Origin of the sequence: Flavobacterium pectinovorum (genome assembly GCF_900142715.1) — a bacterium.
Taxonomy (GTDB): Bacteria; Bacteroidota; Bacteroidia; order Flavobacteriales; family Flavobacteriaceae; genus Flavobacterium; species Flavobacterium pectinovorum.
In genome coordinates, this window is record NZ_FRBX01000008.1 from 57672 (window position 1) to 115342 (window position 57671).

Here is a 57671-nt window from a genome sequence, read left to right on the forward strand (position 1 = left end):
AAACAGCAAAACGTTCCCCTCTAACATCAGTTTCAAGATCGCCGTATATACCATTTAAAGCCTGTAAAACACCTTGTTTTGTTTTTAATTGCTCAGTAATTGAAATTTGAGTTCCAGGTTCCTGTTCTAAAAAATCACTACAGCTTTGCAGCAAACAAATTGCTGCCAAAAGCATAAGAAACTTAAACCTCTTTATATTTTTGAAGTATTTCATCTTTTTAAAATTTAGTATTAATTCCACACGAAATAGTTCTGGCTTGTGGATAAGTGTAATTAAATTCTCTAATGCCATTCATCCCGGAAGGACTTTTTTCTTTGTACCAGTAAAGCACATTAGAAACATCAGCAAAAAGAGTTAATGTATCAAGAAAAGTGTTTTTTAAAGGAACATTATAGCTCAGGTTAATATTGCTTATTTTAATGTACGAAGCATCATAAACATATTTACTCATGTTAGAAATTATGGTATTATCTCCAGGAGAAGGCTGTGAAACTATATCTCCTTGGTTTTTCCAATAATCATAAGCGTTGACAGACATATTTCTGTTTGACGAAGTTCTGTATTTTGCTACTATTTCTTCTGAAACCAATTTATCTCCACCCCATTGAAAAGCACCATTAATTGATAAAGTAATTTGATTGTTTAATGAAAAAGAATTGCTGAAACCACCAAAAGCTTTTGGCTGTAAATCTCCAATTGGCACCCAGTCGGCCTCGCTAAATGTTCTTGCATAAGTTGTAGAATCATACAGCTGTCCATCTTTTTTAATAAGATCTCTGCCTGTTGCAGGATCAATTCCTACCCAGTTTACACCCCAAATTGTAGTGGTACTGTAACCGGTTTTTTGTGCAAGTGCAAGATTTGCGATAGAATAGTTGCTTCCTAAACCAACTAACTCGGTTACTTTATTGTCTACAGTTGATATATTAAATGCTGATGTCCACTTAAATTTACCTTTTTGAAACCATTTAATTCGCGTTGAAAATTCGAAACCTTTATTATACATGCTTGAAGCATTTAATTGTACCGTTCCATATCCTGTTTCAGTTGGGATATTTCTACTTGTAATCAAATCTTGTAAGTCGTCATAATAATATTCTAATGATAATTCAACCGTATTAAATACATTAAAATCGATTCCTGTATTAAATTTTAGATTTTTTTCCCAGCTTAGATTTCCGTTTGGTGCCGCACTTGGATTAGCTTCAAGATATCCGTTATATCCATTTTGCGAAAGCGTATAAAGTCCTTTTGAGCGATAAGAACCTATTCGGGAATTTCCTGTAGAGCCATAACTAATTTTAAGTTTTAATAAATCTATCCATGAACTTGATTTTAAAAAATCTTCGTTGCTTGTAATCCAGGCCAAACCTGCGCCGCTGTTGTAAGCAACGTTGGTATCATCTCCAAAAACAGAACTTTCGTCGCGTCTAAAATTGACTAAAGCGTAATATTTCTTTTTATAATTGTAATTGATTTGTGTAAATAAAGAAACCCTTGAATTATTGCTAAAATCAGATCCTCTAACTTGTCTTGCTGTTGTTTCATCAACCAATGGAGTTGTGGTGTCATCATCCTGAATGGCATCTTCAACTCTGTTAATTACATTTGGATTTGAAAAACCGGAAGCCGATGCATAATCAAAATTGGTTTTTTCTTCAGAAAGTTCAAAACCAATTACGCCATCGATACCATGATTTGGATTGATTTGTTTATTATATAGCATTTGCCCTTGCCAGTTCCATTTGGTTGAGTTTCGGTTATTAAAAAGGCGTCTTCCCCAGTTTGGATAAGTAGTGCCATTTAAAATAAAAGATCCGTTATTTTGCCCGCTTTCGTTTTCGCCAGAGAACCAGCGATCCTGAACTTTATCAACATAATCCATTCCGAATAAAGTCGAAAATTTTATGTTTTTATTTAGCTCATAAGCTACATTCAAACTTCCTAAAAGTCCACGTGATTCAGTCTCATTTTTGTTTTGCTCAATTGCAGCCAACGGATTTCCTCCTGTATTACCACCGGATACACCTAAATTAGCATAAGTTCCATCAGCATTGTATAGAGATATAGTGGGCAAATAAGCAAAATCATAATAAATGTTTGGAGCATCTTTTTTAATATAACTAGGATTAAGCGATAAATTAATATCCCATTTTGATGCACGATAGCCTAAGTTTATCCCTCCATTAAGCTGTTTTGTAGTATTTCCTACTTGTGGTTCATCAATATTTAAATAAGAAATATTGGTTCGGTAAGAGAATTTTGAAGTGGCTCCTGAAACATTAAAATTATACTTATTATAAATGCCAGATCTGTTTAATAAACCAAACCAATCTGTATCAACTCCGTTATAAGCAACAGGAACATAACCGGAAGTTGTATTTTTTAAATACTGATTTCTTACTTCTGTATATTGTTCTCCGTTTAAATATTTAATTTGATTTATAGCTGATGAAATACCAAGCTGATTGGAGAAACCAAATTTAGCTTTTCCTAATTTTCCTTTTTTGGTTGTAATCAAAATTACACCATTTGCACCATCGGCACCATAAATACCAACAGCTGCGGCATCTTTTAAAACAGTGAAATTTTCGATATTATCAGGCGAAATCATTGCCAATGGATTTGATAATCCTTCTGCGAGTCTTCCTCCGTCAAAATATTGGCTGTCAATTCCAGTTTGTTCACTCATAATTACACCATCAACTATAATTAAAGGTTGAGTAGATGTCCCCAAAATGGAATTACTTAACGATTTCAAACTTCCCTGACCACGAATATTTATTTTTACAGGACCACCAACTCCAGAAGTGTTTTCAATTAAAACTCCCGCAATTTGTCCTTCCAGCATTTTATCAACGCTTTCTGAGGCTTGCTGCACCGGAATATCTTTCGCAGTTATTGTCGAAATACTCCCCACAATTTCCTCCTTCAGTTTTGTAGTTCCGTAAGATGACGTAATCACAACAGGATTTAATTCGTCTACAGATTCTTCAAGATAAAACACAAAATCTTTCTTGTTTTCTGCCTTTTGAGATTGTGGAATCATTCCTAAAAAAGCAACTTCCAGAACAAGATTATTGATGTTATTTCCTTTTAGCTGATAAACAAATTTTCCATTAAAATCGGTTACAGCACCCATTCCAGTTCCTTTTATGCGAATTGTGGCACCCGGAAGAGGCAGTTTGTCTTTGGCGCTGTAAACAGTTCCAGTAATGAATCTTTCTGTTTCCTGCGATGAATTATCTGTAGAAACAGGAGCAGAGCTAGTTAGTAAAACCTGTTTATTCTGAACGTAAAATGAAATATTTTTTCCTTTAAACAATTGTGTCAAAACAGTTTCTAAAGTTGCATTATCTACATCAATAGACGCTTTTTGATCAGCATCGATTTTACGGGCATTAAAAATAATTCTGAAATTACTTTGCTCTTCGATAGCTTTTATAATTACAGTTAAAGGCTGCTCTTTTGCATGTAAAGTAATCGTTTTAGTCTGGGAAAAACCTTTAAAACCAGATATGAACAGAGCTAGGAAAAATAGCATTTTCCTTAAATTGGGTATCGTAAATGTCATGTTTTTAGTTAATTATGGAATATTGGTAATAGTAATAGTATTTTCTTTTATTGCGTAATTAAATGGAGTGTCGCGTTTTAGCAATTCTAAAATATTCTCGACGCTCGACTCACTAATTTTTATAGAACCGGTAAAATTCTGTCTGGCCAAATCAGAATTTTCGTTGATGATTTTCACATCATAAGTGCGCTCTATAATTTTTGCAATGGTTGAAAATGGGGTATCTTTAAAAGCAATATCGCCTTTTGTCCAGGCGGCATAAATGCTTGTGTCTACGAATTTGGTTGTAATTTTTTTCGAATTGTTTTGCCATGTTGCCATTTGGTTTGGCATCAATAAAACAGCATTTGATTTGTTTTCTACTTCTGCCATTTGAATACTTCCTTCGATCAAAGTGCTATTTACTGTTGGGTTTTCAGGATAAGCGCTTACGTTGAATTTTGTTCCCAAAACTTCAACTTCAACTTTGTTTGCGTGCACAATAAAAGGATGGGTTTTGTCTTTGGCAACTTCAAAAAAAGCTTCACCGGTCAGGTAAACATTTCTTTTTCCGTTTACACCAAATTGCTCCGGATATTTAAAAGTAGTTCCTGAATTTAAACTAACAACCGTTCCGTCTGAAAGTTGTAGTTTGAATCTTTTTCCGTACGGAACTTTAAGTGTATTATACACGACTTCCTGATCCTGAACTTTTCCGAAGTAAATAATTTGATTTGGAAATTTTTTGGCAATCAAATCTCCTTTGTCATTTACTACTTTCGATTGGTTATTTGAAGTAATTAACTCTGAACTTCCGTCTGCAAGTTCTAACACAATTTCTTTTAAAGATGCTGTTTTTTGACTATAATTAAAAGCCAGTTTTGCTAATCCGAAAAGGACTAAAAATACAGCAGCAAATTTTAAGCAGGTTGTTAGTTTGTTTTTCTTTTTGATTGAAATTACTGGAATAGCTTCACTCGAAAAACCTTCAGACAACGAAGTTATTGCCCAGGTCTTTTTTAAATTTATAAACTGTTTTTTATTTTCTTCTGAAGCATCGATCCATTCAAAAAGAGTTTGAATTTCCTGTTCCGAAGCTTCGTTCGATAAATATTTATGAAGTATTTCTGAAATCATTTTTTGGTTTTTAATCTTTTGGTTTTAGTAAGTACACTTCAGAAATAAAAAACCCTACCTTTTATTTTTAATTATTACAAATAAGAATAAAAAGTAAAAATAAATAATCAGATAATTTTGTTTTTAAAATCTTCAAAGCCTTTGTCATATGGGCTTCTACAGCTTTTAAGGTCACTTGCATTTCTTCTGCTATTTCTGCATTTTTTTTGTTCTCGAATCGTTTTTTTATAAAAACTTCTCGGGTTTTTGGAGGAAGTTCGTTGATCGATTCGTGAATAATGCGTTCTAATTCGGTTAATTCTAAAGTGTCAAATTGTATCGAATTTAAGACTTCGATATCCAGTTCTCTTTCTTTCTGATTTAATACATCGCTTTTAAATTTATCCTTCACTTTATTATGACGAATCATATTCAAACATTTCGATTTGGCGTAGGTATATAAAAAAGATTGTATTCCGTTTATAGAATCAACACTTTCCTTGTTTTGCCATAAATAAAGCAAAGCTTCCTGAGCCAGATTTTCTGCTTCATCTTTATCATAAACAAACTGAACACAAAAAGCCTGAATCCTGTTGAAGTATTTTTCGTAAAAATAAGTAAATGCAGCCTGATCTCCTTCTTTAAAAGATTCAAAAAGATTAAGTTCAAAACTGTTATTATCAATCATCGAAACGGATTTCTGTTTTTGGAAAAGCAATATAAGTAATTTCTAAAAACTACTCGATTTTGCTCAGATTCCGGCAAATATAAAATATTATTTATACTAATTCTAAATAAAATTAAAATAAAGAATGTTTCCCGAAAAATTATTCAGAATAAGTGTAAAAAGTTAACCGGAATGTTTTTTTACCGCAAAGCACGCAAAGATTTTTTGGATAAGCGGTTTTTAATAAAACATAAGTTCGCAAAGCTTTGTGTAAGCTTTGCGAACTCTATAGCTAAAATTACCACAAAGCTTTGCATAAACTTTGTGTAACTCTTTGCGAACTTTGCGGTTAAAAACACGCAGCTAATTTACAATCAAATCGATATCTTGAGATAATCCTGTATCGATTTCGCCTTTAGTTCTGTTTGTCATTGTATACGGAGAAAGTCTGCCGTTTTTAATGATTTCTTCTTTCGAATAAACTAAATCGTAATACATAATCAGATCGTCAGGATTTGTTGGTACAGTAGTATTTTTTTTATTCACCGGAATATCCTGATAATAGTATCTCGACTTTTTTAAATCTGGATATTTACTTATTAAATAGTCATTTATGATGTATGTTGCACCATCAACTTTGTATAAATCTTCTGTGAGTATTCCGGTAATCGTGAGATTTTGAATGTTTTGTTTTAAGTTTTTATAAGCTTCTTTTGTAGTCGAAAAATCAGATTGCAAAAGATTATTTTTATCTGATAATTTTCTGATCACCGAAAGTCTTACCAAATCGCCGTTTATTTCAATTACTTTAAAAGCAAAATAATAGTTCTGCATGCTTTGGCTTCCGTTTGAGCCTCTTTTTTTGCTAAAAATAAAACTGCCCAATTGTAGTTTATGTTCCGGACTATTAATTGCTTTTTTCCATGCATAAGGTCTGTAAACGAATTGTTTAAGAACGTAGAAAACCGCAATAACAAGTAAGCTTATTAATATTATTTTTTTCATTTATCGTTGGGGTATATTTTACCGCAAAGTACGCAAAGTTTTTTTATCGCAAAGAGCGCAAGGTTTTATTAAAAGCTGTTCTATTAATCGCGCAAAGCCGCAAAGAAAATAAACTTTGCGGCTTTGCGACTTTGCGCGAAATAAATTATCAAAGCTTTGTACAATCTTTGCGAATCTCTGTGGAAACCTTTGTGAATCTCTGTGGTAAAACTCACCATAAAGCTTAGCGTACTTTGCGGTTAAAAAACGTTACGCTTAAAATTTCGCCATCCAAAACCAATCAGCAATAAATTGAAAAGGAGTAAAGGAACAAAAGACTTCGTAAAACTGATTGTCGATTCGTCACTAAAAGTTTCAACCTTAAATTTAGACCAGTTTTCTTTTTCTACCGGAGCATTATCAAATATCTTCGGATAAAAATACAATCGCATTTTTTCATGAAATTCTTTCGTTTTTTGCATAAACAAAAGTTGATTTCCTAAATCAGATTTTGCAATTTCATTTAACTGAATTTGTGTGTGCAAAGTCGGAATAAATTGTGCAATTGTCTGGCTTGCGTGATTTCTTTGAGTCAACTTGGTTTCTAATTCTTTTGACTGAATTGCCGATTCGTCGTCACCCATTTGCTGCATTGCATAATACCAAAGCCAGCTAAATTCCTTATCAGGCAAAGTATAACTTTTAAATTGAGGATAATGTTTATAGAATTTATCAAGCGTTGTCTGCTTATCCATATCCCATTTTTCATGATAGGCATTTCGTTGTTTCAATGTAAGTTCCAAAGCTTCGGGAACCGGATATTTATTTACTATATAAGTATTAATTGTTGCCGGTAAAATAATAATCAGAAACAGCCAAATTGTTAACAAAATAACCGCATTAAAATTTGAATTCTTTTGCAATGAAACAATAAAAAAGCAAACCGAAAACCAAAAAAGAATGTACAAAATACTTAGAATGTAAAATGTAAAAAGTGATTTGTTAAATGGAATATTCAGTATAAAAATGGCAATGAAAGTTACAATCGTTAATAATGCAATTAAACTTAAAATCCGGATATAAAATAGTTTAAGAATATATAAAAATGTATTATCAGTTTGTGTTGCCACAATTTTCCAGGTTCCGCTTTCTTTTTCTTCAGAAACAATATTATAGGTAAAAGCGATTATTAAAAGAGGAAAAAGATAAACGAGAACAAAACTAAAATCAATGTTTCCTAACAAAAGATTACTCGGATTATTTAATTCCGAATCATATTTCTGACCTTCCAAACCGCGAATTGTAACACTTTGAATAGACGGATTTACGTCTCGCTGTCCAATTGCCAGACTGTTTATCGGAAACGTTTTATTGACTAGCGAAAACTTGACATAATAGAGCAGAAGCCCAATTTCGGCTTTATGAAAAGCAGCATTTCGCGCAATATGCTCTTTTTGATATTCTGCAGCTTCGGCAATATTTTTAGTTTGTTTTTCCTGAAATTGTTTTCCAATTAAAAGGCTTATAAATCCGATAAGAAATAGAAACAATAATCCAATTTTTGTTCCTTTCGATCGAATGAAATTTTTAAATAGTAATGCTAACATATTAAATGGCTTTAAGATTTTTTGAGGCTATTTTGATGAAAATTAACAGTAAACTAATCCACAGAAAAAGAGAAATGACCGAAGTGATTTCATTTTTTAAAATTGCCCGGATTCCTTTTGGTTCATAATGGAATTCCTTTACTTCTCCCCAGTGATCTTTGCCAATTAAAGCGGGTTTGCTTTTATGATTACTGATGTATTTAATTTGTAAAGCATTCATTTTTTGAGCCATATTATAACGATAGGTTTCGGCTTGTTTCTGGAAATCGATATACGAATCATAATCGGTATTTGACAAGGCCATAGAAAGGTTTTTCATCGCGATATACGGATTTAAAAAGGACATGGCTCTGGAAAAACTGTTTTGTTTTTGGTAAACATGAAGTAAAGTATCCAAATGTCTGTTGTAAATTCGGGCGCTAATTTTTTCGCCTTCGGTCATGATAAAACCGGAATAATTAAAAGGCAATTTTTGAACCGAATCGACTTTGTAAACCGCAAGTAAAGAATCTTTTATTGCTTTATAATGCAAATCATTCGGATTGTGGCTGTCTCCTTGTTTTAGAATGTCTTTTTCGATGTTGCTGTTAAACTCTATTTTAGAAGGAGCTTCAAAAATATAAGCGCCAATTGCCTGTGTAACTCTTGGCAAAATAATCGTAAAAAGCAGCCAGATTCCGATAAGGGAAATCAAAGCTTTTTTTGAGGTTTTGCTAAAAGCAGAAATGAGAACTGCGATGACGCAAAAGAATATCAAATACAAAAAATGAAATACAATAAACAGAATCATCTTAATCGTTTCATCAAATGAAATGGTGAAACTTTGAAGTACTAACCAAATGAAAACCAAAACAATAATTGTTGGAATAAACAATATCATAATTACAGAAGCAATTCCGAGAGTTTTACCTAACAAAAGCTGTTTCCAGTTAATTCCCTGACTTAAAAGAAGTTTTAAAGTTCCGTTTTCTCTTTCGGCCGCAACCGAATTAAATCCGAAGAAAAAAATCAAAAGTGGCAATAAAATTTGCAAAATCATGGCAATGCTAATTTCGCCAAAACGTAACATACTGTTAGAGAATCCGGCTTCAGAAAAATTAGCGGTATTTTGTTTGTGAGCTTCGAGGAAAATTGCATTTCCAAAAAACGGTTCCATTCCAAATTCAAAAACACTTAACGAAGTACTTTTGCGGAAAGCAAAATTGCCGTAATGTGCCATTCGGTGTGGGTTTTTATCCGGATTTTTCAACCAGTCTTCGCGAGATTCGTGTTGGTATTTTGCGCTGGTTTCGTTTTGATTGGTATAATTTTCCCAGCCAGAAAAAACGGCGTAAGCGAGTAAAATACCAATAAAAAAGGTAATTATAAAAACAGCCGAATTCTTAAAAGCTGAATTTTTTAAATGTTTTGCAATTAAAATTTCTACGTGTAAAGACATGGCTTTTATTAAAATTTATAAGTTAAAGTAAGCGTTGCATTTCGTGGCGCACCAGGAAATAAACGCAGATAATTTTGTGCACCCAGCCAATAGGTTTTATTGAAAATATTACCCGCATTAATGGCAATTTGCATATTGCTGTTAGTAGGTTTGTAATATAAAGCGGCATCAAAAACGGTAAAATCAGGAAGGGTAAAATCTCTGGTGAACCAAGGAATTTTGCTGCTTTGATACTGCATTCCCAAACCAATTCCAAAATCATTTAAAACAGAATCAGAGTTAAAATTGTAACGTGTCCACAAATTGGCGCTGTTTTTTGGTGTGTTTTGTTTTCTTGCGCCAATTAACGAAGCGTCGCGATCATTTACAATTTTGGCATCGATATAACTGTATGAAGCGTTGATTTGCCAATCACGCGTGATATATCCTGCCAAATCGCACTCGAAACCACGGCTTCTTTCGGCACCTCTGGTAACCAATAAATCAGGATTTGCAGGATCATTGGCATTCATCAAAATATTGCGTTGATTGATTTCGTAAACTGCTGCATTAAAACTCATTGTGTTGTCGAGAAATGTTGCTTTTAAGCCTACTTCTTTCAAATTACTTTCAAGCGGATCAAATAAACTTCCGGCTGGTAAACTTCCTGTTTGAGGCATTAAAGTAACCGTGTTTGATTGTGGCTGATAACCTTCAAGATAAGTTGTATAAACGTTAATAGCTTTATTTACAGCATAGGTAATACCAATACGAGGCAGTAAAGCTTGTTTTTTTACTTTTAGTTCGTTGTTGGTTTCATAATTTGTAATGTCTTCAAACCATTCGTTTCTCAAACCCAATAAAAAAGTAAATCTTTCCCACTGAATCATATCCTGAATATAAATGGCATTGGTTGTCGTTAATGCAGATGGAAGTGCTGTTCTCACATTCAAAGTATAATCTTCGGGGCTTCGAACTGTATATACCGGATTATTTAAGTTGAAAAAATTTACGTTTGGTTTTGGCAAAACAACGCCGTCAACTGTTGTGGTTTGATAATTTGCAGCATTTGCAGGAACAAAAGTGCCGGCAACCGTTCCGTCTTTTAATAAATACCCTCTTGCTGCATTTTGTCCGCCGCCTTTGGTTTTGTTCCAACTGCTTAAATCGTATCCGGCCAGTAATTTATGTTTTAGACTTCCGGTTTTTAGGTCGAAATTAAAATAAGTGCTTAAATTGTCTACGTTCCAATATTGCTGACGCTGAACAAATTGCATCATTGCCAAACTTGTTACGGGCTGATTGTTCATATCGACCGCAAAAGCATTTGTAGTTCTGTGTTCCTGAAGATCTTCTGTCCAGGATTGTTTCATATATTGGGCATTAAAACCAATTTTTGAAGTGAATTTATGCGCAAAATTGGTCATCATAATCAATTCTTTCGACTTAAAAAAATCACTTGGCGCACCCAGATTCAGACTAATTGGCGTTTTATTTAGGTTGGTAACTCCGGCAACGGCACCAAAAATGGGCTGTCCGCGATCCAGAATTCCCGTCATGTCGCTTAAGATTAATTCGGCATTGATAGCAGTTTTTTCATTAGGAATATAACTAAAGGATGGCGAAAGCAAAAACGATTTATTGCCTACTAAATCACGAAACGATTTGGCTTCCTGATACGCTGCATTTACGCGATATAAAAGTGTTTTTGATTCGTTTAAAGGTCCGGTAAAATCAAGTGTTCCCCGAAAAGTACTAAAACTGCCAACGCTCAAAGTGACTTCTTTTCGGTCTGCTACCAAAGGTTTTTTGGTCACCAAATTGATGCTTCCACCAGGATCTACAGAAGAAAATGTCGCACTCGACGGCCCTTTTATTACTTCAACACGTTCAATATTATTGGTTAAAGGCTGTAAAAAGTAATATTGTCGGGTTCGCATTCCGTTGATAATCTGACCTTCTTCGTTTTGGCTGATTCCGCGAATGGTGTATTGATTGTAATAACTTGACGGAATTACACCACTCGTCATTTTTACGGCATCGGCGAGATAAAAAGCGGCTTTATCGGCAATTAATTCTTTGGTGACAGTCGAAATAGATTGCGGAATATCTTTGTTTAGTGCCGCCGTTTTTGTCGCAGCAAAAGAATAATCGCTGTTGTATTTTTTGGTAGACCGACCTACAATTTCAACAGTTTGTAATTCGTTGAGTTTCGCTTCTGTTTTGATGGAATCTTTAGCAATGCTGTCATTAACTTTATTGGTTTGAGATTGTACGTAATGTGTCCCAATTATTAAAAATATAAAGGAAAATAGCTGTTTCATTTTTATGTTGATGGAAATATTTCCTTTTAAACCGTTTGTAAATACAAATTTTCCAGTTCATTAGCCGAAATTTTTTCAGCCTCAATAACCGTTACCAGATTTCCCTGTTTCATAATTCCGATATGTGTTGCGACTTCACGCGCTCTGAAAATATCGTGCGTTGCCATTAAAATCGCTGTTCCGTCTGCAGAAAGTTCTTTCAGGATTTGAGAGAATTCATTTGATGCTTTTGGATCTAAACCACTTGTAGGTTCGTCTAATAAAAGCACTTTTGCTTTTTTGGCAATCGCAATCGCAATTCCCACTTTTTGTCGCATTCCTTTCGAATATCCGCCAAGGTTTTGATCGTGAGCTTTGGTTTGCAAACCGGCTTTTGTTAGAAAATAAGTCAGTTCTCCGGTAGAATAGTTAAACCCGGCCAGAGAAGAAAAGAATTTAAGGTTTTCTAAACCAGTAAGATTAGGATATAACATTACAGTTTCGGGAATGTAAGCCACGTCTTTTTTTGTTTTTTCAGCATCGGTTACAACCGAAATATTATTGATTTTAATTTCTCCCTGTGTTGGTTTTATAAATCCAAGAAAAAGGTTTATTGTTGTCGTTTTTCCGGCACCGTTTTGTCCCAAAAGAGCAAAGATTTCGCCTTTGTTAATTGTTAGATTCAAGTTGTTTAGGGCAATATTATCGCCGTATTTTTTAGTCAGATTTTCTGCTGTAAGCATGGTTTTATATTTGTTTGGGATTTAATTTTAATAATAAGATTATCTGATCTATCAACTTTTTTAAAGCTGATGAATCAAAATATTTCATAATAGCGGAAGGTGATGTTTACTAACGAATTATCTGGTTTTCTCCAAGAGAGAAAAGCACATTTTGAGATTTTGTTCTATTCGCCAAAATAGAATTCATCAAAAAAAATGAAATAGTGATACTCTTTGCTTTTAAACAAAACAAAAGTTCATTCTAAATTAAATATCGGTATGTAAACTAAGACAGGGCAGGAGGTGCTCTTAAAGCAAAGAGACTGCCCTTAAAAAATGTTGAAGTTTCTTTATTGTAAAAGAATACAGTTAAAGTTGAAACCTCTTGTTTGTGAAATGAAAAAGTATGAAATGAATTTGAAATAAAAGTACTAAATGTAAAATGACAAACAGGACAATTATTTTCTACACTATGACTGTGTGTAATTTGATTTTTATGAGCGCTGTATTTATGCTCGCAAGGTTTTTCTGTTAATTGCTTATAAACGTGTTCGTAAGAATGTATCGTTTGAAACAGCATGGCGAACAATACTGTCAACGACATTAAAAGATTAATTATTAAAAATTTCTTTTTCTTCATTCTTGATTTTGGAAAATCTTTTGCGGCAAATAACGCAACTTGGTTGCAAATATAGAAATAAATTAGAACTAGTTTTTTATTTTTTTTGGTTTGCCACGGATTTGAAGATTAAAATGATTTTTGGTTTGCCACGAATTACACGAATTTGCACTAATTTATTTGGTAGTTTTTGCCAGGATTTAAAAAAAAAATTCTCGCAGATTTGGCAGATTCAGCAGATTTAATTTGAATAATTTGCGCACATCTGCTTAAATCTTTTAAAATCTGCGTGAAAAATATTAGCCACAGATTACAGAAGGATTTTTTATCAGCAAATTAAATTGGTGGAAATTTGTGCAATGCGTAGCAAAAAAACTGTACTCTAATTTAATCCCAGTTTTTTCTTTTTTCCGAATAATAAAAACAGCACATTTTTTATTTTTTCTTCAAGAGAAGTACGTAAAATAGAGAAGGCTTTCGTGATTTGAGCTTCGACTGTTTTTACAGAGACGTCAAGATGTTCGGCAATCTCTATATTGGTCAAACCTTCTTTTTTACTTAAAATAAATACTTCTTTGCATTTTGGCGGCAAGTTTTGGATTTCTTTATTTACAACATTTAAAACACGCTGAAATGATTCTGAATCATCTTCAAAAACAATGGAATTTAAAGCATCATAATACGATTTTTCCAGAGAAAACAACGATTGGTTTTTTCTGTACAAATCAATAAATTCATTGTAAACCAATTTATAAAGAAAACTTTTAAGGGCATGATCTGATTTTAATCTGGTGCGCTGTTCCCAAACTTTTATAAAAACATTTTGCACGATATCTTCGGCGCTGTAAATGTTTTTTACCAAACTGTTTGCATAAACGCAAAGTTTATGATGATAAGTATCGATTAAATACGAGTACGCTTTTTCATCTCCGTTTCTCAGAGCTTCAATCAGCAAGTTGTTATCGTTATAATCATCATTTTTCATAGAAACAAATATATAAATTAATGGGTTTTAGGATTCATTTAGTAGCTTAATTTCGCTCAGAATCGGTGTTTTACCATTTTTTACTTGAATTTTATTACAAATAAAAAGGAGCAAAAAAGCAAAGATAAATCATTTACCTGATTATTTCTATTGAATTAGTATAGTTTTATTGCGAGAAAAGACTTGTGAAAAACATAAAATTTATCAAAATGAAAAAAACTTTATCAAATTGTTAGGGTTTTGTTTTTTGGCTTCGTAATAATATTAAAAATAACTAAAATGACAGTGAAAAAGTCAGAACGATTAATTGTAAAATACATCACCAACCAGGCCGATCAAAAAGAAATTGAAAAGTTAACAAAGTGGCTTGAAAAGGACGAGAACAAAATCACATTTAAAGAGTTTGTAAAAACAAATTATGCCGTTGATAAAGTCATGTACACTTTTGATTCTACGGAAGTGAAAAAACAATTATCTGAAAGAATTCAAAGTGAGAAAAGTGTTTTCTATAAAAGAAGATTTTCCTCTTATTATAAATATGCAGCGATATTAATATTGGTTCTGGGCAGTTTTTATTTCTATACAAATTCGACTTTATTTCATCATAAAGATAATGTTGTGGTTCCGAGAGAAGATGATATTGTTTTACAATTTGGTAACGAATCAGAACAAACGATTGATCCGTCTGAAGAGAGAAATGTTACCGATAAATTTGGAAACATAATAGGAAAACAAAGCAAAAGCAAACTGGTTTATACAAATACTTTGTCGAGCGGAGAATTGGTTTATAATACTTTGAAGATTCCGTACGGTAAAAAGTTTGAAGTTCAATTATCTGACGGAACTATTGTGCATTTAAACTCAGGAACATCGTTGCGATATCCGGTTCAGTTTATCAAAAATAAAGGCCGACAAGTTTTTCTAACCGGCGAAGCTTATTTTGAAGTTGCCAAAGATAAAGCGCATCCGTTTACGGTAAATACACAAGAAGTTGATGTGGAAGTTTTGGGAACTAAATTCAACGTGAATTCGTATACAGAAGATACAAGCACCGATATTGTGTTGGTTGAAGGTAAGGTTTCGCTTTATAAAGGTCAAAAAACAAACGACAATCAGGTTTATTTAACTCCGGGATTAAAAGGAACGAATGTAAAAGGACAATCGACAATTACAAAAGCAGAAGTAAATACAGATTATTATACTGCGTGGGTAAAAGGAAGTTTAGTATTTAAAAATGAATCTTTTGCGTCGATCATTAAAAAACTTGAACGTAATTACAATGTAACTTTCATCAACAGAAATAAAGCTTTAGGAAAAGAAATTTTTAATGCCCGTTTTGATAATGAACCTATAGAAGTGGTTTTAAAATATTTCAGCGACAGTTATGCTATTGATTATAAGATTGATGAAGATGAGATTGTGATTAGGTAGTTTGGTTAAGAGGAAAGAAGCAAGAAGCAAGAGAATAGAAAATAGAATATAGAAAATAGAATTAATACAGAATCTAAAATCTAAAATCAACAATCTAAAATTAAATAAGAATCTAAAATTTAAAAACGCCTATGAAGCAAAAATCCCGCTAAAAGGATCGTGTTTAAAAAAGAACCGGAAAATGCGCCAACATTTTCCGGTAGATAAAATGCGATCAGTTAATTAACCAACCACACTAAAAAACATTTAAAAGTATGAAAAAACTCTTGAACAAAATTAGGTTTGATAAGCCTTTTTTGAAATTTGATTTGAAAATGAAATTGACTACAATATTTTTATTGACCACTTTATCTGTAATGCACGCTGGGGTATCGTACTCCCAAAAAGCGAAGATTTCTTTCAATGCAAACAATATGACTGTTGCAAAAGTGATTGAAAAGCTTGAGTATACTACAGATTACAGATTTGTTTACAATGTTAGATCTGTTGATCTCGATCGAATGATAGACATTAGTCTAACAAATGTTTCGATGGAAAATATTTTGAGCGTAATTTTTAATAATACGGGAACGGATTTTAAAATTTCGGGATCTCATATTGTTCTAAGTGCCAAAAAAGCACCGGAAGAAACCAAACCCAAACCAGTTGTAAATGAAGCTCAGGATTTTATCGTAAAAGGTAGAGTTACGGACGAAAAAGGAATGCCTTTAGTAGGTGCCGCGATTTCTGATAACGGTTCGGGAAGAGGTGTGCAGACTGATTTTAATGGTGAATATCAGATTATTGCTGTAAGCAGTGAAACTACTCTGGCTTTTGCCTATTTAGGATTTGAGAGACAGGAAATTAAAGTTGGGGGTAGAAATGTTATAAATGTTGTTTTGAAGGAAGATGTTCTGGAATTAGAAGGTCTTGTTTTAAAAACAGGTTATCAGGACATTAGTGCCGAGAAAGCGACAGGATCTTTTTCTAGTTTAAAAGCAAAGGATTTTCAGGAGCAGCGTTTAAGTAGTTTAGACAACATTTTGGAAGGACGTATCGTTGGATATCAAAATGGAAAAATTCGTGGTACAACTACTATGACCGGTACAAGTACACCTTTATATGTTATTGATGGATTTCCGGTAGAGAATACAAAATTAACTCCGTATGCTACTATAGAAGAAAATTTGCCTAATCTGAATTTAGAAGATATCGAATCGATTACGGTTTTAAAAGATGCAGCAGCTTCTTCTATCTATGGTGCCCGTGCAGCTAATGGAGTTGTGGTAATTACAACTAAAAAAGCAAAAGCAGGAAAAACAAATATTTCATTTTCAAGTAATTTAACAATTACTCCTTATAGAAATTATACAGGAAACCTAACAGATTCTGCAGATATTATAGGATTAGAAAGAGGATGGGCAGATGGAAACCCTAATTTGAAAACGGCTAATGCAAGTACTTATTCACAATCATTGCTTAATAATGCTGTATTTACAAGTTTAGGAATGCAGACTATTTTAAATGGTTATGCAGGAAATATTTCGCAAACAGAAATGAACGGTCGTTTGGATCAGCTTGGCTCTCAAGGTTATAGATATTATGATGATGTAGCTAAATATGCTAAACGTGATCAATATTTTTTACAGCACAATCTTAGTTTAGGCAAAGCTACAGAAACAAATACTTTTAATGCTTCTTTGACGTACAAAAGCAATCAGTTTGAAGATATGTATTCTGAAAATGAAACAGTTGGTCTTAACTTAAAAAACTCAACTGAAATTAACAGCTGGCTTTCTTTGGATTTAGGATCTTATACCAATTTTGGAAAAGGTGATACGCAGAGTTATCTGCCTACAAATCCAGCTTCTGTTTCAAATAATCCTGGTTATAAATATATGCCATACAATCAGTTAGTTAATGACGATGGAACTAATTTTGTTTCTACACCAGAATCTCGCTACAATGCTTTTACGCTAAATTCTATCAAAAACTATGGTCTTTATGATATGAACATTACGCCAATGGATGAGCTGGGAAGAAATCTTACAGAAAGTAAAAATTTCCTAAACCGAACATTTGCCAAGTTTAATGTAAAATTCAGTAATGCATTTACTTATAATACCATGTTTCAATACGAATTTGGTTCAGATCGTGCCAACCAGTTATTTGATAAAGACTCATATTACGTAAGAAGTATGGTAAATAGTATGGTGACAATTGCCAATAACAAAGCAGTTTATAATTTGCCTTACGGAGATATTATAAAAAATACAGAGCAAATTACAAATGCTTATAATTTCCGTCAACAGTTAAATTTCAATAAAACTTTTAACGAAAAGCATGATGTATCTGCTATTGCAGGTATGGAAATTCGTCACACTAAGCTACAATTCAATACTAATACACGTTATGGTTATGATGCCCAAACTTTAGGTTTTGCACCGGTAAATCAGGCAGATCTTCTTAAAGTATACGGAAGCGTTTTTGGAGGATCTATGATACAAGACGATTTTTCATTAGAAAAAGAATTATTAAACCGTTACGTTTCTGTTTATGGAACAGGAGGTTATACTTATGATAAAAAGTATTCATTATCAGGAAGTTTAAGATGGGACCGTTCTAATCTTTGGGGAACCGACAGCGAATATCAAAATAAGCCTACATGGTCTGCCGGAGCCGGATGGAATATCGATAAAGAATCTTTCTTTACTGCTTCATGGGTAGACGCACTTAAAGTTCGTGTTTCTTATGGTATTGGTGGAAATATTGCCAAAGATTCTGCACCGTATTTAACAGCTTATTATAATTCTAATCCAAATGTTGGAGGTAATCAGGGAACTGTTAGCGCAAGACCAAATCCGGAATTATCCTGGGAAAAAACAACTACAACCAATGTTGGTTTGGATTTCTCCTTCTTCAAAAACAGATTAGGAGGAACTTTAGATTATTATAACAAAAAAGGTGAAAACTTATTAGCAAGCAGCCAGGGAATTCCAACAGAAGGATGGGGATATTCTACTTATAAAATCAATAACGGAGAAATGACCAACAAAGGTATCGAAGTTAGTTTAAGAGGAACAATCGTAAAAACACCTTCATTCTCCTGGGACGCGGCTGTTTTATATGCCAATAACAAAAACAAGGTAGATTATGTAAATGTAAAAGCACCTGTTTATTACCTGCAGTTAGATCATGCTGATTCTTTTCCAAGAGTAGGCACCAACTTTAATTCTATTTATGGCTATAAATGGGCAGGATTAAGCAGTACAGGAATTCCGCAAGTTTATGATGCTTCGGGAACAGCAGTAAAATACAATCCGGGACAATTAGAAGCGATTGAAGATTATGGTTCAACAGTTCCTACACATAGCGGTTCATTTCATACTTCTGCCAATTATAAGAATTTCTCGCTTTCGGCACTTTTCATTTATGAGTTAGGACACAAGGTAAGAAATTCATTTCTTCCAATGCTAAATAATAGTTACAATGGAGCAGCAGGAGGTTACGTAACTGATATTACAGTAGTAAACAATCATATTGCCGATCGTTGGATGCAGCCTGGTGACGAAGCTTTTACAAATATTCCGAGAGCAGTTTACGAATATGATCCTGAATTTAATTCAGATTCCCGTACTATTTATTCGTATGCAGATATCAATATTCTGGATGCTTCAAATGTGAGATTAAGCAACATTTCATTAGCGTACCAAATGCCGGCGGCACTTATTAAAAAAGTAAAACTAGACGGCATACGTTTCAATTTAAACGCAGAAAACGTATATACTTTTGCAAAAAGCAGAGATGCTAAGTTCATTTTAGGCGGTTTCACTTCTCCAAGTTTTGTTTTAGGCGTAAATGTTAATTTCTAATTTATAAAGACTAGACGATGAAAAATATATATAAAAAGATAGCGTGTTTATTAGCTTTAGGATTAACATTTGTCTCTTGCGAAGATTATTTGAGCGATGTTCCAAAAGGATCAAAATCACCAACAACATTAGCAGATTATGAAGCTTTTTTGCGTGACGAATACACCAATCACAGAGTTGATATTACCGGAGCTTCACAATTATTAAATGACCAATATGTAACTGTTGCCAACTTAGCAAATTACAGATTGTATAATGCAAATTATATGTGGGACGAAAATGCAGATCGTATTGCATTGAAGGTATCAGACGAAACTACTTATTATTCAAGTTATGCCGGAATTTCGACTTTTAATTTAATTATCGAAAATGCATTAACTACAACCAAAGCGACCGAAGCAGAACAAAGAATAGTCTGGGCAGAAGCAAAAGTACTGCGTGCCATGAACTATTTTAATCTGGTTAATTTTTATGCTGATACTTATGTCGCTTCTACAGCTTCCACAAAATTATCAGTTCCGTTAATAACGAGTGCCAATATTAATGCACCAAACAAACAAGTTACAATTCAGGAAATGTATGATTTTATTCTGAATGATGTTAAAGATGCATTGCCTTATCTGCCGAAAGTTTCCCAGACAGCTTTACATCCAAATTTGGGTGCCGGTTATGCGTTTTATGCAAGAGTTTATCTGCAAATGAATAATTATACAGAAGCCCTGAAATATGCAGATTTAGCATTATCAGAAAACAATAAATTATACGACTGGATAGGTTATTACAATACAAATAAAGCCATTATTGATGCTCCAAATTCGTATACCACTACCATATCTCCAATGGGGTATAATTATGTAGAAAATTATACGTTTCGTCACGGTACTTTTTCTACTTTAACCACAGAAAACAGTATTCCGGTAGAACGTGCACAGCGTTTTGAAGCTGGAGATGCCAAATTTATCTCTCGCTGGAAAATTTATACAGTGGGCGCAGAAACGTATTACAGAAGAACCTTATCCGGTGCTTTTAATTTTGGAGGCATCACAACTGTTGAAGTGTATTTGATTAAAGCCGAATGTCTTGCGCGTGCGGGGCAAATTAGTGAGGCTTTGGATGTTTTAAATACAGTTCGTAAAACGCGTATTCTGCCAGCTTCTTATCAGGATATTTCTACTACTGATAAAACTACGGCTTTGAATGCTATTTTTAGAACAAAAAATAACGAACTTAATAACACGCTGATTCCTTTTGCAGATGCACGTCGTTTAAATGCTGAAGGCGTTTATAAAGTAAGTTACACCAAAACAGCAAACGGAACTACTTACACTTTAGCATCAGATTCTCATTTATGGACAATGCCATTTCCGCTAGGCGCTACACAAAACCCAGGAAACGGAACGATAACGCAGAATGTAAGTAAGTAGTATTCAGTTTCAGCAACTTTGTCAAAGTTTTAAACTTTGACAAAGTTCTCAATCCGGGACTGAAAACCTAGATTAAAAAATAATAAACACAAAAATATCAAAAATGAAAAGTACAATCTTTAAATCAGGATTATTGGCTTTAGCGCTAATAACGACAATTTCTTCATGCTCTAAAAAAGAAGAAGGATTTACTATTACCGGTACAATTGCCGGATTAGACAAGGGAACTGTTTATCTGGAAAATACAGATGAAAAAGGAAACAAAACAATAGCAGATTCTGCTCAAATCAATAAAGACGGAGCTTTTACCTTTACAGGAAAAGTTTCAGAGCCATTATTACATACTATTAAATTAAAAGGAGAAGAATATGGTGCTTTTTTTCTTTTAGATAATGAAAGTATAAAAGTTGAAGCCAAAAAAGATTCTATTTTCAAAGCTAAAGTAAGCGGTGCAGTACAAAACGATATTTACAAATCGTTTTACGATAATGAATTCAAAAAAATACAAAGTATTGCCGGTCCTGTTTACAAATTATCAGATTCTTTAACTCAAAACGGAAAAGCAAAACTGACTGCTGAACAACAAACGATGATGGATAAAAAGTGGAAAGATCTTCAAACTTTTGCTGATGGTTTAACCGATAAATTCATCAGAAAAAATAAAGATAAAATCGCTGCAGCTTTAGTAATTAATGACCGAATTGTATCATACGGAACTCCGGAACAGGTAAAAACGTATTACGCTGTTTTATCTCCGGAAGTACAAAAATCAGTTTACGGGAAACAGTTGAAAGAAGCAATCGATCTTAATGATAAAACGGCTGTTGGTGTAACTGCTCCGGAATTTTCTCAAACAGATGTAAACGGAAAAGTAGTAAAACTTTCAGATTACAAAGGAAAATACGTTTTAGTAGATTTTTGGGCAAGCTGGTGCGGTCCATGTCGAAAAGAAAATCCAAATGTACTTGTAGCTTACAAAACCTATCATGACAAAGGATTTGATGTTTTAGGCGTTTCTCTGGATGATAAAAAGAAACTTTGGGAAAAAGCAATTGAAAAAGATGGTTTAACGTGGACTCATGTTTCTGATTTAAAAGGATGGAAGAATGAAGCCGCTGTTTTATATGGCGTAAAATTAGTGCCAACAAATTATTTAATTGGACCTGACGGAAAAATCGTTGCCAAAAATCTTAGAGAAGAAGCACTTCAGTCAAAATTGAAAGAAATTTTCAGTAAGTCTTAAATAATACAAAATAAGCAGTTAAACTTTCTCAAAGTTTTTAACTTTGAGAAAGTTATCTCAATCTAAAAACAACATATCAATCACAAAAAATGAAAAAACACATCTTTTTGGGCTACTGCTCATTAGCGTTTTGTACCTTAATTTCAGCGCAAAATAAATCTGTTAACTTTAAGAAAATAAAAGAGTTAGGCGGAATAGAAGAATATTTGTACGAACCAAACGGTATGAATATTTTACTTCTGCAGGATAATGCATCACCGGTTGCAACCGTTCAAATTGTATATCGCGTGGGTTCTAAAAATGAAGTTTTAGGAAACACAGGATCAACGCATCTTCTTGAACATTTGATGTTTAAAGGGACTACAGCTTTCAATAAAAAAAACGGAAATACAATTACTGATGTTCTTCAAAATACCGGAGCACAGTTAAACGCTACAACCTGGTACGATCGTACCAATTATTTTGAAACTTTACCAAGTGATAAAATTGGTTTGGCATTAGAAATCGAAGCCGACAGAATGCGTAATTCTTTATTATTAAAAGAAGATAAAGAAGCCGAAATGACGGTAGTTCGTAACGAATTTGAACGTGGCGAAAATGACCCAAATAGTTTACTGGACAAAGAAATCTGGGCTTCGGCATATATTGCACATCCGTATCATCATTCGACAATTGGCTGGAAATCAGATATTGAAAAAGCACCAATTGAAGTATTACGTAATTTTTATAACACTTATTATTGGCCGGATAACGCGACTTTGACCATTATTGGTGATTTTCAAAAAGAAAATGTTTTTCAGTTAGTTGAGAAATATTTCGGTAAAATTACCAAAGCGCCAAACAAAATGCCACAGCCGTATACAGAAGAACCTCAACAATATGGGCCTCGTAAAATTGTAGTTAAAAAACCGGGAGAATTGGGCGTTGTAAACAAAGCTTATAAAATTCCGGGTGCTTTACATGAAGATTTACCGGCTTTAAATATTTTGGGTGAAATTATTGGCTCGGGACCTTCGGCGATTTTAAATAAGACTTTTGTAGACAGCCGTATGGGAATTTATGCGTATGCCAGTGCAACGAACTTTAAGGAAGTGGGACTTTTTACCATTGGCGTTGGTTTTCCAACGACCTCAAAACATGAAGATATTGATGCCAAAATAAGTGAGGTTGTAGCTAAAATTCAAAAAGAAGGCGTAACACAGGATGAAGTAAATCGTGTTGTGGCAAAAATTAGCGCTCAGACTATTTTAGCACGTGATGGTTCTGGTGTTATTGCATCAGAATTGAATGAAGCAATTGCTTCTGGTGACTGGACAGATTTTGTAACGGGAGTTGACCGACTAAAAAAAGTAACGCCTGCCGATGTGCAACGTGTGGCTCAAAAATATTTAGTTGAAGATCAAAGTACAACAGGGTATTTTATTCCGAAACAATCAGGAAATCAGGGACAGGATCAGGCAAAAGCAGGGAATTTTATGCCAGAAAATGGTCCGTTTTATTATAGAGATTCAAATCATAATCATTTAAAAGAAAGTCATTCAGCTCTTTCATCTCAACAAAAAACTGCAAGAGAAGCTATTGATGAAAACGTTGAAAATGCAATTGAAAAAGGAGCTTCATCTTATAAAAGAGAAAAAATTGCCGGAATCGATGTGGTTTCTGTAAAAACTTCTGCCAAAGATTTTGTTACCGTTTCAGCAAGTATTTCATTAGGAAACTTCGCCAGTGAAACTAAAAATTCGATGATTCCTTCGTTAACAACATCCCTGTTATCAAAAGGAACTACGCTTAATGATAAATTCAAGTTCTCAGAAAAACTTCAAAAATTAGGCGTAAACATTAATATTGGGGCGTCAAATACAAAAATTAATATTGGTTTTAAATGTTTGAAAAAAGATCTGGATCAGGTTATTGTTTTATTGGCAGAAGAATTGCGTTCGCCATTATTTGACAAGACCGAATTTGAAAACCTTAAAATGCAATTTACCGGAAATACACAGCAAAATTTAAACGATCCGGGTGAAAGAGGAGATATTGCTTTATCACAGGCGATTTATGAAAAAGGAAATCCAAATTACAGTTTAAGTGTTGAAGAGGATTTAGCCAATATCAAAAATGCAACGCTTGATGAAGTAAAAGCATTTCATAAAAAATATTTTGGTCCGGCATCAATGCATTTTGTAATTGTGGGTGATACAGAAGGGGCAAACTTAGCTGCATCTTTAAAAAAATCATTTAAAAACTGGAATGGCGGTGTGACTGAAACGTTGAAATTTAATGAAACCCAAAAAGCAGCATCAAAAACAGAAGTGGTTACTATTCCCGAAAAACCAAGTGCCGAATTATTCATTGGGCAATACACAGGTTTAAAAAGAGCCGACGCAGATTATATTCCGTTTTACATTGCCAATTATACTTTAGGTGCCGGTTTTGCGGGACGCTTAATGCAGACTGTTCGTGATAATGATGGTTTAACATATAGTATTTCATCTGGTTTAGGTGGAAATATCACCACCGGAGGATATTGGTTTGTGAATGCATCATTTAACCCAACTTTGTTTCAAAAAGGATTGGATGCCACTATGGTTCAGGTTGATAAATGGGTAAAAGACGGAATTACTACAGCAGAATTAGAGAACAAGAAAACTAATTTAATTGGAAGTTTTAAAGTAGGAATGTCAACTACAAGCGGTATGGCCAGAACGATTTTGAGTTTTGTCGAAAGAGGTTTGGAGCCAAATTATATCGAACAATATCCAAAAGATATCGAGAAAGTAACGTTGAAAGAAGTAAACGATGCTATTAAGAAATACATTCAGTTAGATAAAATGATTATCATTAAATCCGGGTCTCTTGATAAGGATGGTAAGCCTTTGCAATAAGGGGTAACTAAACTTTGACAAAGTTATTATTCTCATTTTTGTCATCCCGAGGAACGAGGGATCTCCGTAAGCAACTCGACAAAGATTGGCGATTTAGTTTGTGGAGCTTCTCGCGGAGATCCCTCGTTCCTCGGGATGACAGTATGGGGTAACTTAAAAATAAATTTTAATAGCAGTCTTTCATTTTTCATTTTAGAATCTGAATTAGTAAGCCATTTTCTATGAAAGACCATAAAGAGCTGTTTTGCCGACAGCTCTTTTAAAAATACAATTCTTTACATTTTATACGTAGACTTAAAATTCAATTTTGGAAGTTTCCGGAAAATCTAAATTTTTCGTTGAGCTTTTAAGATCTGTTATTTTGAGCAAGGGAGATCTATGCCTTTTTTGAACCTATGTTTTTATGTATTTATATAAATCACAAACAGGAAAAAAAATCAAATAATCAAATGAAAAATATCATCATAATAGTAATGCTGCTCTTTTGCGGAAGCATTTTTGGACAAATGTACAATCCCGTAAAATGGAGTACAGCAGTTGAAAAAATTTCTGAAAAAGAATATCTTTTAAAAGCAGAAGCCACAATACAAGCTGGCTGGCATTTGTACGGACAATATATTGAAGAAGGAGGGCCATCGCCAACAGCTTTTGCTTTTAAAAAGAAAAACTTCGAATTATTGGGTAAAACTACCGAAGAAAAAGGACACGAAGTAGTTGATAAAATCTTCGATATGAAAATTAAATATTTTGAAGATAAAGCACTTTTTACACAAAAAATAAAATTTACTTCGGATGCTGTTTCGAATATTGCGGCTGAAGTTGAATTCATGGTTTGTGATGATAGCAATTGTTTGCCACCGTCTTCGGAAGAATTAGTATTTAAAATTCCGAATGCTAAGAATGTGGCTTCTGCCGATGAAACTGTTACTGCAAAAAAAGAAACTGTTGCTGTAAAAAAAGATAAAATTGATCCTGATAAAAAGAATGACTCAAAAGGTTTACTGAGCATTTTTATTATTGCATTTTTATCCGGTTTTGCGGCTTTGTTAACGCCTTGCGTATTTCCAATGATTCCAATGACAGTAAGTTATTTTACAAAACAAAGTAAAACGAAAGCTGCAGGAATTAGAAACGCCTTAATTTACGGGTTCTCAATCGTAATTATTTACGTTTTATTAGGTTCGATTGTAACGGCGGTTTTTGGTGCCGATTCTCTAAATGCACTTTCCACAAATGTTTGGTTTAATATTATTTTCTTTGTTTTATTGGTTGTTTTTGCCTCTTCTTTTTTAGGCGCTTTCGAAATTATGCTGCCCAATGCATTAGCCAATAAAGTCGATTCGCAGGCAGACAGAGGAGGACTTATTGGTATTTTCTTTATGGCTTTGGCACTGGCAATTGTATCATTTTCATGTACGGGCCCAATCGTGGGAACTTTATTGGTCGAAGCAGCTTCAAAAGGCGGAATTGCACCAATTGTTGGAATGTTAGGATTTTCAATAGCGATTGCATTGCCTTTTTCATTATTTGCCGCTTTTCCCGGTTGGCTGAATGCTTTGCCAAAATCTGGCGGATGGTTAAACACCGTTAAAGTAGTTTTAGGATTTCTGGAATTGGCTTTGGCTTTTAAATTTCTATCAAATGCCGATTTGGTTCTGCAATTGCATTGGCTGGAAAGAGAAGTATTTTTAACGATTTGGATTGCCGTTTTCGGAACATTGGCTTTTTATTTATTCGGAAAAATTACACTTCCTCATGATTCACCCTTAAATCATATTTCTGTTGGAAGATTAAGTTTAGGATTGCTTGTTTTAAGTTTTACCATTTATTTAATTCCCGGGCTTTTTGGAGCTCCTTTAAAATTAATAAGTGGTTTTCCGCCGCCAATGCATTACAGTGAATCTCCATACGGAGTTGGTTTTTCTAAAAATACAGGAACAGCAAATACTGAAAGTTTACCCGACGGCGCAGCATACGGTCCACAGGATATTATCACCTTTCATGATTATGATAAAGGAATGGAGTTTGCCAAAAAAACAGGCAAACCGGTTTTGCTTGATTTTACAGGTTATGCGTGTGTAAATTGCCGAAAAATGGAAGAATTGGTTTGGTCTGATCCAAAAGTTTTGGGCGTTTTGAAAAATGAGATAGTTCTAATTTCTTTATATGTTGATGATAAAAAAGAGTTGCCGGAAAGTGAACAATATGTGTCTGAAACTACAGGAAAAAAAATCAAAACAATTGGTAACAAATGGAGCGATTTACAAATAAAAACCTATAAAGCAAACGCACAGCCATTTTATGTAATTGTAGATCATAAAAGTGCAAATTTGACAGAACCATCAGCTTATAATCCTGATATTGAAAATTATTACAATTGGCTGAATTCGGGAATTAAAAATTTTAAAAAATAAGTTGTTTTAAGATATAAAAGTAATGAATACTATTTTGAATAAACCGGAAACGAGCCAACTGGAAGAATATTTTTCTGAATTTAGAGAAAATACAATTGGCGTAAATCATCATTTTGAATCTATTTATGGAAAACAAAAGCTGTTGTACGCAGATTGGATTGCCAGCGGAAGATTATACGCTCCGATTGAGGAAATCATGTGTGCTAAAATTGGACCTATGATTGCCAATACACATTCATTTTCAAGTCAAACGGGAAAAGCTTCAACTTATGCTTATAATCATGCGAGAGATCTAATTAAAAAGCATGTCAATGCCAATGAATCTGATGTTTTGGTGACAACCGGAACGGGAATGACGGCTGCTTTATCTAAACTACAGCGAATAATGGGTTTGCGTGCTGCAGATAATATTTATAGTCTGCAACTGCTTCATGAAGATGAAAGGCCAGTGGTTTTTATCACACATATGGAACATCATTCTAATCAGGTTCCGTGGTACGAAACTATGGCAGATGTTGTGGTTTTACCTGCCGATGAAAACAATTTAGTTGATCCTGGAATATTATCCGCAGAAATAAAAAAATATGCCAACAGAAGTTTAAAAATAGGTTCGTTTACGGCTTGTTCGAATGTTACAGGAATCATTACGCCATATCGTGAATTGGCGAAAATAATGCATCAAAGCGGTGGATTTTGTTTTATTGATTTTGCGGCTTCGGCACCCTATGTTCCAATCGATATGCATCCAGAAGATCCGGAAGAAGTACTGGATGCGATTTTCTTTTCTCCACATAAATTTTTAGGCGGTCCCGGAACTTGTGGTGTTTTGGTTTTTAATGAAAAACTGTATCAGTCTAATTTTCCTGATAATCCGGGAGGAGGAAATGTAAAATGCACGAATCCTTGGGGCGAATATCATTATAGCGACGCCATAGAAGTTAAAGAAGATGGCGGAACTCCGGGATTTCTTCAGGTTATGCGTACCGCTTTGGCTTTGGAACTAAAACAAAAAATGGGAATCGAAAACATGAAAAACCGAGAAAAGGAGCTTTTGGATCTTTGTTTTTCTGAACTTCAAAAAATAAACGGTTTGTCTCTTTTAGGAGATTTAAAAACAGAGCGAATTGGCTGTGTTTCTTTTGTTATAGAAAACATTCATTACAATTTAATAGTACGACTTTTAAATGATCGTTTCGGAATTCAGGTTCGTGGCGGCTGGTCTTGCGCAAGTACTTATGCACATTATTTATTTGATATTGATACAGAAAAATCAAAAGCGATTACAAACGGAATTCTTCAGAAAAACTTGACTGATAAACCGGGTTGGGTTCGCATATCATTACATCCAACAATGACAAATGAGGAGCTTTTATTTATTTGTGATGCCATTCAAAAAGTAAGTCTAAATTATGAAGAATGGCAAAAGGATTATCAATATAATCCTTGTACAAATGAGTTTGATAATGTAATAAAAGAAGAAACAATTGGTGAGGATGTAAAGCTTTGGTTTTCTTTTTAAAAACTCACTTTATTTTAAGAACAGTAAGCGGATGAAGATAATATCATCCGCTTTTTTTATGAAGGTTTATTTACAATTAAAACATTGTTTTTATTTAGAATGGTTAAAAATAATTTGGATAAAAAGATTTTAGCAATTACTTTTGTCAGAAAATTTTAATATCATAACCAAAATGAACATCACAACCATAAAAAAAATTCTGTTTAGTTTATTGTTTCTGACCTCATTAACAATGTTAGGACAGGAAACGGGAAAAGTAAGCGGGAAAATTGTCCTTAGCGGAAATACTCCTGCAGATAATATTACTGTTCGTCTTAAAGGAACAAAATACAATGCAGTTACCAATGATAAAGGGCAATATGAAATAAAAAATGTAAAGCCGGCAAATTATACAATTAGTATAAAATCAGTTGGCATAAATTCTGTAGAAGATAATATTGTCGTAACTGCTGGTCAGACAACAATTAAAAATTTCTCTCTTTCTGAGAGCAAAGAAGATCTTGATGAAGTAGTAATTACAAAAAATAAATACAAACAGGATAAGCCTTCTTTATCTTTAAGATTACAAACTCCGGTACTTGAAATTCCGCAAAACATCCAGATTGTAAGTGGTCAAACTCTAAAAGACCAACAAATTACAAGTATGAGTGATGGAGTTATTCGTAACGTGAGTGGAGCTGTACGTTTAGAACACTGGGGAGATTTGTACACAAATATTACGATGCGTGGTTCTCAAATTCAGGCTTTCCGTAACGGTTTCAACGTAGTATCTTCTTTCTGGGGGCCACTTACTGAAGATATGAGTTTTGTAGATCATATTGAATTTGTAAAAGGGCCGGCAGGATTTATGCTTTCCAGCGGTGATCCAAGCGGACTTTATAATGTAGTGACTAAAAAGCCTACAGGAATTACAAAAGGCGAAGTTTCTGCATTAGTTGGAAGTTATGATTTTTACAGAGTAAGTCTTGACCTTGACGGGAAACTGGACAAAAAAGGAAAATTATTATACCGATTTAACGGAGCGGCTCAAAAGAAAGGTTCTCACAGGCCTTTTGAACACAACGACCGTTATGTAATTGCTCCGGTAATTTCGTATCAAATTGATGATAAAACAAAATTAACTGCAGAATATAATTTTCAGTATGCAAATATGACCGAAGTTGGTTCTTATTATGTTTTTGGTGCTGATTCCGGAGGATATGCAACAACTCCTGTAGATTTTACAATGACACAGCCAGGATTGCCGGATACTAATATTCAGGATCATAGTGGTTACCTGATGTTTGAACATAAGTTTGATGACAATTGGAAACTTACAGCACAAACTTCTTATTTTAAATATTTACAACAAGGATACAGTTCATGGCCAAGTACGGTAGGACCAACTGTTGATGGAAGCTTAGGTACTGGTGAAATTATTAGAAATGTTGGTATTTGGGATGCGGAAAGTAATATGTATTTGGGACAAATATTTCTTAACGGAAAATTTAATACGGGACCAATCACTCATAAAGTATTAGGAGGTATAGATTTAGCAAGTAAAGATTATATGGCAGATTGGGGACAATCTCATGATCTTGATACAGTAGACGATCCATTTAATGTAAATAACCCGGATTATGGAACTCCATCAAACGGACTTCCAAATTTTGACCATACAACGCCTCTTAGTGTTAGGGCTGCAGCTGCGGGTGGAATTATGAGTTCAGAATATGCTGCTGGTTATGTTCAGGATGAGTTAGGATTTTTTGAAAACAAATTAAGAGTAACTCTTGCGGCAAGATACACTTGGATTAGCCAGACAAGTTGGGGAGAAACTCAGGCAGATAGCCATATTACGCCACGTGCGGGTGTTAGTTTTTCTATAACAGATAATCTGGCGGTTTACGGATTGTATGATCAGGCATTTTTACCTCAATCAGGTATAATTCTTAACGGAGATAAAGTAAAACCTCTTACGGGTAGTAATATAGAATTTGGTATAAAGAAAGACTGGTTTGACGGATCCTGGAATACTTCATTATCGGCTTACCGAATTATAAAAGAAAATGAACTTACTGCAGATCCTAACAATGGTCCAAATGATCCGTATAAAATTGTACTAGGAGAAAAAAGAGCTGAAGGTTTTGAATTTGATGTTAGAGGAAAATTATTAGACGGACTGAATCTTATCGCGAATTATGCTTTTACAGAATCAATAGTTACAGAATCTAATATTTTAACGGTAGGTTCAGTTGTTCCCGGATATGCTAAACATACTGCAAATGCGTGGTTAAATTATACTGTTCAAAGCGGTAAAATTAAAGGATTTGGCGCTTCTATTGGAGGAACTTTCCTTGCAGGACGTCAAACTGATACATGGAGCCCGGGAGCAGAAAGATTGCCGGACTATTTTAAACTTGACGGAGGTTTGTCTTATGAAATTGGAAAAGTAAAAATTACTGCTAATGTGTTTAATATTTTGGATAAATACCTTTACAGTGGATCTTATTATGAATGGCTTAGTGCTTATTACTGGCAAACAGAAGCCCCAAGAAATTTTAGAGTTGGTGTAACTTATAAATTCTAATATTTTTAGAATTCTAGTTGAAAAGCATGCGGTTTCGCATGCTTTTTTTTGTTTTGTTGCAGGTTGAAAATTTTTATAAACTGTGAGGTTACTTTGCGGGAGACGCACTGCTGTGCGCCTCTACGATATGCGTTGTGTGGATAGGTTATATGTGAATTATTTTGTTTGAAATATCATTTATTCCAATAATCCGCATTTTACCTCAATTAGAATATTCGAAAAATAAACAAAATTTGTCTTTGTAACATCTGTCCTTTAAATAAAAAAACAAAGCCGGTTTCCCCCCAAGAAACCGGCTTCATTAATTAACTAAATTAAGATTAACGCAAGGCAAATCGTAATTTAAGGCCATACGAAACTAGTCGCACATCGTTTGCATATGGAGTTTCCAATACGCTGCTATATTGTAATTGCACGGGCAATTCAGGATTGTATTGAACCAGGTTTTTATTATTGTTTTTATCATAGATATTATTTAGGCCGTAATCTAAATAAACACCGATGTAGATTGCGGTTCTGTCTCCGATTTTTTGCTTTAAACCAGTTTCAAAAGTGGCAGAGTAAGATACATCTGTATCAATATCCTGTTTGTTGGCTGTAACATTATCTGTGCTGGCAAAACCGGCAAATGCAGGACTAAATAATTCTACATTATATTGCGGATAATAACCGCTTGTAGTTAGATTTTGCATTTTGGTTTCGTAAGTTCCACTTGTTGCAAATCCAATTTTTGCCCCGGCTGCAACATATAATTGTGATGTTCCGGGAGTTTCAAATTGAATGCCTATTGGAATATTAATGTAACCCAATTTTTGCTCTTCTCTTAGATTTGTTGCTTTATATCTGAACTGAAAATTTTCATCTTCGGCATCTGTAGTCATATATTGTCCTGCCAAATAACCAAATTTTGCATCAGAATTATAAGTTTGATATTCTACACCAATTCCAATACTTAAACCTTCGTTTAAATAATACGAATAACGAATTCCTGCATTAATACCATTTCCGTGTACTGTTTCGCCCGCTGAATTATATTTCAGAAAGGAGAAAGGCCCGCCTACAGAGATTGATATTTCCTGCTTTTTATCCTGGCCATAACTATTTAGGCAAATTATTAAAAGCCCGGCTATGGTTAATGATTTTATAGGATTGCTTATATATTTTTTCATCTTAAAGTTATATTAGCCAGTACCATTTTTATCTGATACTGGCGGGTTTATTTATTTTACAATTACTTTGAATGATTTTTTTATGTTCGCGCTTTCAAGAACTACGAGATACATATTGCTTTCAGTCGTTGCAGGTAATTGTATTTCAGTTATTACTGAAGATGACTGAACTGTTTTAACTAGTTTTCCTGAAACAGAATAAAGTGAAATTTGCATATTTGCCAGATCTTCTGCTGGAAAATCGGCTTCTACGGTAAGTACTTTTCCAACTTCAATAGGGTTAGGATAAAGTTTGGCTTGTAGTGAATTTTGTATTGTAATTGTCGATCCACAAGTTTGAAGTACTTTTCCATCTTTAGTAGTCATTTTTACACTATATGATGCAGTTGGGTCCAATACGTTATTAGAATCATTTCCTGCAGTATAATATTGACCAGTTCCTATCAATTGTCCGTTTTTAAACCATTGGTATGCAGTAAACTCATAACCGCCATTTGTTTGAGGATTGTTGTTTACAAGAAGTACATTGTTGAATTTTTGTTTCACAATATCATAGAAACCAAATGGTTTTTCTACTTTGATAGTATAATTAGCAGTAGTACTTCCATCTTCTGAAGTTATGGTTACGTTTTGTGTATAAATTCCCGGTTTAGGAGTTTGCACCGTAAAATTAGCAGATGGTGTTATTGTTGCATTTGTACTGTTTAAAATAGCGATGTTTGGATTGTTTTCTCCACATTCCATTACATACGTAATATCTTTTGCAGGATTGCTATAAACATCACCATTGATAGTGATACTTGTAATCGAAACATCGTTGTTTTTAATTACCAGAGTTTGAGAAACAGAAACGGCTGGTAAATAGTTATCATCACCATCCTGATGGGCAGTAATTACCAATTGTCCTGATCTTATCATACTCACTAAACCACTCGCAGACACGTTTGCCGGAGGAAGTGCAGATGTATAAGTAAACGAATATCGAATTGGTAAACCTGAATTTGATGTAGCTTCTAAACTGAAATCGTTATTAATTCCAAGGATTCTCGCTGCTAAAGCTCCAAAAGTAATTTCTTGAGGTGCTTTTTTGATTTCAAGCTGTGCAGTAAGTGTAATTGGTGAACAATTTGGCGAACTTACAGAAGGTGATACTATTGCAGTCACTGTATAAAAACCTGCATCAACAGCTCCGTTTGATGTTCCTGTTGATGGAGTAGTGGTATAAACTACGCTTGCTCCGGCAGGAAGATTTGCAACTTCTATCGTATGAACACTTCCATTGTAAGTGAATTCTGCATCGGTAAAAGTTACCTGATCTAAAGGAGAAGCTATTACATTAATATTTTGTTGCTGAGTTGCAGTATTTCCGCTATCATCAGTATAAGTCCAGTTAATAACATAATTACCAACTGCAATATAACTTAAAGGATCGGCTGTTGTTGCAGTTATAATTCCTGAACAATTATCAGTCGCTGTTGGTATAGCAATTTCGGCCGGTAAAACCGAACAATAATTCGTGATATCAGGAAGATTTGTTACATCTGGTACTGGTAATGTTACATCTGGAATTGTAGTTATAGTTACAGTTTCTGTTAATGTACATCCATTTGCATCTGTTACAGTTACGGTATAAGTTCCTGCTGCCAAGCCCGAAGCTATATCTGCAGTTCCTCCTGATGGAGCCCATGAATAAGTATAAGAACTAGTTCCACCGCTTACGTTTACTGTGGCAGAACCATCACTTTGTCCATTACAAGAAACATTAACTTGTGATGTTGTTGCTGCAAGAATATTAGGCTCTGTTATAGTAACAACCGCTGTAGTTTGACATAGGTTAGCATCTGTTACAGTTACAGTATAAGTACCAGCAGTTAATCCTGATGCTGTTGCAGCAGTTCCGCCAGATGGAGACCATACATAAGTATAGGCACCAGTTCCTCCTGTTACACTTACAGAAGCAGATCCGTTAGATCCTCCATTACAGGAAACATTTGTTTGAGAGAATGTAGTAGCCAGGGCAGCTGGCTCAGTTAATGTAAAAATTTGTGTTGTCTGACATAAGTTGGCATCTGTAATAGTTACAGTATAAGTGCCTGCAGTTAATCCCGATGCAGTTGCAGCAGTTCCACCAGATGGTGACCATGAATAAGTGTAACCTCCCGTTCCGCCTGTTACGATTACCGAAGCAGATCCGTTTGATCCTCCGTTACATGAAATATTTGTTTGTGAAGGTGTAACTGTTAAAGCAGTAGGTTCAGTTATTGTAAAGTTTTTTACAATTGAACAGCCATTTGAAGAAGTTATTGTTACCGAATAATTTCCTGCAGTAAGTCCTGTTGCTGTATCTGCATTTCCTCCGGCAGGTGACCAAACATACGTAAACGGACCAGGAGCACCAGAAGGTACTACAGATGCGGTTCCTGTGCTTGATCCATTACATAAAATATCTGTTTGAGATGTTGTAGCAACTAATGTATTTGTTGTGGTTACAGTAAAGTTTTTTGTAACTGTACATCCGTTAGCATCTGTAATTAAACAGCTAACATTTCCATTACCTAATCCTGTTACCGTTTGCGTAGTTTCGCCAGAAGGTGACCATAGGTAATTATATGGCGAAGTACCACCCACAGGTCCTACGGCTGCCTGACCTCCAGTTGTACAAGTTGCATTAATTAGCGTAGTAGTAGCATTTAAGACTGCAGGCTGATTAATTGTAAAGGTTTTAGTTAAAGTACATCCATTAGCATCTGTAATTAAACAATTGTAGCTTCCGGCTGCTAATCCAGTTGCTGTACCAGCCGTGCCGCCAGAAGGTGACCATACGTATGAATATGCTCCTGTTCCTCCTGAAACAATTACTGATGCTGTTCCGCTGGCACTTCCATTACAAAGTGCATCAGTTTTTGCTGTTGAGGCTACTAAAGTTGAAGGTTGACCTACAGTAACGGTTGCAGTGGTTTGACATGTGTTAGCATCTGTAACAGTGACAGTATAGGTTCCTGCCGCAAGACCTGAAGCCGTTGCACCAGTTCCGCCAGATGGCGACCATGAATAAGTATAACCCGGAGTACCTCCGGATGCATTTACAGTAGCAGTACCATTCGTACCTCCATTACATGAAACATCTGTTTTTACTGCAGTTGCCGAAAATAGAGGAGGTGTGTTTATTGTTAAGTTTTTAACTAATGTACAGCCATTTGCATCTGTAATTGTGCAGGTATAATTACCGGCAGGTCGTCCTGTAATAGTTGCTGTAGTACCACCAAGAGGCGCCCATGAATAAGTATATCCTGATGTTCCACCTGAAACTGTTACAGAAGCACTTCCATTAGTTCCGCCAAAACAACTAACACCAACTGTTGCGGTAGTGGCAGATAAAATTGCTGCCGGTTGAGTAATTGAAAAAGTTTGTGTTGCTATACATCCGTTAGCATCCGTAACCGTAACTGTATAAGTTCCTGCTGTAAGCCCTGTTGCTGTTGCAGCAGTTCCTCCAGATGGCACCCATGAATAAGTATATCCCGGAGTTCCGCCAGTTACATTTACCGTTGCAGATCCTGTAGCCTCACCACGACATCCAATATTTGTCTGTGCACTCGGTGTAGCTATCAATGCACTTGGCTGATTGATAGTAAAAGTTCTTGTAGTCTGACACAGATTAGCATCTTTAATCGTAACTGTATAAGTTCCCGCTGTAAGTCCTGTTGCTGTTGCAGCAGTTCCGCCAGATGGAGACCATGAATAGGTATAAGCACCAGTTCCGCCTGTTACATTTACTGCTGCCGATCCTGTTGCAGCTCCATTACATAATATATCAGTTTGTGAAGTTGTTACAGAAAATGGAGCAGGTTGTGAGATTGCAAAATTTTGAGTTACCTGACATGAGTTAGCATCTGTAATGGTAACCGTATAATTTCCCTGAGAAAGTCCCGATGCTGTAGCAGCCGTTCCTCCAGATGGAGACCATGAATATGTATATCCTCCTGCGCCTCCTGTAGCTGTAACAGTTGCAGATCCGTTAGCACCTCCATTACAGCTTACATTAGTTATTGTGCCTTGAGAAGCTGATAAAACTGCTGGCTGTGCCACTATAATATTACTTACAAGTTTTGTACATGCATTCGCATCTGTAATTGTCACACTATAAGTTCCTGCGGTAAGTCCGGTAATAGCAGAAGTTGTTGCTCCTGTATTCCATAAATAAGTATATCCGGGAGTACCTCCGGATGCTGTAACACTGGCAACACCATTAGATCCTCCAAAACATGCCACTTGAGTTGTAGCTGGAGTTCCGTTAAGTACTGGCGGCTGTGTTATATTAAAAATTCTTGTAATTTGTGTCGATTCACCATCTGTAACGGTTACCGTATATGAGCCAACACCAAGTCCTGTTGCTGCTGCATTTGTACCTCCGGATGGAGCCCATGCATAAGTATAAGGAGTAGTACCGCCAGTTACTACAACAGAGGCAGAACCATTAGTACCGCCATTACAGCTAATATTTGTCTGCGGAGTTGATGAGGTACTCAAAGCCGCTCCTGTAGTAAAGGTTAAATCACTTCCGTAACCGGTACCTCCACTATTTGTTGCATAAGCTCTAAAATGAATAGTTGTAGCAGGAGGAAGTCCTGTTATAACATTTGAAAATGTTCCTGTACCGGTTCCAATTTGAACAGTATTATTTGTAACAATAACAGGATTTGCTGTTGTAGCCCAAACTATTCCTCTTACAATACTAGCATCACCACCATCTGCGGATACCACACCACCAAGTGTTGCAGAAACAGATTTAATAGTTCCGGCTGCGGTAGTTGTAACTGTTGGTGCGACTGCGGTAGTAATTGCCGGAGTTGGGTAACTTATAGGAGTTATAGTATAATTGACCGTGCCGTTATGAGACCAATTTGTATAGGTATTAATACTTGTCATAATATCGACAGCACTACCTGTTAATGTTCCGGTAAATTTGCTATTTGCAACTTCAGGACCTGGTGCAGGAAATAAAGAAATACAATTTAAACCATTGGTTAAACCTAATGGCTGAGCACTTCCAGGACCTCCGCTTGTAGTTGATAAATTCCATTTAGTTGTCACATCATAATCAGCAGAATTATATTCTCCATGAATACCTGCAATAAAAGTGGGCAGATTTGGTAAAATAGGCAAAACACCACTTGCTGACTGGTAAGCCAAAATTTGGTCACCGGCAGAAAGATTAAAACCAGTAAAACCAGGAGCATAACCAATGCCCGTTGTTCCTGTTACTGTAAATGTATCATCAGCTGTTTCCATTACAGAGACAACTGTCCCTACAGGAGTTGGTCCTGGTCCGGGCACAATCCACTGTAAATGGCTTTCGTTACTTCCTGCTACCCAGGTTCCGTTACCCCATCCACGTTCAGTAAAATAGATTACTGTACCTGCAGGTATATCTTTTAATGTAATAAAAGAAAAGCCATCCAGAGGACTGGTATTGTAGCCAATGAAAGCTATATCGCCCGCTGCTAAAGTCTGTGACTTTGCATTTTGATGCACAAAAAATGTACATAAGAGCATAATGAATAATAGTAATTTTTTTTTCATAATAGATAATGTTAGTTTAATGACATAGATAAGCATTGTGCCAGCCGCCTATTTTATCTGGCTTAGTAAATGAAGTAGAAGCCTTAATAAAATGTCCGTCATTTATCAATGTTTCAATTTTTTTAAAGCTTATAGTATTAAGAGAATCAAGATTTAATTCATAGATGTAATGATTAAATATAGTTCTGTTGGTGTCCTTATCAAATCGAATATTGCCTCTTGGTCCGGTAATATTTAATTTGTTCATCTCCTCAATTAAAAAATCAATACTAAGATTGTTATCAGTGTTAAGAAGAATGTTCTTTAAAATCAGTCCGTTTTCGTAACCCAGAATAGAAAAAACCGACGGATTCTCTGCATATGCTTTTTTATATTCGATAGTAAAATCTGCAGTATCACTATCATTTTGCATCCAGGAACTTACTACATAAAGTTCGTGAGGGTCATTTTTATAATCATCCAGAATTTTATCATTAATAAAAAACGGAGTAACATAAAACGGATACTTTTGAGTAATTTTATTTTGACTTATAAAATCAGCATTTTCCTGAGCATATAAACCACTATAAAAAGCAAAAACAGCATCAGGCTCCTGAGCATTTATAGATTGATCCATTTGTGAAGATTCATCTTCTCTGGGAACAAAAGGAGTAATATAATGTCCTGAAAAATTCGCCTTTTCCTGAAAAGCATATTCAATTGCCGACAGCATACCGTAACCTGAATCATAAAAAGAACTGGCTGTTGCAATTCTTTGCAATTTTTTGTCTGTTAAATAGCCGCCTAAATGATAACAGGATTCCGTTAATCCAAACGAATTAATGTAAACTCCTTTGGGTGTGGTGGTTTCATAAGGTAATGTCGCTCCAAGATCTGCAGCGAGTAATAAAATATCATTTTGTGAGGCATAATTATAAACTTCCATTATATTATTATGACCAAAAAAGCCAATGATAACTGATACTTCTTCCTGAAAATTTAATTTTTGTATTTTCTCAATTATTACTTTCTCGCTGGAACCAATACCAATACTCTCCACAAAAAATTTTACTTTGAGATTATTAAGTTTTAAGCCTCGTATAAAATCTTTATCTAATGTAGGATACTGTTGCGATTTTGGAATTAAAATTCCTACTTTGATGTCGTTATCCATAAAATGAGATTAAAAAAAACAGAGGCAATTAGATACCTCTGTTTCATATTTTATTAATTTCTGGAAGGAAAAATACCTTCTAAACAAATGCTCATGTAAACTCCTAAATAAGGATTTCTTATACCAATTGGATTATTTCCTCCTGCAATACCAGTATTGCCTACTGCAGTTGTTCCAGTTGTTGTTGCTCCTTTAATAGGAGTAGCAGTACCTCCTGGCTCACTATACACATTTGCTGTAGAGCCGCCACTTGAAAATGAATTGTTGCCTCCATCAGTTTCATTACTAACTGTGCCGCCGGTTAATGCGTTAATAGTTGTAACAGCAGTAAGACCCAATGCAGGAATAGGATGTCCGTGAGCTGGCATATTGTTTATTGTTAAAGTAACGCTTTCAGTTCCGCTTACTTCTCCATAGTTAATATTACTTAATCCAGCCCCTTGTCCAGGGTGTACAATAGATCTGCCTCTTAGATCAGGCAAAGCAAATGTTGTTTGGCCATTACCGCCATAAGTTGTTCCGATTAACGAAAAAAGTGCTGTGTTTTGTGCTATGGACATGATTTGTCCGTTACAAAATGCCCAGCCTCTTGGTGCAAAATTAAAAGCAAAAGCTTTGATGGTCGCAATGTATTCTTCCATGGTTTTAAAAATTAGATAGTTAATAAATTTTGTTTTGGTTTTGTCATCTTATCTGTATAGTAAAAGATAGATTTGAAAGTTTTTTAGTATAATGCTAAGTTACTTTTTATATCTATTTAATATACAGGTGTTTATACCTGTTTTTGTCTCAAAAAAGCAAGTTTTTACTTATTTTTTTATAGAAAACGGAATAATTATTCACTTTTTTGTCAAATGATATTCGTTTACTCTTTATTTATATGAATAATTTATTTTTTCAGTTTAAAAGTAAATATCTCATACGCTGCACCAGATTAATATGTCATGGAATAGGAATTTACTGTCATGAAATAAATTTTTAGTGTTACAATTAAATCGTCGGATTATCAATTTTGTAGGTTTATTTTAGAATCAAACAATTAATTGTATAAGTTTTGCGTTAAATTATGTAAGATTTTATATTCATAAAGTTAAGAAATTTGAACCTACGAAAAGAAAATGAAGTAAAATTCTTATTCAATTAGTGTTAACCTATTTATATATAAACCTTTTTTAATTTTTAAACTCCCAAATACCATGAAAAAAATTCATTACATCTTTGCTATCCTTGCGGGTGCATTATTAGCTCTTACGAGTTGTTCAAACGATGACAAAATTCCACATACTGATCCCGGTACAATTACAAATCCGGTAGAAACAGAAACACCTAATACAGCTTATGCTCCTGCATTTACAGGTCAGACCCGTATTAATGGTGTGCAGACAAATACTCCTTATGAAGGAAAAGTGATTACAACAAACTTAACAGCTCCATGGGGTGTAAAAAGCCTTCCTGACGGCAGATTATTAGTAACCGAAAAAGGAGGAACCTTTCGAATTGTAACTAAAGAAGGAGTAGTTAGTGCCGCTATTACCGGAGCCCCGGCTGTAAATCCTGCAGGACAAGGCGGATTATTAGGTTTAGTGCTCGATCCTGATTTTACTACAAACAGAATGATTTATTGGGTTTTCTCAGAAGCAGTAACAGGAGGAAATCAAACATCAGTTGCAAAAGGAAGATTAGCAAATGACGAAAAAACAATAGAAGGCGCTACGGTAATTTATCATGCGAATCCTGCAAACCCAAGTACGCTTCATTATGGAGGAAGAATTCTTTTTGATAAAACAGGAAATCTGGTAGTTAGTACCGGAGAACGTTCTGTTCTTGAAACCAGACCATTGGCTCAATCCGTAACTGGAGGTCTTGGTAAAGTAGTTAGAATAACAAAAGATGGTCAGGCAGCATCAGGCAATCCAACTTTTAGTCAAAGCGGTGCATTACCAGAATTATATTCTATCGGACATAGAAATCCACAAGGCTTAGCACTTCACCCGGTTACAGGTGACATTTGGGAAAGCGAACACGGACCACGTGGAGGTGATGAGATCAATCGCCTTAAAGGAGGAGCTAATTATGGATGGCCAACAATAACATATGGAATTGAATACAGCGGAGAGAAAATTGGAGCCGGAATTCAAAAACAAGATGGTTTAGAACAACCTGTTTATTACTGGGATCCTGTTGTGTCTCCAAGTGGTATGACTTTTTACACAGGAAACCGTGTACCAGAATGGGAAAACAATTTGTTCATCGGTTCATTAAGCGCAACACATATTATTCGTCTTGCCATTAGAGATAATAAAGTAATTGGCGAAGAAAGATTGCTTGCCAGCGAAGGTCAAAGATTTAGAGATGTAACCCAGGGAAGTGAAGGAGCTTTATACGCCGTTACAGATGGTGGAAGACTCTATAAAATTGATAAAAAATAGTCCGGAAGATTCACGATTTTTTTTAATAAACATGATAAGGTGCAGTAATGCACCTTTTTTTTATTTGAAACTCACTAGTAAATAGTTTTAATAAAGGAGGCAATATTGTATTTCAATATAAAGACTAAGGTCTTATTTTCTTGATTAACTTGTTGCTTTTTAGTTTTTTACATGTAATATTTTGTAAAAACTAAAAATAATTATGTAAGAAATTTAATGTAATCAAAGTCTAAATTTGAATAATTAGTTATCAATGAAAAACCGTATTATTATGAAAACACTTATCAAATCCAAAGTTGCCTTACTTGTTATTTTAGCAGGACTTGCATTTTCATGCAAAAAGACAGACACTGTCCCGGCAGATTCAACGTACGATTCAACAGACACTACAGTTGATAGTATCAATGCCGCCGCAGTAGATACTACAATGGTACCTACTGACACAACAGCTGTAAAAGACACAACAGCAACTACAACTCCGAAATAGGAAAACAGCAAATAGATTAATAAATCTATGTATTGATTCAATTTATTTATAATGTTAGTTATTGATTCAGAAAAACCTGCAGTAATAATTACTGCAGGTTTTGTTTAAAAATTCACCATATGAACTTATCACCAAAAACAATAATATTCACAATATTCGCTATATTTATAATAGGTATGGCACTACTTGCAGCACATACGCAAGAAAAAGCAGATAACGAAAAATGTCGCTATACAAAAACAGATTATGGTTATTTAATGGTTTTAAGAGAAGGAGATGATGTTTTGGCTAACCTTGAAAATTTAGCAAAAGAAAAACAAATCCCCTCAGCCAACTTTACCGGAATTGGCTTTGCAAGCGACGCTACTTTTGGTTTTTATGATTTTAATGCAAAGAAATTCAATCCCAAAACCTTCAATAAAGTCGAAATGGGAAGTTTAACCGGATCAATCGCCTGGAAAGAAGAAAAACCATCCATTCACGTTCATGGCGTAGCAACCGATGATAAGTTTGATGCTTATGGCGGACATATTCTGGCTTTAAAAGTAGGAACAGGCTCAATGGAAATTTATATTACCATTCATAATGAAAAATTAGAACGCAAACTCGAACAGCCTTTAGGAGCCAATGTTTTACAATTAAATTGTAATCAATAATTAATTGAAAACCTTAAAATTATTCTGTTAAATATTTAGCAAATACTACTTAATTCTGTAATTAGTCTATTATATTGATAGGGTTTAAAAAGTTTTACGTTTTTATGCATTCAAATTCAAATTATCTCTTTAAATTTGCCGCAGCAATGAAAAACGAGATCCAGAATTTTAGCCATAATAGCCATAACATCATGATGTGTTGTGATGCTGTTATGCAATAAAATGTCTGGCTTATATAAAAATAATATGATTAATTACAAAAGCCTTTCATAATCGTTGAAAGGTTTTTTTGTTTTAAAAAATGCGAATACATTTTACCGCAAACTCGCAAAGTTTTGTATTGATTTAGCTTTGCGAACTTTGTGTTTTTCATAAGAAACTCTTGGATAAAATCTTAGCGTTCTTTGCGGTAAAAAGACATTTACAATGCAAATTAATTTGAATTAAAATAATGATTGAATTAAAAAATGTTACCAAAACGTTTCATCAGAAAAACAGAATTGTTACTGCTTTGGCTGATGTTTCACTTAAAGTTCCGCCGGGAAAAATATTTGGTGTAATTGGTACTTCGGGAGCAGGAAAAAGCACATTGATTCGATGTGTAAATTTACTGGAAAGACCAACTTCCGGAGAAATTATCGTCGACGGAAAATCACTGATGCAATTATCAAATTCTCAATTGGCAATCGAAAGAAGACAAATCGGAATGATTTTTCAGCATTTCAATTTACTTTCATCAAGAACTGTTTTCGAAAATGTTGCTTTTCCGTTAGAATTAGTAGGAACTTCAAAAGCAGCTATTGAAACGCGCGTTCTCGAATTATTGCAATTGGTAGGTTTAAGAGAAAAAGCAAACGATTATCCGGCAAGTCTTTCAGGAGGGCAAAAACAAAGAGTGGCTATTGCCAGAACTTTAGCAAACAACCCAAAAGTACTTTTGTGCGACGAAGCCACAAGTGCATTGGATCCTGCAACTACAAGATCAATTCTTGAATTATTAAAAGACATCAACCGTCGTTTAAATATTACAGTTTTACTAATTACACACCAAATGGAAGTGGTGAAATCAATTTGTGATGAGGTTGCCGTAATTAGTCACGGAGAATTGATAGAGCAGGGAAGTGTTGGTGAAATTTTTGCCGATCCGAAACATGAATTAACAAAAGAGTTTATCGCTTCTTCCTTACATCTTGATGTTCCGTCTGTTTATCAGGACAAACTTCAAAAAGAAGACAACGGAACTTTAAACCCGCTGTTGCGACTTGAAATGACCGGAAAATCGGTAAACGAACCTGTAATTTCAGAAGTTTCAAGATTATTTGATACCGATTTCAAAATCATTTCTGCTCAAATGGATCAGGCCGGAGAAGTTAATTTTGGTGTTATGCTGATCGAATTATCCGGTAAACGCGAAAATTACAAAGCGGCAATCGATTATTTTATTTCAAAACATATTAAAACAGAAATCATAGGTTATGTCTGAAGCAATTATTGAATTATTAGTAAAAGGAACCTGGGAAACCATAGTAATGACTTTCGTGTCAGGCTTTTTTGGTTTTGCCTTAGGACTTCCAACCGGAATTTTACTTTTCCTTACGCGAAAAAATCAAATATTAGATCAGCCCGTTTTAAACAGAAGTTTATCTGTTTTGGTTAATATTTTCCGATCCATTCCATTTATCATATTAATCGTCTGGATGATTCCGTTTACAAGAGCGCTTGTAGGAACCTCCATTGGCGTAAGTGCAGCATTAGTTCCGTTAAGTATTGGCGCAGCACCATTTATTGCCCGTCTTGTAGAAAATAGTTTACTGGGCTTACCATCAGGATTAATAGAAGCAGCAAGAGCATTGGGCGCAACACCTTTTCAAATTGTTTACAAAGTATTGCTTCCCGAAGCTTTGCCATCGTTAATAAATGCAGCATCAATTACCTTAATTACACTTGTTGGGTATTCTGCAATGGGTGGAGCAGTTGGAGCAGGCGGTTTAGGGCAGGTGGGTTATCAATACGGATATATTGGTTATGATGCCGTAACGATGAATTCGGTATTGGCATTGCTGGTACTTTTGGTATTCCTGATTCAGTTTGCAGGCGATACATTATCAAAACGCTTTGATCATAGATAGATAAAGTTGCCACAAAGACACAAAGACACAAAGTTTTTATTTAAGTCAATAATTTTGTTTCACGCAGATTTGAATTAAATAATCTGCGTTCATCAGCTTAAATCTTTTTAAATCTGCGTGAAAAACTTAGTGTCTTTGCGACTTTGTGGCAAATTCTACAATACATAAATATTAATTATTAAAATATAAAAACATGATTACTAAAAATAATTTTTTAAAAACAATCGCCATTTTAACCTTGTCACTTTCATTGGTTAATTGCGGAAAAAGTAAAAACAACGATCCGCATTTTATAAAAGTAGGCGTTGCAACCGGACCAGAATATAAAGTGGCAGAAGAAGCAAAAAAAGTAGCCAAAGAAAAATACGGACTTGAAGTAGAATTGGTTTCCTTCAACGATTATGTTATTCCAAACGAAGCTTTAAGTCAGGGCGATATCGATGCCAATGCTTTTCAGCATAAACCTTATTTAGATGAACAATCAAAACAAAGAGGTTACAAACTGGCGATTATCGGAAAAACATTTATTTACCCGATTGCAGGTTATTCAAAAAAAATCAAAAACCTTTCTGAATTGAAAAACGAAAGCACCATCATTATTCCGAATGATCCAACAAACGGCGGACGTTCTTTATTGCTTTTGCAGAAAAACGGTTTGTTGAAACTTCGCGATGGCGTTGGTTTGCTTCCAAAAGTAACCGACATTACAGAAAATCCTAAAAACCTGAAAATATTAGAGTTAGAAGCGCCACAATTGCCAAGAGCTTTAGATGATGAAAATGTAACGATTGCCATTATCAACAATACTTTCGCATCTCAGGCAGGTTTAGTTCCGGCAACCGATGCTTTGTTTGTTGAAGACAAAGATTCTCCTTATGTAAATCTTGTAGTAAGCAGAGTAGACAATAAAAACGAAGAAAAAGTAAAGCAATTTTTAAAAGCTTTTCAATCTGTTGAAGTTGAAAAAGCAGCTGTTCGCGAATTTAAGGGCGGAGCTGTAAAAGGATGGTAATATAAATTGTATCACATTTCTAAATAAGGAAGCGCTAATCTTTTGGTTTAGCGCTTTTTCTTTTTATTAATACTATATTTGATCATCAATTTATAGAATAAAAAATGTTTCAAAATAGTATATTTGTATAAATCAAGAAAATTAATACAAACAAAATGACCCCAGATTTGAATTCTTCCTTATCCTTAGATTTTTTACATACGCTTAAAACACAAACAGCCGGTGCGCATAAAAGACTGGAAAATTTACCGGTTTCTTCTTGTATTCTTTCTCCGGAAATGAAAATAGAAGATTATGCACATTATCTAAAATTGATGTACGACGTTCATTATGATGTAGAAGAAAATATTTTTCCGTTGCTTTCAGGTAATATTCCTGATTTAACAGAAAGAAAAAAGAAACATTTAATAGAAGAAGATCTTACTTTTTTAAATTATAAGCAACCCGTTGTAAGTCCGGTTTTTAATACTGAAAATATAACAATACCATTTGCATTGGGTATTTTGTACGTTGTTGAAGGTTCTTCTTTGGGAGGTCGATTTATATTGAAAAATATCGAAACAATAAAAGGACTTGATGAAGGAAAAGGAGTTTCGTATTTTACAGGATACGGTAATAAAACAGGAAGTCATTGGAAAAATTTCTTAAATGTATTAACCGAATATCAGGAAGAAAATAATTGTGAAAATGAAATAATCAAAGGAGCAATTTATGCTTTTGATTGTATTCATGACCATTTTGTGGAGATACAGAAAAATGAAAATTAAAGATATTGTAAATAGGGATATTGTTACGTTAACAAACTGCGAGCATGAGCCCATACATATTCCGGGCAGTATTCAGCCACATGGTTTTTTGGTTGGCGTTACTGCAGATTGGAAAATAGATTTTTGTACCGAAAATATTTCAGCTTTCGTTGATCTGGTTTATAAAGATATAATTGGGAAAGATTTTAGTGCCACTTTCGGGGTTCAGGCAAAAGAAGAAATTATTACTTATATCAATAGTGACAAAAAACAATTGATTTTTCCGCTTGAAATTGAGTTTTTAGGAAAATCATTTCAATTGAGCGTTCACAAAAGTCATGATATTTATGTTCTTGAAGCCGAACCGCATTTTGGAAGCAAAGAGAATACAGCTGAATTATATACTCAAATGCTTCAGTTTATAACCGATATGAACAGCACAAGTAGTTTGAAGGACTTATGTGCGCTTGTAGCAAAAGGGACTCGCGAAATAACCGGTTACGATCGTGTTATGATTTACCGTTTTGATGCCGATTATAATGGAGAAGTTTTTGCTGAAAATTGCAGGGAAGATTTAGAATCCTTTTTAGGATTACATTATCCGCATACAGATATTCCGGCACAGGCGAGAGAATTGTATATGAAAAATCAGCTGCGATTGATAGTTGATATGAATTATAAACCCGTTCCGATTTTTACGATCGATGACCGGGAAAATAAAAACCTCGATTTGAGTCTTTCAATTTTAAGAAGTACATCACCAATTCATGTCGAATATCTTAAAAATATGGGGGTTGGCGCTACACTAACGATTTCTCTTATTCATCATGACAGATTATGGGGATTAATTGCATGCCACCATTATTCGGCAAAAAATATTTCTCCCGAAATCAGGCTTGCAGCAAAACTTCAGGGACAATTTATTAGTTCTCAAATTGATTTGCGACAATCTACAGATGAATATCAAATTGCGCGCAAAACATCTTTGGCACTGGAACATCTAACAGGTTTAGATCTGCCTTTGGATCCATTATCATTTGCAACCATTTGTGCAGATCCTGAGTTATTAAATCTTTGTAATGCAATGGGTGTTTCTATCTGCGTTGGAGATAAAATATACAAACATGGCGTTACACCTTCTGATGATCAGATTGGGCGAATCAATATAAAAATTAATTATTTTGCTAAAGAAGGAATATTCACTACGAATAAACTAACAGATTATTTTCCGGAATTTAATGATAATCCGGATGTTGCCGGAATTATTTACCATTCTTTAGGAAATGAAAATAGTATTGTATGGTACAGACCAGAAACTATATCAGAAATAAATTGGGGAGGAGATCCGGAAAAAGCCATTATCAAAGACAATAATGGACTTCATCCCAGAAATTCGTTTAATATCTGGAAACAAATTGTTAAAAATCAAAGTAGCAGGTGGCTTCATCCCGAAATAAATGCAGCAGCAAGTTATGCGCATGTACTTCACAATCAGATTATTTTATTGATGCTGAGTGAGGAAGAAGAGAAATATAGAAGTCAGAGTGAAGTTTTAAAAGAAACAAACTCAGAACTGGAAAATATCAACTGGATTAGTACACATGATTTGCAGGAGCCTTTGCGAAAGATTCAGCTTATTATTTCTAAATTACTTCTCGAAATAGACAAAGTTCCGCCTCAATCTGTTTATGATTCTTTACAGCGTGTCTCAAATTCAGCAAACAGAATGCAGGTTTTGTTACAGGATATTCTAAAATATACCCGTATAAAATATACCAAAGATGCACTTCAGAAAATTGATTTAAACCATATTATGGAGCTTACTCTCGATGAAATGAAAGAATCATTTACTGAAAGTGGCGCTTTAATTGAATACGAAAAACTGCCTGAAATTTATGGAATTCATTTTTTGATGAAACAGCTGTTTTCTAATATTCTGCAAAATTCATTAAAATATGCATCTTCGGACAGATTGCCTGTTATAAAAGTAACAGCTTCGCAAAAACCGGAACCTTATAATTTTTCAACTCAAATTTATTGTCACTGGATTACTTTTACAGACAACGGAATTGGTTTTGAACAAGAATATGCCGCTTCTATTTTTAAAATATTTACACGATTACATCCACAAGAAAAATACAGTGGTTCGGGAGTTGGTTTGGCATTGAGCAAAAAAATAATGCAAACCTGTGGAGGAACAATTCGCGCTGAATCTAAACCAAACGAAGGTACAGCCATAACGATTTATTTTCCTTGCGATCATTTAAATTCGCTATCGTAAATTATTAGAATAAATAAAAGCACATTTTGGATAATAAATAGTCTGCCTCAAAAAAAAGAATTATTTATTGATAGAATCTATAATTTTTTCACGATGGCTAAGTCCCCAGTTTACCAGTGTTTCAGTTACCGGTAAAACAGATTTTCCATATTCTGTAATGGCGTAAGCAACTGTAATGGGTTTGGTTTCTTGTATAGTTCTGCTAACAAGTAAATTAGTTTCTAATTCTTTGAGTTCTTTGCTTAGCATTTTAGCAGAAATACCATCGATTTCGCGCTGCATTTTTTTAAAATGAATAACCTGATGTGTTCTGTTTGTCAGGAAACGTAAAATCATCAGTTTCCATTTGCCACCCAAAACATCAAGACTATCGCGCATTGCCATTAATTCTTCTGAACAATTTGCTTCCCGAACTATTCCGTTATCATTGATTTTTGCCATACTAGTTTCTCTTTGGTAACCGGTTACCTTGGGTTAACCCATAACAAAAATAAGGTATTAGCGCTATATTTTTGTATAATAAAACAATAAATATGAAAGCAATAGTATATAAAAATAATGAATTTATTCTGGAAGAAGTAGTTGCTCCAATACCGCAGGAAAATCAAATTCAGGTAAAAATTATCGCTTCTGGTTTTAATCCGGTAGATTATCAAATGACAGAAGGCGGCTCTGAAAAAAAGTATTTGCATTCGCCAATTCTTGGCAGGGAATTCTCCGGAATTGTAACTGCTATTGGAAAAAAAGTCACTAGTTTTAAAATAGGAGATGCAGTTTTCTCAGGATCAGGAAGTATGGGATCTAACGGGACTTATGCCGAATTTATTTGTATCCCCGAAGAAATTGCAGTGCATTTGCCAAAAAACATTTCTTTTGAAGAAGCTGCCGGAATTCCTTCTTCCGGACTTACGGCGCTGCAATGTTTAAATAGAATGCAGGCGTTTAAAACAGATTCAATTTTGATTACCGGAGCAGCCGGAGGAGTAGGTAATTTGTTGGTTAAATTGTTGATTGCAAACGGTTATCATAATTTTATTGTAACAGCAGGAAATGATCAAAGTATTGCTTCACTAATAGAAATGGGTGTAAAACGAAATCAAATTATAAATTACAAAATTGATTCGATAGAGGAAACAGCACTTCGTTTAAATGCGGCTAAAAAATTTGATTTTGTAATTGATTTAGTGGGAAATGCAATCGCGGATATCGTTGTAAAACTTTTAAAAACGAACGGAACTTATCTCGATGTTACTGCATTCACGACCAAATATTCCCGCGAAATACTTTTTGGGAAAGGGGCTACAATAATGAATATTTCAAATTATACATATGGTCTTGAAAAACGATATGATTATTATAAAAATGGATTGGAGCAGCTAAAAGGTTTATTAGAAAAACAATTAATAAAACCTCCGGTAATTAATGTAATTGGTCCATTGGAAGTTGCTACCATTAAAAAAGCACATCAAATGCTTCGGGAAAATAAAACTGAAGGTAAGAAATTGATAATGAAGATAAATTAAATAGAATTCAGATAATAAAAAATGACGCTTTTTGGGCGTCATTTTCTTTGGTTGTTACTTAAATTGGTTTCAGACTATATCCTTTAAAAGATTTTTTAGTTCGTTAAAATTGTTAGGTTTAGTCCAGTAATCTTCTGCGCCAAGTACTTTGGGATAAGCAATTGGTGCTGGTCCGGTCGAAAATAAAATAACAGGTATATTTTTGATTGCCTCCGTTTTTTTAATTTCAGCCAAAAGCTCAATGCCTGTCATTAAAGGCATGTTGATATCCAGGAAAATTATGTCGGGTTTGATTTCTCTGTTTATTAATTTTTGCAAAGCTTCTACAGGATTATGTAAAGCCATATATACGGCATTGGATACAGATTCCAAAGCTTGTTGAAAAAATTCGCAATCATCAAAATCATCATCGATTTGCAAAATATTTTTATATTTCATTTATAAAATGTTTGGTTGACTTTTTCTATTCTTAAGTAATTGTGATCTTTTAGTTTTCCTTGTCCCGAAACTAAATTGATTTATTAATAATATAAGATTATGATTATTTTTAAAAGATATAGGGATAAAAAAAACTTGTTTATAACAAGCTTTCTACGTTTTTAAATATCATTGCTAGCAAAATCCATGTAATTGATGGAGTATTGTCTTGTTACCTTTAAATCTTTTAAATAATTTTTTATCATGTATGTATTTTTTACAATAGTCTGATTTTGAACTTTTAATGAATTTGTATTTTTTGACGTTATAAGATCTGCTGTCTAATAATGGATTGTTTATAAAAATAATCCGACAGCATAAGACGATTTTATATAATTTTTGTTTTTTGTTATATAATTCCCATGTTTATGATTTATGAGAAATAGTAAAACAATAATGTAAATTGTTTAAAAAGCTTCGCCAATACGGAAATAAATTCCCCAATCTCCTTTTCCTAACGCAGCATCAAGTCCAACATTAAATTTCTCTGTTTTAAAAGCTCTATATCTGTAACCTATACCAGCTCCGGGATATAGATTCCAATTAAAATCTGCCGTATCAGAACCATAAATAGTAGCAATTCCTGCAAACCCTACGAGTCCCATTTTTTTATTAAAATTATAGCGATATTCACTTTGTAAAGCTATAAGCCCGTCACCACGATATTTTCCTTCTGAATATCCTCTAATGTCTTCACCACCAATGGTGACTTGCTGTTCAAAAGCAATATTTCCTAATCCGAATTTTCCCGAAAAACGAGTGGCAAGTACATCATTTCCACTTCGCATTGGAAAATATTTATTGTATTCAGTTAATATCTTATTGGCATTCACATCATTTCCAAACCATTCCGGGTAAGTAATCCATCGCAATCTTATTTTATCACCTTTGGTAGGATAATAAACGGCGTTGCGGGTATCGTATAAGGTAATCAATTGTAAACCATTGGTGTGGGTAATAGAAGCTGGCTGTACATCATCTTCATATTTTGTGTTATAATGCGCATACGAATAGCCAATTCCTAAGTATAACGATTTTATTATTTTAAGCTGAAGACTTGTGTTTACGATTGTTGTTTTAGTTCCGTAATCATAAAAATCCGGCGCTTCGAGATCATCCATATAAAATTGTGAATTATGATCGCCTGTTACAAAAAACAATTGTGCACGCCATTTGTCTTCTTTAAAATAAAATTTATTAAACAAACTTATAAAATAAGATTTATTGGTGGTATAAACTGCAGACAACCCTGATAGAGATTTGGGAGAAATAGTATCTGTTTTATCTATTTTGTACATCATCATCGGGATTGCCCCAAACATAAAATCAAGTGTTCTATTGTAGTTGATATAAGGCATTACATTAAAATCAATATTTTTGGCGGGAGCAGGGGTTGCCGCACTATCTATTGGTTTATTTTGTGCAAATGCCAATAAACAGAACAGAAAGAATAGTAATGTAAATGAAATTCTTTGCATTTGAGATACTTTCAGAAGTTAATAGCTAAATCGCAAATTGATTTTTAATTTCATCTAAATTAAAGCCATTTTCCCTTTTTCAATAGTTGAAATTAATATAATACGTTTCATTTTATAATATGGAACGCATTCAATAATTTTCAAAATTGATTAAAAACCTTAAAGTTGTTTTATAAATTAAATGGAGTGTTTATCGTAACCACTTTTTCAAAACGACCATGATGACTAATCGAAACATTCTGAAATTTATTTAAAGCAATATTTAGCAAGTGCGGAATACCGTTATGGTCTTTATAAATTTCTTTTCTTTCAATTTCGGTGACATTATTTAAATCATGCAAATTTTGGGTTGCAATACTATGAATAATGTCTTTTGACAAAGTTGTTTTTGTAAAATAGGTGTTTTCACAACAAATAACCTGACCAAAAACGGCATTATTTTGTTGTGATAATATCTTGCAAACTAGTTTTTGGGGAATATATTCTCTAATTTTTGTCTGCCTGTTATAAACTTTATAAGCAGCTTCTTTCATGCTCCATAACGTCCAGACCATAATTTCAGGTTCAGGATTATGGGTTATAAGTAATTGCTCATCAATTGTAAAAAGTTTTTGAATAAAACCTTTGCGCTGCCAGTTGCTTTCATGACGTGATTGTTGTATGTCTATCACATCATTACCAATCATTTTGCGGCAAGTTTAGTTTCTATGATTTCTACGGCAGTTTTTACGTCAAGCATGCGTTCCATGTCTGTATTGTCGATTACAACATCAAAGGCTTCTTCAATATCAAGTACAATATCCACAAGGTTTGCCGAATTAATATTAAGATCATTAATAAAATCAGTTTTCTCTGTAAGATTATCATAAGCCTCTGTATTTGTGGTATATGGCTTTATAATTTCTTTTAGTTTTGCAATAAGTTCTTCTTTATTCATGATTGATTTTTAATTTTCAAATTTCTTAAATAGTATACAGGCATTTACATCTCCAAAACCAAAACTTGCTTTGGCAATTATGGTAAGATCTATATTTATTGTTTTCAAAGGTATTTTTGATGCATCTATCAGCGCTGTAATTTCGGGATGTAAATCTTCGCAATTTGTATTTCCAAACAAAAAACCTTCGTAAAGCTGTAAAACGGTCGCTACACTTTCGATGCTTCCTGCGGCACTCAGGCAATGTCCTGTCATGCTTTTCAGAGAGTTTATATACGGAAAGTTATTTCCATTTCGATTTAATGCTTTTGTCCAGTTTTCGATTTCCAGACTATCTTTTGTGGTGGCTGTAAGATGTCCGTTTATGGCATCAATTTCATTTGCAGAAATACCGGAACTCGTAATTGCAGTTGTAATGCATCGCTGTACGGCATCGCTGTTTGGCGCGGTCATGCTTCCGTTCCCTCTTTGTCCGCCAGAGTTTACGTTGCCGCCTAATATTTCGGCATAAATAGTTGCGCCCCGTTGTAAGGCACTTTCCAGATCTTCTATAACCAATGCTCCGGCACCACTGCCGGGAACAAAGCCTGCGGCCGTGGCACTCATTGGGCGGGAACCTTCTTCGGGATTATCATTAAATTTAGAACTGCATACTCTTAAAGCATCAAATCCGCCCCAAATATAAGGGCCGCTATCGCCCGTACTGCCTGCCAATATACGTTTTGCCTGTCCGGATCGAATACGGTCGTATGCCATTATAATAGCTTCAGTACCCGTTGAGCAGGCCGATGAATTTGTAGTAACCTGATTTCCAAGTCCTAGTTTACCGCCAAGATAAGCGCTAACACCACTGTTCATGGTTTGAGCCACAACAGTGCTTCCTAATCTTCGGGTTTGCAGTTCGTCTATTTTATAAATGCTTTCGCGAAATTTATCAATTCCCGAAGTTCCCGAGCCAAAAATAGTTCCGTTATCCCAATCGGGTTCATTGTTGTTTTCTATAGGTAATCCTGCATTTTTCCAGGCTTCTATGCCCGCAATAACACCGTACAAAATCCCAGTACTATTAAATCCGCGAAGTTCAAGCTCAGTAAAATAGTGTGATTTCAGTTCATCACTTATTTCCGGTTTACCCGCTATTTGGCAGGAAAACTGAAGCTCCTGCAATTGAACATCATGTTTTATACCCGAAATGCCCTTTTTTAGCGCATTAGTAAATGCAGGAATTCCAACCCCGTTTGGAGCCGCTACACCCAAGCCTGTTATGACAACTCGTTTACTCATAATTTTGTAGTAATCATTCCGGCTACAATGCCTTTGCAAACTTCTTGCCCGGCTTCGTTTTTCATCACAACATCACATTTAAGTTTACCAAACCTAAAGAATGTTTTTTGAGAAGTTACGGTTACTTTTTCATTGGGATAAACAGGTTTTAAAAATTGCATATCTGCTGATGTAAAAGCAACTACAGTATCTTTTTTTAAGTCATCCTTTAATAAAAATATTCCGAGGCAAACCATACCAATCTGCGCCATGGTTTCGGTTAAAATAACGCCTGGAGTTACAGGATTATCTTTAAAATGACCTTTGTAAAAATCTAAATCTTCTCTAAAAGTAAATGTTCCCGTTGCGCCATTTTCATCAACATGCAGTAATTCATCTACAAATAAAAATGGTTCGCTGTAGGGCAGTTGTGCTATAATATTGTTAAGTTCCATAATTGTTTTTCTAAATAATTACCATTGCAATAAAACACGCTGTGCCGAAAATCCAGGACCAAAACTAAGCATTAATCCTTTTTCTCCCGCTTGTGGTTTATTGTCCATAATACGCTCTAAAACATACAATACGGTTGCGCTGGACATATTGCCGTATTGCTTAAGGACTTCTTTTGTATCATCAATATTTTTGCCTAATCCTGAAAAAAGTGTCTCTACGGTTGTCACTATTTTTTTGCCTCCGGGATGAAATATCATATGATCCAGATCTTTAATTTCTAAATTGTTTTTTTTCAAAAATGGATGAATGATATCGTCAAAATGTGAAGCAATTGTGTCCGGAACTTCAATATCCAAAACCATTTGCAAACCTCCGTTAGTCAGTTTAAATCCCATCATATGTTCGGCATCATAAAAATGATACATTTCTTCAGCCAGTATTTCCGGGCCATTATCTTCTTCGTAAGATGACAAAAGACAGCAAGCTGCTCCATCACCAAAAATGGCTGCACTTACAATATTCGGCATCGAAAAATCATCGAGCTGAAATGTTGCTGTAGGCGATTCAACCGCAATTACTGCGGCGCGTTTTCCGGGATTGGCTTTTAGGAAATTTTTGGCATAAATTATTCCGGATATACCTGCAGCACAACCCATTTCTGTAACCGGCAATCGTACAATATCCTGTTTCAGTTTCATTTTATTGATAAGATAAGCGTCCAGCGAGGGAATCATGATTCCGGTACAGCTTACCGTTATAATATAATCAAGAGATTGTGGTTCCCAGCCTGCTTTTTCAAGTGCTTTTTCTAAAACCTGTTCTCCTAAAATAATAACCTCTCGACTGTAAATATCATTTTTATCTTCAAAAGATGTCGCTGTAAAAACTTCAACAGGATCCATTATCGAATAGCGTTTGTCTACAGCGGCGGCTTCAAATATTTTTTTTACTTTTTTTATAAAACGCTCTTCCTGTCCATCAAGCCATCCATCCAAATACGGAAGTATATCGGCTGTTGTTCTGGAATATTGTGGTAGTTGTTTTGCAACAGTAACTATTTTTACACTCATCTTTTAGTAATTATCCATTGGTAGCGAAAAGCCCATTTCCAACGTATGGTATAGTTTTTTAAACTTAGTTTTTTGGAGAATTCCTCCAGTTCATTTTTTTTAAATCCTCTTAAAATAGAAACCAGACCATCTTCACGAGACATTTTTTCTAAATTAAATACAGAACAAATTATTTCAAAAAGTCTGTAAGCCAATTTACTGCGGTGCAAATCGTTTATCACAACACCAATAGCAGCATTCTTATTAAAGATAGTAATAATATTTAATATTTGCTCATTAGAAAAATGATGAAGTGTAAGTGTACACAAAAGAATATCGTAATGAAGAGCTGCAAAATCTTCACTAAAAATATCGATACATTTATATTCAATATTCGGGTATGAATTTGAAAGTGTTTTGGCGTAATTGATAGTAAAAGCATTTGCATCTACACCAATGAGTTTAAAAGAGATATTGTTTTTTCGCCCGTAATTTGATAACATTCGCAGCATATCGCCATTACCACAACCAATATCTGCGATTGTTATGGTTTTTGAAATATCAGCTTTGTTTAATAATTTTTTTACGCCGTTAAGCGTGAGATTATTTCCTCCCAGGAATTGATTTATACGCGCAATTTGATCGAGCGCAGCCGTCAGCTCATTGCCCTGAAGCGAAAAATCGTCCATTATTTCGGCTTCCTGTGTTCTATATTTGGTATTTATGCTCATTATTCGATTGCTATAGGTTTGCCATGCGTTTGTTTTATTATTGCGGATAATAGTGCAGGCATTGAAGCTACTATTGCAACAAACACATTGGTGATTATTTTGTAGGTTAAAGTTTTTGCCAAAAACCGGCCCATAAGCAGTCTTTTTGCGAAATTCTTATTCCATTTTTTAATGTATTTTTTTTCTAATAATTCACGGGATGCTATCTTACCATTATGATAATCAAGTACTAATTCTGAAGCTATTTTGGCGCTGTGTATTGCCATTGCCATTCCGTTACCACACATCGGGTGAATAAGACCTGCCGTATCGCCAATCATTAAAATATGATTTTCTACAGGCAGTTTTTTATCAAAAGAAATTTGGCTTATCGTTAGTGGTTTTTCAAAAACGGGATTACTGTTTTCAAAAACGTTTTTAAGATGTTTGTTTTTATAAAGTACGTTTTGCTGGTAATCGTCTATGTTTTTATATTTTTTAAAAGTGACATAATCAGCGAGGTAACAAATGTTTATAACATTGTTTTCTACTTTTGAAACACCGCAATAACCGCCTTTAAAATTGTGTAAGCCCACAACATCATCTGGGAAATCTCCCGAAAAATGCGCTTTAACGGCTAACCATGGCGATTTTTTAGTGATAAAATCCCGGGATAAAACCTGATCTAAATTAGAACGTTTTCCAAAAGCACCCAATACTGTTTTTGATGCCAAGACTTGATTTTGAGTTGTAACTGTAAACGTATTATTGTGGAAAGAAACATAAGTAACTGTTTCATTGATAATGGTACAGCCGTTTTTTAATG

42 protein-coding genes (2 of these 42 cut by a window edge) are annotated in these 57671 nt (G+C 34.5%); 17 read left to right on the forward strand and 25 right to left on the reverse strand.

Translation table 11 applies throughout. The features are described from left to right. The 11 genes from BUE22_RS21980 to BUE22_RS22035 form a co-directional block, all read right to left on the reverse strand. Positions 1 to 214, reverse strand: partial view of a RagB/SusD family nutrient uptake outer membrane protein gene (locus BUE22_RS21980; protein ID WP_243396840.1) — the beginning only. Its footprint begins 1265 nt before the window's first position; the window shows 214 of its 1479 coding nt (coding positions 1–214); its start codon is at positions 212 to 214; its stop codon lies off the left edge, out of view. Between the two features lie 4 nt (positions 215 to 218). Beyond that, complete coding sequence (locus BUE22_RS21985) at positions 219 to 3545, reverse strand: SusC/RagA family TonB-linked outer membrane protein (protein ID WP_243396839.1); 3327 nt, start codon at positions 3543 to 3545, stop codon at positions 219 to 221. A gap of 42 nt (positions 3546 to 3587) precedes the next feature. After that, entirely contained in the window at positions 3588 to 4691 is a 1104-nt protein-coding gene (locus BUE22_RS21990; protein WP_073398128.1) for a FecR family protein, read from the reverse strand. Positions 4692 to 4758: 67 nt separating this feature from the next. Then, on the reverse strand, positions 4759 to 5358 hold the full coding sequence (locus BUE22_RS21995) for an RNA polymerase sigma-70 factor (protein ID WP_073398129.1): 600 nt from the start codon (positions 5356 to 5358) through the stop codon (positions 4759 to 4761). A 342-nt stretch (positions 5359 to 5700) separates the two neighbouring features. Then, a complete protein-coding gene (locus BUE22_RS22000) occupies positions 5701 to 6342 on the reverse strand; it encodes a hypothetical protein (RefSeq protein WP_073398130.1) in 642 nt (213 codons plus the stop codon). A gap of 239 nt (positions 6343 to 6581) precedes the next feature. Beyond that, positions 6582 to 7928 (reverse strand): DUF3526 domain-containing protein, encoded by a 1347-nt coding sequence (locus BUE22_RS22005; protein WP_073398131.1) that lies wholly within the window; start codon positions 7926 to 7928, stop codon positions 6582 to 6584. A 1-nt stretch (position 7929) separates the two neighbouring features. Then, a complete protein-coding gene (locus BUE22_RS22010; RefSeq protein ID WP_073398132.1) occupies positions 7930 to 9366 on the reverse strand; it encodes an ABC transporter permease in 1437 nt (478 codons plus the stop codon). 8 nt (positions 9367 to 9374) lie between these two features. Beyond that, the gene (locus BUE22_RS22015) at positions 9375 to 11669 is read right to left on the reverse strand and encodes a TonB-dependent siderophore receptor (protein WP_073398133.1); all 2295 of its coding nucleotides are present in this window, start codon (positions 11667 to 11669) and stop codon (positions 9375 to 9377) included. A gap of 26 nt (positions 11670 to 11695) precedes the next feature. After that, the gene (locus tag BUE22_RS22020) at positions 11696 to 12391 is read right to left on the reverse strand and encodes an ABC transporter ATP-binding protein (protein ID WP_073398134.1); all 696 of its coding nucleotides are present in this window, start codon (positions 12389 to 12391) and stop codon (positions 11696 to 11698) included. A gap of 265 nt (positions 12392 to 12656) precedes the next feature. After that, positions 12657 to 13010: a hypothetical protein gene (locus tag BUE22_RS22025; RefSeq protein WP_243396838.1), complete on the reverse strand. Its 354-nt coding sequence runs from the start codon at positions 13008 to 13010 to the stop codon at positions 12657 to 12659. A gap of 361 nt (positions 13011 to 13371) precedes the next feature. After that, positions 13372 to 13974, reverse strand: coding sequence for an RNA polymerase sigma factor (locus BUE22_RS22035; RefSeq protein WP_073398136.1), 603 nt, complete (start codon positions 13972 to 13974; stop codon positions 13372 to 13374). Between the two features lie 279 nt (positions 13975 to 14253). Between BUE22_RS22035 and BUE22_RS22040 the strand changes: the two genes are divergently transcribed. The 8 genes from BUE22_RS22040 (at position 14254) to BUE22_RS22080 (ending at position 31307) form a co-directional block, all read left to right on the forward strand. Beyond that, positions 14254 to 15405: a FecR family protein gene (locus BUE22_RS22040; RefSeq protein WP_073398137.1), complete on the forward strand. Its 1152-nt coding sequence runs from the start codon at positions 14254 to 14256 to the stop codon at positions 15403 to 15405. A 314-nt stretch (positions 15406 to 15719) separates the two neighbouring features. Continuing rightward, positions 15720 to 19256: a SusC/RagA family TonB-linked outer membrane protein gene (locus BUE22_RS22045; protein ID WP_243396837.1), complete on the forward strand. Its 3537-nt coding sequence runs from the start codon at positions 15720 to 15722 to the stop codon at positions 19254 to 19256. 17 nt (positions 19257 to 19273) lie between these two features. Then, positions 19274 to 20680, forward strand: a complete 1407-nt coding sequence (locus tag BUE22_RS22050; protein WP_073398139.1) for a RagB/SusD family nutrient uptake outer membrane protein — start codon at positions 19274 to 19276, stop codon at positions 20678 to 20680. Between the two features lie 103 nt (positions 20681 to 20783). Then, positions 20784 to 21923, forward strand: coding sequence for a TlpA disulfide reductase family protein (locus tag BUE22_RS22055; protein WP_073398140.1), 1140 nt, complete (start codon positions 20784 to 20786; stop codon positions 21921 to 21923). 89 nt (positions 21924 to 22012) lie between these two features. Next, positions 22013 to 24805: a M16 family metallopeptidase gene (locus BUE22_RS22060; protein WP_073398141.1), complete on the forward strand. Its 2793-nt coding sequence runs from the start codon at positions 22013 to 22015 to the stop codon at positions 24803 to 24805. 449 nt (positions 24806 to 25254) lie between these two features. Further along, on the forward strand, positions 25255 to 27219 hold the full coding sequence (locus tag BUE22_RS22070) for a protein-disulfide reductase DsbD family protein (RefSeq protein WP_073398264.1): 1965 nt from the start codon (positions 25255 to 25257) through the stop codon (positions 27217 to 27219). Between the two features lie 22 nt (positions 27220 to 27241). Beyond that, positions 27242 to 28738, forward strand: a complete 1497-nt coding sequence (locus tag BUE22_RS22075) for an aminotransferase class V-fold PLP-dependent enzyme (RefSeq protein WP_073398143.1) — start codon at positions 27242 to 27244, stop codon at positions 28736 to 28738. A gap of 172 nt (positions 28739 to 28910) precedes the next feature. Then, positions 28911 to 31307, forward strand: coding sequence for a TonB-dependent receptor (locus BUE22_RS22080; RefSeq protein WP_073398144.1), 2397 nt, complete (start codon positions 28911 to 28913; stop codon positions 31305 to 31307). Positions 31308 to 31627: 320 nt separating this feature from the next. Here BUE22_RS22080 and BUE22_RS22085 read toward each other — a convergent pair whose 3' ends face one another. From BUE22_RS22085 to BUE22_RS22100, 4 genes are read right to left on the reverse strand one after another with little or no spacing between them, the layout of a single operon-like run. Beyond that, a complete protein-coding gene (locus BUE22_RS22085; protein WP_073398145.1) occupies positions 31628 to 32476 on the reverse strand; it encodes an outer membrane beta-barrel protein in 849 nt (282 codons plus the stop codon). Between the two features lie 51 nt (positions 32477 to 32527). Next, positions 32528 to 38059, reverse strand: a complete 5532-nt coding sequence (locus BUE22_RS22090) for a T9SS type A sorting domain-containing protein (protein WP_159438496.1) — start codon at positions 38057 to 38059, stop codon at positions 32528 to 32530. 16 nt (positions 38060 to 38075) lie between these two features. Beyond that, complete coding sequence (locus tag BUE22_RS22095) at positions 38076 to 39212, reverse strand: ABC transporter substrate-binding protein (RefSeq protein ID WP_073398147.1); 1137 nt, start codon at positions 39210 to 39212, stop codon at positions 38076 to 38078. Between the two features lie 53 nt (positions 39213 to 39265). After that, positions 39266 to 39853, reverse strand: coding sequence for a phage tail protein (locus BUE22_RS22100; protein ID WP_073398148.1), 588 nt, complete (start codon positions 39851 to 39853; stop codon positions 39266 to 39268). A gap of 555 nt (positions 39854 to 40408) precedes the next feature. Between BUE22_RS22100 and BUE22_RS22105 the strand changes: the two genes are divergently transcribed. The 8 genes from BUE22_RS22105 to BUE22_RS22140 all read left to right on the forward strand — a co-directional run bounded on the left by BUE22_RS22105 (position 40409) and on the right by BUE22_RS22140 (position 48952). Beyond that, complete coding sequence (locus BUE22_RS22105) at positions 40409 to 41641, forward strand: PQQ-dependent sugar dehydrogenase (RefSeq protein WP_073398149.1); 1233 nt, start codon at positions 40409 to 40411, stop codon at positions 41639 to 41641. Between the two features lie 271 nt (positions 41642 to 41912). Further along, positions 41913 to 42128 carry a hypothetical protein gene (locus tag BUE22_RS22110; RefSeq protein ID WP_042566801.1) on the forward strand — a complete coding sequence of 72 codons (216 nt, stop codon included), beginning with the start codon at positions 41913 to 41915 and terminating at the stop codon, positions 42126 to 42128. A 176-nt stretch (positions 42129 to 42304) separates the two neighbouring features. After that, a complete protein-coding gene (locus tag BUE22_RS22115) occupies positions 42305 to 42784 on the forward strand; it encodes a PPC domain-containing DNA-binding protein (RefSeq protein WP_089075980.1) in 480 nt (159 codons plus the stop codon). Positions 42785 to 43235: 451 nt separating this feature from the next. Beyond that, positions 43236 to 44267, forward strand: a complete 1032-nt coding sequence (gene metN / locus BUE22_RS22120) for a methionine ABC transporter ATP-binding protein MetN (RefSeq protein WP_073398152.1) — start codon at positions 43236 to 43238, stop codon at positions 44265 to 44267. Further along, complete coding sequence (gene metI / locus BUE22_RS22125; protein WP_042566804.1) at positions 44260 to 44913, forward strand: methionine ABC transporter permease MetI; 654 nt, start codon at positions 44260 to 44262, stop codon at positions 44911 to 44913. The genes metN and metI overlap by 8 nt, the downstream gene beginning before the upstream one ends. 193 nt (positions 44914 to 45106) lie before the next feature. Next, positions 45107 to 45925 carry a methionine ABC transporter substrate-binding lipoprotein MetQ gene (gene metQ / locus BUE22_RS22130; protein ID WP_073398153.1) on the forward strand — a complete coding sequence of 273 codons (819 nt, stop codon included), beginning with the start codon at positions 45107 to 45109 and terminating at the stop codon, positions 45923 to 45925. 155 nt (positions 45926 to 46080) lie between these two features. After that, complete coding sequence (locus tag BUE22_RS22135) at positions 46081 to 46692, forward strand: biliverdin-producing heme oxygenase (protein ID WP_073398154.1); 612 nt, start codon at positions 46081 to 46083, stop codon at positions 46690 to 46692. Next, positions 46682 to 48952, forward strand: coding sequence for an ATP-binding protein (locus tag BUE22_RS22140; protein WP_073398155.1), 2271 nt, complete (start codon positions 46682 to 46684; stop codon positions 48950 to 48952). Before BUE22_RS22135 ends, BUE22_RS22140 begins: the two co-directional genes overlap by 11 nt. A 60-nt stretch (positions 48953 to 49012) precedes the next feature. Here BUE22_RS22140 and BUE22_RS22145 read toward each other — a convergent pair whose 3' ends face one another. Further along, positions 49013 to 49393: a winged helix-turn-helix transcriptional regulator gene (locus tag BUE22_RS22145; protein ID WP_073398156.1), complete on the reverse strand. Its 381-nt coding sequence runs from the start codon at positions 49391 to 49393 to the stop codon at positions 49013 to 49015. A gap of 92 nt (positions 49394 to 49485) precedes the next feature. Between BUE22_RS22145 and BUE22_RS22150 the strand changes: the two genes are divergently transcribed. Further along, positions 49486 to 50475, forward strand: a complete 990-nt coding sequence (locus tag BUE22_RS22150) for an NADP-dependent oxidoreductase (RefSeq protein WP_073398157.1) — start codon at positions 49486 to 49488, stop codon at positions 50473 to 50475. Between the two features lie 69 nt (positions 50476 to 50544). On the opposite strand, the gene BUE22_RS22155 is transcribed toward BUE22_RS22150, so the two are convergent. The 9 genes from BUE22_RS22155 to BUE22_RS22195 all read right to left on the reverse strand — a co-directional run. Further along, positions 50545 to 50913, reverse strand: coding sequence for a response regulator (locus BUE22_RS22155; RefSeq protein ID WP_042566809.1), 369 nt, complete (start codon positions 50911 to 50913; stop codon positions 50545 to 50547). 446 nt (positions 50914 to 51359) lie between these two features. After that, positions 51360 to 52430 (reverse strand): BamA/TamA family outer membrane protein, encoded by a 1071-nt coding sequence (locus tag BUE22_RS22160; protein WP_073398158.1) that lies wholly within the window; start codon positions 52428 to 52430, stop codon positions 51360 to 51362. A gap of 170 nt (positions 52431 to 52600) precedes the next feature. Further along, positions 52601 to 53116, reverse strand: a complete 516-nt coding sequence (locus BUE22_RS22165) for a 4'-phosphopantetheinyl transferase superfamily protein (protein ID WP_073398159.1) — start codon at positions 53114 to 53116, stop codon at positions 52601 to 52603. Then, the gene (locus BUE22_RS22170; protein ID WP_042566812.1) at positions 53113 to 53367 is read right to left on the reverse strand and encodes an acyl carrier protein; all 255 of its coding nucleotides are present in this window, start codon (positions 53365 to 53367) and stop codon (positions 53113 to 53115) included. Before BUE22_RS22170 ends, BUE22_RS22165 begins: the two co-directional genes overlap by 4 nt. 9 nt (positions 53368 to 53376) lie before the next feature. Then, a complete protein-coding gene (locus BUE22_RS22175; RefSeq protein WP_073398160.1) occupies positions 53377 to 54651 on the reverse strand; it encodes a beta-ketoacyl-[acyl-carrier-protein] synthase family protein in 1275 nt (424 codons plus the stop codon). Then, entirely contained in the window at positions 54648 to 55085 is a 438-nt protein-coding gene (locus tag BUE22_RS22180; protein WP_073398161.1) for a 3-hydroxyacyl-ACP dehydratase FabZ family protein, read from the reverse strand. The genes BUE22_RS22175 and BUE22_RS22180 overlap by 4 nt, the downstream gene beginning before the upstream one ends. A gap of 18 nt (positions 55086 to 55103) precedes the next feature. After that, positions 55104 to 56156, reverse strand: a complete 1053-nt coding sequence (locus BUE22_RS22185) for a type III polyketide synthase (protein WP_073398162.1) — start codon at positions 56154 to 56156, stop codon at positions 55104 to 55106. Continuing rightward, positions 56153 to 56866, reverse strand: a complete 714-nt coding sequence (locus tag BUE22_RS22190; protein ID WP_073398163.1) for a methyltransferase domain-containing protein — start codon at positions 56864 to 56866, stop codon at positions 56153 to 56155. Before BUE22_RS22190 ends, BUE22_RS22185 begins: the two co-directional genes overlap by 4 nt. Continuing rightward, a protein-coding gene (locus BUE22_RS22195) for an NAD(P)/FAD-dependent oxidoreductase (protein ID WP_073398164.1) crosses the window boundary here: on the reverse strand, positions 56866 to 57671 show its 3' portion. The gene runs 322 nt beyond the window's last position; the window shows 806 of its 1128 coding nt (coding positions 323–1128); its start codon lies beyond the right edge, outside the window; it ends in the stop codon at positions 56866 to 56868. The genes BUE22_RS22190 and BUE22_RS22195 overlap by 1 nt, the downstream gene beginning before the upstream one ends.

Coding starts and splice junctions, on each gene's coding strand:
- BUE22_RS22070 (WP_073398264.1), top strand. CDS start 25,255: ATGAAAAATATCATCATAATAGTAATGCTGCTCTTTTGCGGAAGCATT.
- BUE22_RS22170 (WP_042566812.1), bottom strand. CDS start 53,367: ATGAATAAAGAAGAACTTATTGCAAAACTAAAAGAAATTATAAAGCCA.
- BUE22_RS22190 (WP_073398163.1), bottom strand. CDS start 56,866: ATGAGCATAAATACCAAATATAGAACACAGGAAGCCGAAATAATGGAC.
- metN (WP_073398152.1), top strand. CDS start 43,236: ATGATTGAATTAAAAAATGTTACCAAAACGTTTCATCAGAAAAACAGA.
- BUE22_RS22145 (WP_073398156.1), bottom strand. CDS start 49,393: ATGGCAAAAATCAATGATAACGGAATAGTTCGGGAAGCAAATTGTTCA.
- BUE22_RS22040 (WP_073398137.1), top strand. CDS start 14,254: ATGACAGTGAAAAAGTCAGAACGATTAATTGTAAAATACATCACCAAC.
- BUE22_RS22025 (WP_243396838.1), bottom strand. CDS start 13,010: ATGAAGAAAAAGAAATTTTTAATAATTAATCTTTTAATGTCGTTGACA.
- BUE22_RS22075 (WP_073398143.1), top strand. CDS start 27,242: ATGAATACTATTTTGAATAAACCGGAAACGAGCCAACTGGAAGAATAT.
- BUE22_RS22165 (WP_073398159.1), bottom strand. CDS start 53,116: ATGATTGGTAATGATGTGATAGACATACAACAATCACGTCATGAAAGC.
- BUE22_RS22100 (WP_073398148.1), bottom strand. CDS start 39,853: ATGGAAGAATACATTGCGACCATCAAAGCTTTTGCTTTTAATTTTGCA.
- BUE22_RS22060 (WP_073398141.1), top strand. CDS start 22,013: ATGAAAAAACACATCTTTTTGGGCTACTGCTCATTAGCGTTTTGTACC.
- metQ (WP_073398153.1), top strand. CDS start 45,107: ATGATTACTAAAAATAATTTTTTAAAAACAATCGCCATTTTAACCTTG.
- BUE22_RS22085 (WP_073398145.1), bottom strand. CDS start 32,476: ATGAAAAAATATATAAGCAATCCTATAAAATCATTAACCATAGCCGGG.
- BUE22_RS22150 (WP_073398157.1), top strand. CDS start 49,486: ATGAAAGCAATAGTATATAAAAATAATGAATTTATTCTGGAAGAAGTA.
- BUE22_RS22155 (WP_042566809.1), bottom strand. CDS start 50,913: ATGAAATATAAAAATATTTTGCAAATCGATGATGATTTTGATGATTGC.
- BUE22_RS22080 (WP_073398144.1), top strand. CDS start 28,911: ATGAACATCACAACCATAAAAAAAATTCTGTTTAGTTTATTGTTTCTG.
- BUE22_RS22175 (WP_073398160.1), bottom strand. CDS start 54,651: ATGAGTAAACGAGTTGTCATAACAGGCTTGGGTGTAGCGGCTCCAAAC.
- BUE22_RS22095 (WP_073398147.1), bottom strand. CDS start 39,212: ATGGATAACGACATCAAAGTAGGAATTTTAATTCCAAAATCGCAACAG.
- BUE22_RS21990 (WP_073398128.1), bottom strand. CDS start 4,691: ATGATTTCAGAAATACTTCATAAATATTTATCGAACGAAGCTTCGGAA.
- BUE22_RS22110 (WP_042566801.1), top strand. CDS start 41,913: ATGAAAACACTTATCAAATCCAAAGTTGCCTTACTTGTTATTTTAGCA.
- BUE22_RS22140 (WP_073398155.1), top strand. CDS start 46,682: ATGAAAATTAAAGATATTGTAAATAGGGATATTGTTACGTTAACAAAC.
- BUE22_RS22160 (WP_073398158.1), bottom strand. CDS start 52,430: ATGCAAAGAATTTCATTTACATTACTATTCTTTCTGTTCTGTTTATTG.
- BUE22_RS22005 (WP_073398131.1), bottom strand. CDS start 7,928: ATGTTAGCATTACTATTTAAAAATTTCATTCGATCGAAAGGAACAAAA.
- BUE22_RS22050 (WP_073398139.1), top strand. CDS start 19,274: ATGAAAAATATATATAAAAAGATAGCGTGTTTATTAGCTTTAGGATTA.
- BUE22_RS22135 (WP_073398154.1), top strand. CDS start 46,081: ATGACCCCAGATTTGAATTCTTCCTTATCCTTAGATTTTTTACATACG.
- metI (WP_042566804.1), top strand. CDS start 44,260: ATGTCTGAAGCAATTATTGAATTATTAGTAAAAGGAACCTGGGAAACC.
- BUE22_RS22035 (WP_073398136.1), bottom strand. CDS start 13,974: ATGAAAAATGATGATTATAACGATAACAACTTGCTGATTGAAGCTCTG.
- BUE22_RS22180 (WP_073398161.1), bottom strand. CDS start 55,085: ATGGAACTTAACAATATTATAGCACAACTGCCCTACAGCGAACCATTT.
- BUE22_RS22045 (WP_243396837.1), top strand. CDS start 15,720: ATGAAATTGACTACAATATTTTTATTGACCACTTTATCTGTAATGCAC.
- BUE22_RS22000 (WP_073398130.1), bottom strand. CDS start 6,342: ATGAAAAAAATAATATTAATAAGCTTACTTGTTATTGCGGTTTTCTAC.
- BUE22_RS22115 (WP_089075980.1), top strand. CDS start 42,305: ATGGCACTACTTGCAGCACATACGCAAGAAAAAGCAGATAACGAAAAA.
- BUE22_RS22185 (WP_073398162.1), bottom strand. CDS start 56,156: ATGAGTGTAAAAATAGTTACTGTTGCAAAACAACTACCACAATATTCC.
- BUE22_RS22010 (WP_073398132.1), bottom strand. CDS start 9,366: ATGTCTTTACACGTAGAAATTTTAATTGCAAAACATTTAAAAAATTCA.
- BUE22_RS22090 (WP_159438496.1), bottom strand. CDS start 38,059: ATGAAAAAAAAATTACTATTATTCATTATGCTCTTATGTACATTTTTT.
- BUE22_RS21985 (WP_243396839.1), bottom strand. CDS start 3,545: ATGCTATTTTTCCTAGCTCTGTTCATATCTGGTTTTAAAGGTTTTTCC.
- BUE22_RS22020 (WP_073398134.1), bottom strand. CDS start 12,391: ATGCTTACAGCAGAAAATCTGACTAAAAAATACGGCGATAATATTGCC.
- BUE22_RS22015 (WP_073398133.1), bottom strand. CDS start 11,669: ATGAAACAGCTATTTTCCTTTATATTTTTAATAATTGGGACACATTAC.
- BUE22_RS22105 (WP_073398149.1), top strand. CDS start 40,409: ATGAAAAAAATTCATTACATCTTTGCTATCCTTGCGGGTGCATTATTA.
- BUE22_RS22055 (WP_073398140.1), top strand. CDS start 20,784: ATGAAAAGTACAATCTTTAAATCAGGATTATTGGCTTTAGCGCTAATA.
- BUE22_RS21995 (WP_073398129.1), bottom strand. CDS start 5,358: ATGATTGATAATAACAGTTTTGAACTTAATCTTTTTGAATCTTTTAAA.